Origin of the sequence: Brevibacillus sp. GCM10020057, from assembly GCF_042683565.1 — a bacterium.
Classification (GTDB): Bacteria; Bacillota; Bacilli; order Brevibacillales; family Brevibacillaceae; genus Brevibacillus.
The window spans coordinates 1-57,671 of the sequence record NZ_JBHUJW010000021.1 but is presented as its reverse complement, the minus strand read 5'-3'; the positions used below and the strand labels follow the sequence as shown (position 1 = coordinate 57,671).

Annotated in this window: 55 protein-coding genes (1 of these 55 running past the window's edge); 12 read left to right on the top strand and 43 right to left on the bottom strand. The window is 55.8% G+C overall.

Annotated features, from left to right (window positions below):
- Positions 1–931: the 3' portion of a glycerate kinase family protein gene (locus ACFSO0_RS06180; RefSeq protein ID WP_376878096.1), read on the top strand. Its footprint begins 206 nt before the window's first position; only the last 931 of its 1,137 coding nucleotides appear in the window; its start codon lies off the left edge, out of view; it ends in the stop codon at positions 929–931.
- A 64-nt stretch (positions 932–995) separates the two neighbouring features.
- Here the strand turns inward: ACFSO0_RS06180 and ACFSO0_RS06175 are convergent, their stop codons facing one another.
- Entirely contained in the window at positions 996–1,946 is a 951-nt protein-coding gene (locus tag ACFSO0_RS06175; RefSeq protein ID WP_376877834.1) for a hypothetical protein, read from the bottom strand.
- A 206-nt stretch (positions 1,947–2,152) separates the two neighbouring features.
- Between ACFSO0_RS06175 and ACFSO0_RS06170 the strand changes: the two genes are divergently transcribed.
- Genes ACFSO0_RS06170 through ACFSO0_RS06160 form a run of 3 tightly spaced genes read left to right on the top strand, consistent with a single transcriptional unit; the run spans position 2,153 to position 5,673 of the window.
- Positions 2,153–3,517: a VCBS repeat-containing protein gene (locus tag ACFSO0_RS06170; RefSeq protein ID WP_376877831.1), complete on the top strand. Its 1,365-nt coding sequence runs from the start codon at positions 2,153–2,155 to the stop codon at positions 3,515–3,517.
- A gap of 46 nt (positions 3,518–3,563) precedes the next feature.
- On the top strand, positions 3,564–4,274 hold the full coding sequence (locus ACFSO0_RS06165) for a response regulator transcription factor (RefSeq protein WP_376877828.1): 711 nt from the start codon (positions 3,564–3,566) through the stop codon (positions 4,272–4,274).
- On the top strand, positions 4,261–5,673 hold the full coding sequence (locus ACFSO0_RS06160; protein ID WP_376877825.1) for an ATP-binding protein: 1,413 nt from the start codon (positions 4,261–4,263) through the stop codon (positions 5,671–5,673). The genes ACFSO0_RS06165 and ACFSO0_RS06160 overlap by 14 nt, the downstream gene beginning before the upstream one ends.
- Before the next feature lie 112 nt (positions 5,674–5,785).
- Here ACFSO0_RS06160 and ACFSO0_RS06155 read toward each other — a convergent pair whose 3' ends face one another.
- Complete coding sequence (locus ACFSO0_RS06155; protein WP_376878093.1) at positions 5,786–6,382, bottom strand: nitroreductase family protein; 597 nt, start codon at positions 6,380–6,382, stop codon at positions 5,786–5,788.
- Between the two features lie 162 nt (positions 6,383–6,544).
- Between ACFSO0_RS06155 and ACFSO0_RS06150 the strand changes: the two genes are divergently transcribed.
- Positions 6,545–7,300, top strand: coding sequence for an SDR family NAD(P)-dependent oxidoreductase (locus ACFSO0_RS06150; RefSeq protein WP_376877823.1), 756 nt, complete (start codon positions 6,545–6,547; stop codon positions 7,298–7,300).
- Positions 7,301–7,624: 324 nt separating this feature from the next.
- Here the strand turns inward: ACFSO0_RS06150 and ACFSO0_RS06145 are convergent, their stop codons facing one another.
- The 4 genes from ACFSO0_RS06145 to ACFSO0_RS06130 form a co-directional block, all read right to left on the bottom strand.
- Positions 7,625–9,298 (bottom strand): b(o/a)3-type cytochrome-c oxidase subunit 1, encoded by a 1,674-nt coding sequence (locus tag ACFSO0_RS06145; RefSeq protein ID WP_376877821.1) that lies wholly within the window; start codon positions 9,296–9,298, stop codon positions 7,625–7,627.
- A gap of 16 nt (positions 9,299–9,314) precedes the next feature.
- Positions 9,315–9,782: a cytochrome c oxidase subunit II gene (locus ACFSO0_RS06140; protein WP_376877819.1), complete on the bottom strand. Its 468-nt coding sequence runs from the start codon at positions 9,780–9,782 to the stop codon at positions 9,315–9,317.
- Between the two features lie 24 nt (positions 9,783–9,806).
- Positions 9,807–9,974, bottom strand: coding sequence for a cytochrome c oxidase subunit 2A (locus ACFSO0_RS06135; protein ID WP_376877817.1), 168 nt, complete (start codon positions 9,972–9,974; stop codon positions 9,807–9,809).
- 330 nt (positions 9,975–10,304) lie between these two features.
- Positions 10,305–11,660, bottom strand: coding sequence for an MFS transporter (locus ACFSO0_RS06130; protein WP_376877815.1), 1,356 nt, complete (start codon positions 11,658–11,660; stop codon positions 10,305–10,307).
- 308 nt (positions 11,661–11,968) lie between these two features.
- On the opposite strand from ACFSO0_RS06130, the gene ACFSO0_RS06125 reads away from it, so the two are divergent.
- The gene (locus ACFSO0_RS06125; protein WP_376877813.1) at positions 11,969–13,639 is read left to right on the top strand and encodes a LytS/YhcK type 5TM receptor domain-containing protein; all 1,671 of its coding nucleotides are present in this window, start codon (positions 11,969–11,971) and stop codon (positions 13,637–13,639) included.
- Positions 13,640–13,655: 16 nt separating this feature from the next.
- Positions 13,656–14,396: a LytR/AlgR family response regulator transcription factor gene (locus ACFSO0_RS06120; RefSeq protein ID WP_376877811.1), complete on the top strand. Its 741-nt coding sequence runs from the start codon at positions 13,656–13,658 to the stop codon at positions 14,394–14,396.
- A 10-nt stretch (positions 14,397–14,406) separates the two neighbouring features.
- On the opposite strand, the gene ACFSO0_RS06115 is transcribed toward ACFSO0_RS06120, so the two are convergent.
- The 8 genes from ACFSO0_RS06115 to ACFSO0_RS06080 all read right to left on the bottom strand — a co-directional run bounded on the left by ACFSO0_RS06115 (position 14,407) and on the right by ACFSO0_RS06080 (position 21,183).
- Positions 14,407–14,946 (bottom strand): hypothetical protein, encoded by a 540-nt coding sequence (locus ACFSO0_RS06115; RefSeq protein ID WP_376877809.1) that lies wholly within the window; start codon positions 14,944–14,946, stop codon positions 14,407–14,409.
- On the bottom strand, positions 14,943–16,286 hold the full coding sequence (locus tag ACFSO0_RS06110) for a sensor histidine kinase (RefSeq protein ID WP_376877807.1): 1,344 nt from the start codon (positions 16,284–16,286) through the stop codon (positions 14,943–14,945). Before ACFSO0_RS06110 ends, ACFSO0_RS06115 begins: the two co-directional genes overlap by 4 nt.
- Positions 16,279–16,974, bottom strand: coding sequence for a response regulator transcription factor (locus ACFSO0_RS06105; RefSeq protein WP_376877805.1), 696 nt, complete (start codon positions 16,972–16,974; stop codon positions 16,279–16,281). Before ACFSO0_RS06105 ends, ACFSO0_RS06110 begins: the two co-directional genes overlap by 8 nt.
- Entirely contained in the window at positions 16,949–17,515 is a 567-nt protein-coding gene (locus ACFSO0_RS06100; protein ID WP_376877803.1) for a ferric reductase, read from the bottom strand. Before ACFSO0_RS06100 ends, ACFSO0_RS06105 begins: the two co-directional genes overlap by 26 nt.
- Positions 17,512–18,525 carry an FAD:protein FMN transferase gene (locus ACFSO0_RS06095; RefSeq protein WP_376877800.1) on the bottom strand — a complete coding sequence of 338 codons (1,014 nt, stop codon included), beginning with the start codon at positions 18,523–18,525 and terminating at the stop codon, positions 17,512–17,514. The genes ACFSO0_RS06100 and ACFSO0_RS06095 overlap by 4 nt, the downstream gene beginning before the upstream one ends.
- 45 nt (positions 18,526–18,570) lie before the next feature.
- Positions 18,571–19,341 (bottom strand): hypothetical protein, encoded by a 771-nt coding sequence (locus ACFSO0_RS06090; RefSeq protein ID WP_376877797.1) that lies wholly within the window; start codon positions 19,339–19,341, stop codon positions 18,571–18,573.
- 119 nt (positions 19,342–19,460) lie between these two features.
- Positions 19,461–20,117, bottom strand: coding sequence for a response regulator (locus tag ACFSO0_RS06085; protein ID WP_376877794.1), 657 nt, complete (start codon positions 20,115–20,117; stop codon positions 19,461–19,463).
- Positions 20,092–21,183, bottom strand: coding sequence for a sensor histidine kinase (locus ACFSO0_RS06080; protein WP_376877791.1), 1,092 nt, complete (start codon positions 21,181–21,183; stop codon positions 20,092–20,094). The genes ACFSO0_RS06085 and ACFSO0_RS06080 overlap by 26 nt, the downstream gene beginning before the upstream one ends.
- 175 nt (positions 21,184–21,358) lie before the next feature.
- Here ACFSO0_RS06080 and ACFSO0_RS06075 point away from each other — a divergent pair, with 175 nt between their 5' ends.
- Positions 21,359–21,880, top strand: a complete 522-nt coding sequence (locus ACFSO0_RS06075; RefSeq protein WP_376877788.1) for a GNAT family N-acetyltransferase — start codon at positions 21,359–21,361, stop codon at positions 21,878–21,880.
- Between the two features lie 154 nt (positions 21,881–22,034).
- On the opposite strand, the gene ACFSO0_RS06070 is transcribed toward ACFSO0_RS06075, so the two are convergent.
- From ACFSO0_RS06070 to ACFSO0_RS06050, 5 genes are all read right to left on the bottom strand, one after another.
- Complete coding sequence (locus ACFSO0_RS06070; RefSeq protein ID WP_376877785.1) at positions 22,035–23,018, bottom strand: copper amine oxidase N-terminal domain-containing protein; 984 nt, start codon at positions 23,016–23,018, stop codon at positions 22,035–22,037.
- 86 nt (positions 23,019–23,104) lie between these two features.
- Entirely contained in the window at positions 23,105–23,806 is a 702-nt protein-coding gene (gene yunB, locus ACFSO0_RS06065) for a sporulation protein YunB (RefSeq protein ID WP_376877782.1), read from the bottom strand.
- A gap of 43 nt (positions 23,807–23,849) precedes the next feature.
- Positions 23,850–26,651, bottom strand: a complete 2,802-nt coding sequence (locus ACFSO0_RS06060) for a calcium-translocating P-type ATPase, SERCA-type (protein WP_376877779.1) — start codon at positions 26,649–26,651, stop codon at positions 23,850–23,852.
- 103 nt (positions 26,652–26,754) lie between these two features.
- On the bottom strand, positions 26,755–27,429 hold the full coding sequence (gene ytaF, locus ACFSO0_RS06055) for a sporulation membrane protein YtaF (protein ID WP_376877776.1): 675 nt from the start codon (positions 27,427–27,429) through the stop codon (positions 26,755–26,757).
- 397 nt (positions 27,430–27,826) lie between these two features.
- Complete coding sequence (locus ACFSO0_RS06050) at positions 27,827–28,783, bottom strand: PLP-dependent cysteine synthase family protein (RefSeq protein ID WP_376877773.1); 957 nt, start codon at positions 28,781–28,783, stop codon at positions 27,827–27,829.
- A gap of 127 nt (positions 28,784–28,910) precedes the next feature.
- On the opposite strand from ACFSO0_RS06050, the gene ACFSO0_RS06045 reads away from it, so the two are divergent.
- Positions 28,911–29,465 carry a helix-turn-helix domain-containing protein gene (locus tag ACFSO0_RS06045; RefSeq protein WP_376877770.1) on the top strand — a complete coding sequence of 185 codons (555 nt, stop codon included), beginning with the start codon at positions 28,911–28,913 and terminating at the stop codon, positions 29,463–29,465.
- A gap of 415 nt (positions 29,466–29,880) precedes the next feature.
- On the opposite strand, the gene ACFSO0_RS06040 is transcribed toward ACFSO0_RS06045, so the two are convergent.
- From ACFSO0_RS06040 to ACFSO0_RS06010, 7 genes are all read right to left on the bottom strand, one after another.
- Positions 29,881–30,849: a sporulation protein gene (locus ACFSO0_RS06040; RefSeq protein ID WP_376877767.1), complete on the bottom strand. Its 969-nt coding sequence runs from the start codon at positions 30,847–30,849 to the stop codon at positions 29,881–29,883.
- Positions 30,850–30,879: 30 nt separating this feature from the next.
- Positions 30,880–31,812, bottom strand: a complete 933-nt coding sequence (locus ACFSO0_RS06035) for an arginase family protein (RefSeq protein ID WP_376877764.1) — start codon at positions 31,810–31,812, stop codon at positions 30,880–30,882.
- A 285-nt stretch (positions 31,813–32,097) separates the two neighbouring features.
- The gene (locus ACFSO0_RS06030) at positions 32,098–32,298 is read right to left on the bottom strand and encodes a copper ion binding protein (protein WP_376877761.1); all 201 of its coding nucleotides are present in this window, start codon (positions 32,296–32,298) and stop codon (positions 32,098–32,100) included.
- 78 nt (positions 32,299–32,376) lie between these two features.
- A complete protein-coding gene (locus ACFSO0_RS06025; protein WP_376877758.1) occupies positions 32,377–34,794 on the bottom strand; it encodes a heavy metal translocating P-type ATPase in 2,418 nt (805 codons plus the stop codon).
- 226 nt (positions 34,795–35,020) lie between these two features.
- A complete protein-coding gene (locus ACFSO0_RS06020) occupies positions 35,021–35,947 on the bottom strand; it encodes a pseudouridine-5'-phosphate glycosidase (RefSeq protein WP_376877755.1) in 927 nt (308 codons plus the stop codon).
- A 3-nt stretch (positions 35,948–35,950) separates the two neighbouring features.
- Entirely contained in the window at positions 35,951–37,051 is a 1,101-nt protein-coding gene (locus tag ACFSO0_RS06015; RefSeq protein WP_376877752.1) for a carbohydrate kinase, read from the bottom strand.
- 193 nt (positions 37,052–37,244) lie between these two features.
- On the bottom strand, positions 37,245–38,204 hold the full coding sequence (locus ACFSO0_RS06010; RefSeq protein ID WP_376877749.1) for a DMT family transporter: 960 nt from the start codon (positions 38,202–38,204) through the stop codon (positions 37,245–37,247).
- 199 nt (positions 38,205–38,403) lie between these two features.
- Here ACFSO0_RS06010 and ACFSO0_RS06005 point away from each other — a divergent pair, with 199 nt between their 5' ends.
- The 3 genes from ACFSO0_RS06005 (at position 38,404) to ACFSO0_RS05995 (ending at position 40,094) form a co-directional block, all read left to right on the top strand.
- Positions 38,404–38,850, top strand: coding sequence for a MarR family winged helix-turn-helix transcriptional regulator (locus ACFSO0_RS06005; protein ID WP_376877746.1), 447 nt, complete (start codon positions 38,404–38,406; stop codon positions 38,848–38,850).
- 125 nt (positions 38,851–38,975) lie between these two features.
- Positions 38,976–39,602, top strand: coding sequence for an FMN-dependent NADH-azoreductase (locus ACFSO0_RS06000; RefSeq protein ID WP_376877743.1), 627 nt, complete (start codon positions 38,976–38,978; stop codon positions 39,600–39,602).
- 105 nt (positions 39,603–39,707) lie between these two features.
- Positions 39,708–40,094 carry a DoxX family protein gene (locus tag ACFSO0_RS05995; protein ID WP_376877740.1) on the top strand — a complete coding sequence of 129 codons (387 nt, stop codon included), beginning with the start codon at positions 39,708–39,710 and terminating at the stop codon, positions 40,092–40,094.
- Positions 40,095–40,179: 85 nt separating this feature from the next.
- On the opposite strand, the gene ACFSO0_RS05990 is transcribed toward ACFSO0_RS05995, so the two are convergent.
- The 17 genes from ACFSO0_RS05990 to ACFSO0_RS05910 all read right to left on the bottom strand — a co-directional run.
- Positions 40,180–41,112, bottom strand: a complete 933-nt coding sequence (locus ACFSO0_RS05990) for a response regulator (RefSeq protein ID WP_376877737.1) — start codon at positions 41,110–41,112, stop codon at positions 40,180–40,182.
- Positions 41,112–42,380: an ATP-binding protein gene (locus ACFSO0_RS05985; protein ID WP_376877734.1), complete on the bottom strand. Its 1,269-nt coding sequence runs from the start codon at positions 42,378–42,380 to the stop codon at positions 41,112–41,114. Before ACFSO0_RS05985 ends, ACFSO0_RS05990 begins: the two co-directional genes overlap by 1 nt.
- A 120-nt stretch (positions 42,381–42,500) precedes the next feature.
- Positions 42,501–43,151, bottom strand: a complete 651-nt coding sequence (locus tag ACFSO0_RS05980; protein WP_376877731.1) for an amino acid ABC transporter permease — start codon at positions 43,149–43,151, stop codon at positions 42,501–42,503.
- A 12-nt stretch (positions 43,152–43,163) separates the two neighbouring features.
- Entirely contained in the window at positions 43,164–43,817 is a 654-nt protein-coding gene (locus tag ACFSO0_RS05975) for an amino acid ABC transporter permease (RefSeq protein ID WP_376877728.1), read from the bottom strand.
- A gap of 86 nt (positions 43,818–43,903) precedes the next feature.
- Positions 43,904–44,755, bottom strand: a complete 852-nt coding sequence (locus tag ACFSO0_RS05970; protein ID WP_376877725.1) for a transporter substrate-binding domain-containing protein — start codon at positions 44,753–44,755, stop codon at positions 43,904–43,906.
- Positions 44,756–44,803: 48 nt separating this feature from the next.
- A complete protein-coding gene (locus ACFSO0_RS05965) occupies positions 44,804–45,532 on the bottom strand; it encodes an amino acid ABC transporter ATP-binding protein (protein ID WP_376877722.1) in 729 nt (242 codons plus the stop codon).
- Positions 45,533–45,758: 226 nt separating this feature from the next.
- Complete coding sequence (gene scpC / locus ACFSO0_RS05960; protein ID WP_376877719.1) at positions 45,759–47,273, bottom strand: succinyl-CoA:acetate CoA-transferase ScpC; 1,515 nt, start codon at positions 47,271–47,273, stop codon at positions 45,759–45,761.
- Between the two features lie 144 nt (positions 47,274–47,417).
- Positions 47,418–48,089 carry a LytTR family DNA-binding domain-containing protein gene (locus ACFSO0_RS05955; protein WP_376877716.1) on the bottom strand — a complete coding sequence of 224 codons (672 nt, stop codon included), beginning with the start codon at positions 48,087–48,089 and terminating at the stop codon, positions 47,418–47,420.
- A 94-nt stretch (positions 48,090–48,183) separates the two neighbouring features.
- Positions 48,184–48,513, bottom strand: coding sequence for an AzlD domain-containing protein (locus ACFSO0_RS05950; protein ID WP_376877713.1), 330 nt, complete (start codon positions 48,511–48,513; stop codon positions 48,184–48,186).
- Positions 48,504–49,238: an AzlC family ABC transporter permease gene (locus ACFSO0_RS05945; RefSeq protein ID WP_376877710.1), complete on the bottom strand. Its 735-nt coding sequence runs from the start codon at positions 49,236–49,238 to the stop codon at positions 48,504–48,506. Before ACFSO0_RS05945 ends, ACFSO0_RS05950 begins: the two co-directional genes overlap by 10 nt.
- Before the next feature lie 45 nt (positions 49,239–49,283).
- Positions 49,284–50,093, bottom strand: coding sequence for a TrmB family transcriptional regulator (locus tag ACFSO0_RS05940; RefSeq protein ID WP_376877707.1), 810 nt, complete (start codon positions 50,091–50,093; stop codon positions 49,284–49,286).
- Between the two features lie 201 nt (positions 50,094–50,294).
- Positions 50,295–50,582, bottom strand: coding sequence for a HesB/YadR/YfhF family protein (locus ACFSO0_RS05935; RefSeq protein ID WP_376877704.1), 288 nt, complete (start codon positions 50,580–50,582; stop codon positions 50,295–50,297).
- 192 nt (positions 50,583–50,774) lie between these two features.
- Positions 50,775–52,070: a sensor histidine kinase gene (locus ACFSO0_RS05930; RefSeq protein WP_376877701.1), complete on the bottom strand. Its 1,296-nt coding sequence runs from the start codon at positions 52,068–52,070 to the stop codon at positions 50,775–50,777.
- A complete protein-coding gene (locus ACFSO0_RS05925; protein ID WP_376877698.1) occupies positions 52,067–52,741 on the bottom strand; it encodes a response regulator transcription factor in 675 nt (224 codons plus the stop codon). Before ACFSO0_RS05925 ends, ACFSO0_RS05930 begins: the two co-directional genes overlap by 4 nt.
- 45 nt (positions 52,742–52,786) lie before the next feature.
- Entirely contained in the window at positions 52,787–55,936 is a 3,150-nt protein-coding gene (locus ACFSO0_RS05920) for an efflux RND transporter permease subunit (protein ID WP_376877695.1), read from the bottom strand.
- Positions 55,937–55,945: 9 nt separating this feature from the next.
- On the bottom strand, positions 55,946–57,400 hold the full coding sequence (locus ACFSO0_RS05915) for an efflux RND transporter periplasmic adaptor subunit (RefSeq protein ID WP_376877692.1): 1,455 nt from the start codon (positions 57,398–57,400) through the stop codon (positions 55,946–55,948).
- 91 nt (positions 57,401–57,491) lie between these two features.
- The coding region (locus tag ACFSO0_RS05910) for a hypothetical protein (RefSeq protein WP_376877688.1) at positions 57,492–57,671 on the bottom strand (180 nt) is incomplete at its 5' end.

Below are 57,671 nucleotides of genomic sequence, written 5' to 3'. Positions count from 1 at the left end.
TGGCCGGGACATCCCCGCTGAATTTGGCATTCTCGGCGATGGCATCACCTGTGTGATCGAAATGGCTGCGGCATCCGGCTTGTACTTGCTTTCAGCCAAGGAGCGGAACCCCCTTCTCACGACGACCTACGGATTCGGCCAACTGATTCGTGCCGGCCTCGATCTCGGCTGTCGCCGCTTCATTCTCGGCCTTGGCGGGAGCGCGACCAATGACGGCGGAGGGGGCATGCTGCAGGCGCTCGGGTTTCGATTGCTCGATGCGAATGGGGCAGACCTGGATTTTGGCGGAGGGGCGCTTTGCAAATTGAGCCGGATCGACCGCAGCCAGGCAGATAAGCGCCTCGAGGAGTGCCAATTCATCGTCGCCTGTGACGTCACGAATCCGTTTATCGGACCGAACGGAGCATCCCGCGTGTTCGGTCCGCAAAAAGGAGCCACCCCTGAGATGGTTCAGCAGCTCGATGACAATTTGCGCCATTTCGCCGATTTGATCCAGGCTGTGGAGGGGATCTCCATCCACTATATGGAAGGGGCAGGAGCTGCTGGCGGTGTAGCCGGCGCTCTACTCGCTTTTTTGCGCGGGCATCTGCAATCCGGTATCCAGATCGTCCAGGAGACGACGAGGTTGGCCGAAGCCATGGCCGGAGCCGAGTTCGTCTTTACCGGGGAAGGACAAGTCGATTTTCAAACGGCGCACGGGAAGACTCCCTGCGGCGTGGCACAGCTCGCCAGGCAATTCGGTATTCCTGTCATCGTCCTGGCCGGGGCCATCGGGAGCGGCATCGAGGCCCTGTACAAGGAAGGGGTCACCGCCGTGCTGGGCATCGCAAACAAGCCTATGACCTTGGAGCAGTCCATGGCAGAGGCTGCCGCGCTGCTGGAACAGACCGCAGAACAGGCCACGCGCATTTATCTTGGCAAGAAAATCTAAAGAAAGCCTGCATGCGTCCCGATGGTGTTAATCCAGGCCCGATCAACGGCGCAAACGGCTTTTGCTACCTCACTTTTTTCATCGCCACGGCTTCCCCGTAGGGGCCGATGACGGGCTGGTAGACGCTGCGGTTGTTCAGGGAGGCTTGGTCAACGACCGGAGCGGGGTGATTGTCCTTCCAGGTCAGGAGGCTGTAGGTGTCTCCCGCCGGATTGGGAATCGTCACGAGGATGTCCTTGATGCCGTCCGGGTTGCCTTGGGTAATGGCGAGCTTCGGCATGTGGCCGCTGTCGGCGTTGCCTACGCTGATAAAGGTTTGCTGGTTGTTCTTGCCTTCGCGGACGACGACGACAAGATGGTCGGCACGCAGGTTCATGGCGTTGCCCATCTTGTCGCCGACCAGCAGGATGTGGTCGGCTACGCCGTCCCCCGTCACGTCCGCGTATTTGGTGTCCAGCACGCGGGTGATGTCTTTGCCCATGGAAAATCCGCTGTTGATCTCCACATCAACAGACGGCAGGTTGTCCCAGTCTCCCTTTTGGACAGAGACGCTGATTAGCTGCGGCTTCTGGTTTACAATGTTCCACACGCTGGTCGCAATGGCGATGCGGTCTTCCCCGTTGACGCCCCAGATTTTTTGCTGGCCCCTCCACCGGAGATTGCCGGCTGCGTCGTAATACGGCACCAGCTCGACCAGCTTTTCGGAGAAGCCGTTCATCTGCTTCGCCAGCTTGCCATTTGGCAAATAGACGCCTTGACGCACATATGTTGCTTTGTTCGCGGAGACGTCAAAGGTGCTGACTGCTTTCGTCACCTCGTTGGTCACGTTCACTTTGAAGCCATCTGCAAACTGCACGCGAAAAGGAATATGATACTGCGGTTGAAGCAGGACTACAGAAGCAACCGTTTGAGGATTGAGTGCTTTCGCCTGGACCGGATCGGTTCCCAGACCCAGGCCAGACAGAATCGCGCCGCTGCATGCGACAGCCAGCAAAGATTTGCGCCAAGCTTTCATGTGTAATTTGTCCTCCCTTTGGATCATGCTCTTCTTTCCATGCCAAACAACTTCTCTGTCGTATTCTTAACGCTCCCAATAAACCAAATGTTCCAAGCAATAATTTCCTTTCCTCCGCTCGTTTTTTTACCGCTTTGCAACAACTTTCCGCAAAGGACAGGCTACAATAGACTCAATCGACCCAGAAGCAGAAAGGAATCTTCTCCATGAAAAAGGCTTGGCTCTACTCAGCCGCAATCTGTGCGATGCTCATCAGCGGATGCGGACTGACAGACACCCCCAACGAATTGATGCGCGCGCCTGCCGCTGACGGCGACCAGCAATCGATCAATCAGGCGGTCATGCAGTTTTTGCCGCCGGGGTCCCAGCTCACGGTTCCCCTCCGCCCCGATGAATCGAGCGCGGTCTCCCTGCAGGATCTGACCGGAGACGGCTCGCCGGAAGTGACGGCCTTTTACAAAACAGAAAAAACCGATTACGAAATCGGCGTGCTGATTCTGTCGCAGCAGCAGGGCAACTGGGCAAAGCTGGCCTCCTTTACCGGCATCGGCAGCGAGCTGGACTACGTCCGGTTCGTGGACATGACGGGCGACCACATCCCCGAGATTTTGATCGGCTTCGGCGGCGGCGACGACCTGAACAAGGAGTTGTCTGTCTACCACATCGAGCAGGGAAATTTGCGGGAGCTGCTAAAGCAGACGTACTCGGTCATGGCTGTCGGCGACCTGACTGGCGACAACCTGGCTGATCTGGCCATCGTCCTGCACGACCACAACGAGCTGACCTCGCAAGTCCAGCTGTACGGCGCCGACCATGGCAAGCTGGGCAAGCTGACCGAACTGGCGATCGACGGAGGCGTGAACGGCTACGAACAAGCCATCATCGGCAAAGCTTCCGCCACGCAGCCCGGCCTGTTCATCGAAGCTGGCCTTGGCGCACACTCCGCTTCTACGGAACTTTTGGTGTGGGATAACGGGCAGTTGCGCGATCCGCTGGCGAAGATCGACGGGCAGATCGATCTGACATTCAAACCGTATCCGTTATACAGTGAAGACATCAACGACGACGGCATCATCGAGATCGGCATCAGCACGCAGCCGCCGGGAAGCGAAGATTTGCCCATGGCGGCCGTTCCGTGGATTTCGTCCTACTACCGCTGGGATGGGGCAAAAGGCTTGATCCATGTCGAGGACCATTACCAAAACTACGGAAACGGCATGGATTTTCGCATTCCTGCAAAATGGGAAGGAAAATACACGGTAGAGGTCGGACAGCAGACCGATTCACCGCCGATCCGCCTGCTCTATTACGACGAAGCGGCAGGAAAAAAGGCGGAGCTGCTCACGCTGCAGGCCGTCCCGCAAAAGTCGCGGGAATCGTTCGAGGCCGGTCTGAAGCAAAAGCACGTCCCCTACGTCTTGCTGAAGGAAGAAGGGACACAGGTGCACGTAGCCATCCTGCCCCAGGAGTCGCCCGAGTGGAACGCTTCCGCCCTGCAGGAATACAAAGCGATGCTGCTGTCGCCGGACGAAATCCGCAAGCTCTATCGGCCGCTGCGGGCACGGCTATGAGCGGACAACTGGCCCGCCTAGACCAACCGGAAAGGAGACCGCATTGATGAAAGTGCTGCTGTTGGAGGATGAAAAATCGATCCGCGATTTTGTCCGTATCAATCTGAAGCGGGAAGGCTGGGCAGTCGTGGAAGCCGAGACCGGGGAAGAAGCGCTGGAGCTGGCAGACAGGGAGCCGGACATCGAGATCGCCATCCTCGACGTCATGCTGCCCGGTATGGACGGCTTTGAAGTGTGCGGGCGGCTGCGGCAAAAGTACCCCCGCCTTGGCATTATCATGCTTACGGCCAAAAGCCAGGAGCGGGACAAAGTAATGGGGCTGGAGTTCGGAGCGGACGACTACGTGGGCAAGCCGTTTAGTCCCGCAGAGCTGCTGGCACGGGTAAAGGCGCTGTATCGCCGGCTCTCCTCTGCTGCCGTGCCGCCTGTCGAGAAAAATGAGCTCGACCTCTCCCCCTTCACCCTGCTCCTCGATGAGCGAAAGCTGGTCAAACAGGATCAGGAAATCGTATTGACCCCCAAAGAGTTCGCCATAATCAAGCTGCTCGGAGAAAATGCAAACAAGGCGATCAGCCGCGACGAAATCCTGACCGCCGTCTGGGGACAGTTTTTCATCGGCGACCTGAAAATCGTCGACGTCAACATCCGGCGCATCCGCCAAAAAATCGAGCGCGATCCCGCCCACCCCGCCTTCCTGGAGACGGTATGGGGCTACGGCTACTTATGGCGAAAGGACGTTTCTCATGAAGGGAATTAGGACCCGGCTGATCGTCTACTTCGGCCTGATCCTGCTCTTGATCGTCCTCGTGCTGGAAGGGTTGTTTTACTGGGCGGTACACACGTATTACTTCGGGACAGCCACAGAGGCGCTGGTGACTCGCTCCACGACATTCACCACCTTCATCAACAAATACGCCACTGGCTACCGCCTCAAGGACAAGGCGCGTTATATTCTGGAGAACGCCTCGGACGAGGAATACGCCAAAATCGAAGTCCTCGACATCAACGGCAAAGTCATCCTGAATTCATACGGATTCCAGACAGGGGAAATCATCCAGACGACCGATGTCACCGATGCCCTGAAAGGACAGACAGGGATTTATGTCGGGAAAACGCCGCAGACCCGCGAGCGCGTCATCGCCGTGTCCGCTCCGCTGACCTTTGACGGTGAATACGTCGGAGTGCTGCGCTACACCATCTCGGCGGAGCCGTTCTATCAGGCTGTAGGCCGAATCGCCATGTACGGGGCAGGCGTCGGCGCGGGTGTCGTCATTTTTGCCTTTGCGCTGAGCCTCATCATCGCCAAGCGCATTGTCGATCCCATCGAGGACCTGACCAAGGCCGCGACGCAGATGGCTACAGGCAATTTTTCCGCGCGTGCGGTCAAACGCTACGATGATGAAGTAGGGACGCTGGCCGAGGCATTCAACTACATGGCAGCGGAGATCGGCAGGAACGAAAAGCTGAAGAACGACTTCATCTCCTCCGTCTCCCATGAACTGCGCACCCCGCTGACTTCGATCAAAGGCTGGGGGGAGACACTCATCTCGGGAGGGCTGTCCGAGCCGGAGGAGACCATGCTCGGCCTGGAAGTCATCTCCAAGGAGACAGACCGGCTGATCGGCCTCGTGGAAGAGCTGCTCGATTTCTCCAAGTTCCAGTCCGGCGAAATGAAGCTGTCACTGGAGCGCATGGACCTGCGGGAGGTGCTGGACGATTTGCAGCTGCAATACGCGATCCGCTCCCAGGAAAAGAAGGTGGCCCTCCAGATGGAAATTCCCGCCTCTCCGCTCGCGGTCATGGGCGACTTCAACCGCCTCAAGCAAGTATTCGTCAACCTGCTGGACAACGCATTCAAATTTACACCGCGCGGGGGGAGCATCATATTGACGGCTGCAGCAGCGGCAGGCCGGCTGATGATCGCGGTCGCCGATACGGGAGAAGGCATCGACGCCGAAGACCTGCCCCATATCACCGGAAAGTTTTACAAGGGACGGTCCAAACTGTCCGGCAGCGGCCTGGGTCTGGCCATCTGCAAGGAAATCGTGGAGCTGCACGGAGGACGACTGTCGGTACACAGCCACCTTGGGCAAGGCACGACCATCACCGTCGAATTGCCGGAAGCACCTTCCCTGCCTGAGACGGAACAAGGGTAGGAAGATCGCCCGCTACTTCCTACCCCCCTGCTGCTTGCCGCCAGCCTATGTGCGCAGCCTTCGCTTCCCTTAAAAAAAGGAACGCTCGCGAGCGTCCCTTTCGTTGCCAATATTAGAAGCTGTTTTCAATCACAAGCTGATCCAGTCCCAGGCGATCTGTCGGATGCGCGGCTACGCTCGCTTTTCCCAGCGTGAGCATGAGCGTCGGCAAGTAGCGGGATGGAATGTTCAGCGTCTCGATCAGCTTGTCTCTGTCGTAGCCACCCATCGGGCAGGTGTCGTAGCCCTTTGCCTTTGCGGCCAGCATCAGCTGCATCGCAGCATAGGAAGAGTTGCGGATCGCCTCGTCATGCGCCAGCTGCGGATTGTTTTTGTAGGCGGCTTCGACCTGACCGACCAGCGTGTCGCGTACTTGCTGCGTAACTTTGCCACTGGCAACGGCTGCGTCGTAAACGAGAGCCGCCGTCTTGTTTGCCTCCAGGTCTCCCAGTATGATGATGGTAGCGTAGGCGTCCACGACTTGCTGCTGGTTGTACGCGATCGGCAACAGCTTTTGCTTGACCTCCGGATCAGTCACCACCAGAAAACGCCAGTGCTGCAGGTTCCACGAGGATGGCGCAGTCGCTGCCAGCCGCAAGATTTCGTTCAACTCGCCTTTGGGGATGACTGCCTTTGGATCGTATTTGCGAACGCTATGTCTCGCTTCCATCGCCTGTTCGACGGTAAATTTCACATCGGTTTGCACTTGAAAAACCTCCTTGCACTTATGCCTTTTTTCAGTTATATACTTACTTTAATATAGTTAGTTCGTTTTGCCAACACATTTGTACAGTTTTGCGCACCTTCATCTTATTGTTTGGAGAGGATCTGTATGAAATTCAAGGATAACATTGTCATCGTCACCGGGGCGGGAAACGGCATCGGACGGTCAGTCGCCGCGATGTATGCCGCTCATGGCGCACATGTCGTGATCGCCGAGAAAAACCGGGACGCCGGAGAAGCAGCCGCGCTCGCCATCAACGAATCCTCCCAAACGACGGGAAGCGCCGTCTTCCATCCCACCGATGTCAGTCAGCCGCAGGAAATTGAGCAGCTGATGCGCTCGACAGGCGAGCGTTGGGGCAAAATCGACGTGCTCATCAACAACGCCGGCCTGTCCGTCTGGAAGTCTCCTTACGACCTGTCCGTCGAGGAATGGGACTACATCCTGAATACCAATCTGCGCAGCGTGTTCCTCGCCTCCCGCGAAGCTGCCAAGATCATGCGCACGCACGGCGGCGGCGCCATCGTCAACCTGTCCTCGACCCGCGCCCACACGTCGGAGCCGAATAGCGAAGCATACGCGGCTTCCAAAAGCGGCATCCTGGCCTTGACCCACGCTCTCGCTGTGTCGCTCGGTCCGGATGGCATCCGCGTCAACGCCATCTCTCCCGGCTGGATCGAGACCGGCGACTATGCTGCGCTGCGCCCCGAGGACCACGCGCAGCATCCCGCCGGGCGGGTCGGCGTGCCTGACGACATCGCCCGCGCCTGCCTGTTTTTGACGCAAAAGGACAACGATTTTATTACCGGCACCGAGCTTGTCGTCGACGGCGGCATGACGCGCAAGATGATTTACGTGCCGTAAGCCAAACCAATGCCCCTCCTGTTGAATACCTTGGTAGTACCAAGAGACAAAGGAGGAGTTCCATGCCATTTGAAGAGGAAGACCTCAGACTGCTCGCTCTATGGCTGCTGGCCATCGGGTATCTGATTCTTGCCTTCACAGAATTGGCTGCCCTTTCCTACTGATACACGACCATTTGTACCTGTACGGCAGGGCAGAAAGTTCAGCTTTGCCGATCCGCTGCCGCACCCCTGGCCCCCACGCCTCGCCCTGAGCCGCACTGTACAGAAAAAACCACTCGCCGTCTCACGAGTGGTTTTTCCCATTTTTATCATTTCAGAACGCCTACCACGTCTTAAATGGCGGCGAGCCCGGCATCTGATGCTGGAGCTGCTCCATGATCGGATAGCCGTATGCCATCACGATGAGAAACGCAAGCAAGCCAATCCATACCGGCCATCTTTCCAGCAAGCGCGGAACCTGCTGCGCGGTTTCCGTCTCCCCGATCGGGTACTCTGTGTAGCCTTTCGGTGCCTTGAATGTCAGGTACAACAGAATCAAAATCAGCAGAATCCCTGAGACGAACAGCAGCCCGCCGCCGAACGCCATCACCCGCTCATAGTCCATCCAGCCGAGTGCCGTCGGGTGATCCATATAGGTCGTGTAATCGGTCCGGCGCGGCGCTCCCTGCAAGCCCATCGAGTGCATCGCTGCCGACATGAGGAACATCCCGACTGCCCAAAATACCGTCTGCACCATCCCCATCCGGTTGGCCGTGCGCGTCAATGTGCGTCCGGTCAGTACCGGGATGAGCCAGAAGCTGACCCCGAAGAAGGTCAAGGCGACAGCCGCCCCTACGGTGATGTGGAAGTGTCCGGTGACCCAGATCGTATTGTGGACAACAGCGTTCATCTGGTTACTTGCATTGATGATACCGCCTGCTCCCCCCGGGATGAAGAACAGCATCCCGACGAATGGAGCGAAGAAGCGCACATCCGTCCACGGCAGCTTTTTCAGCCAGCCAAACAGCCCGATTCCGCCTTTTTTGCGGCCCGTCGTCTCAAAGACCGCAAACATGGAGAAAGCTGTCATGAGCGACGGGATGACGACGATGAGCGTCAGCGTCACGTGAATCATTTTCCAGCCGGCGGAAATTCCCGGCTCCATCAGCTGATGGTGGAACCCGACCGGAATCGAGAACAGCAGCAGCAGAACAAACGCGAGGCGGCTAAGCGAGTCGCTGAACACATGCCCGCCGATGATCCGCGGCACGCAGACATACCAGGCGATGTACGCCGGCATCAGCCAGAAGTAGACGAGCGGGTGCCCGAAGAACCAGAACAAGGTTCGGCTCAGAATGATGTTGATGGTCGGCGAAATTCCCAGCGACCACGGGATCAGCTGGAAGATCACCTCGACCGCCACCGGGAGCGTTGCGACGATCCAAAGCACGAACGTCGCGACCGACATGAAAACAAACAGCGGCGATGTCTGTCCCTTGTGCTCCCGCTTCCATTTGGCGTAGCTGGCAAAAACCCCGAAGCCTGCAAACCAGCTGCCCACGACCAGCAGCGCAGCCCCGATGTAGAAATACGGGGACGCCTTCAGCGGCGCGTAAAACGTGTACAGCACCGAGGCTTCGTTCATCAAAATGGTGACGACGGCCATCAAAGTACCGGTGACCATCAAAATCCACCCGGCCCAGCCCCAGGCCAGAGAGGTGCGGTGCAAGGAGCCGCCTGTCGTGCGCGCAACCCCCGTCAGAAGAAAGCCTACGATGAAAAACGTGGTAAAAATGAGTGCCATGAGCACACCGTGGGCAGTCAGGATCTGATAGTAATTCGTCCAGCTCGGCAGCTTCATGATCCCGCCGCGCACCATGCCCTGCAGCATGCCTGCCAAAGCAGCCAGGCCAAAGGCGGTGTACGCTACCCAGATGTAAGCCAATCCGAGACGGGCAGCCGACCGCGCGACGGGACCCGGCAGTTTATCCGTCTCTACCTTTCGTGCGATAACCATTTTGAATCACCTCACTCTATTTCACGATAATCGTGGTCGCCATCACTTGATGGCCTGCACCGCAGTATTCGTTGCAGATGATCAAATACTCGCCCGGTTTGTCAAAGGTATGAGATGCGGAGTTGATATGTCCGGGCAGGACCATGAAGTTGACGTTCGTCCCGGGAATCTGGAAGCCGTGGACGACATCCGGACTCGTAACGTGGAAGTTGACAGTCGAGCCGACGGGCACTTCCATCTTGGTCGGCGAGAAGCCAAAAGCGAAAGCCGTCATGTAGGCGTCGTATTCGTGATCCCCCACCTTTTTCAGGCCGGGATTGTCAAAAGGCGGCGTCTTTGTTACTTCTGCCGGGTCGATCATTTCCATATCGCTTGGCGGCGCCATCCCCATGGCAAATGCGTTCACGCAAAGCAACGCGATAAACAGCGCCAAGGCGCCGCCGCCCAGCATCAACCAAATTTTTTCATACTTATGCAGATGCATACGTACCCTCCTTCGCTCTCCCTCTTATGCACGCTCCAGGAAAAGGCCAAATACACCAAACCAGCTGAGGAGAATGATTCCTCCGACGATCAGAACGGCGGCAAACGTCCCATTCAGCACTTCCGGTTCCTTTTGCGGGACGGGCTGCTTTTGCTTCTGCTTCTTTTGCTGGCTGCTCGTCTGCGTCTCCATCGCTCTCTCCCCCTTTCCTTGTGGCCGTTACGCCTTCATTCTATCCTGCGGCAGTTGGCGAAGTAATTCGGGGAAATCCCCTAAAGTGGGGGGAAAACACCCTGATATTAACCAGTTTCTGTCACAGGTTTGACACAGCAAAAAGACCAGCCTGCGCATTGGTCTGATCGTGCAACTCCCGTGGTGCCGAAAATGAGAAACGAAGGCGGTGCCAAGCTTTTGGGGACAAAAAAAATCCGCCAGCCCGGCACCCTGTATAGGCACCAAACTGACGGACTACTCTTTTGCTCTAAGCCATATTTTGCTGAAAAGTGGACAGGAAGCAGCGGCTTATCGGGAACGGCCGCCGGCTGCCTTGGGCTGGACAGATGGACCGCCGTTTGCCGCTTGCAGTTCCTCTTCGATCTTGGAGCTTTTCGACGACTCGCCCATCGTCCAGTAGACGATCAGGCTCACTAAGATACAACCTGCTACGTAGTAATAGAAAGCCGACTCGACCCCCATGCTCTTAAACCACAGGGCGATGAACTCCGCCGTCCCCCCGAAGATCGCAACCGTCACGCCGTACGGGAAGCCGACGCCCAGCGCGCGGATTTCGGTCGGGAACAGCTCGGCTTTCACAATCGCGTTGATGGACGTGTAGCCCGTGACGATGACGAGGCCGCCCAGCATCAGGAAGAAAGCTGCGATTGGGCTTTGCGCACTCTCCAGGAGCATGAACATCGGTACGGTAAACAAGGTGCCCAGCACGCCGAAGCCAATCAAGAGCGGGCGGCGTCCAATGCGGTCAGAGAGCATCCCGGCCAAAGGCTGCAGGACGACGAATACGAGCAGGGCGATAAAGTTGATCCAGCTGACTACCTCATTCGGCAGTCCGACCGTATTGACCATGAATTTTTGCAGATAGGTCGTGTACGTGTTGAAAGCGATGGTTCCCCCGAGCGTAAGTCCGATGACTGCCAGGACCGCCTTCGGATGCTTCATCAGTTCACGCAAGGTACCAGCCTTGTCCCGGCTTTTTTCTCCCATTTTCTCATACTGCTCCGACTCGTCCATGCTCCGGCGAAGCCACAGGACAGCGAGTGCGCCCATGGCCCCGATCACGAACGGAATGCGCCAGCCCCACGCCTTCATGTCTGCTTCGGTAAGCATTTGCTGCAATACGATTTGCACACCGAGTGCGACCAGCTGTCCGCTGATCAGCGTGACGTACTGGAAGCTGGAGTAGAAGCCGCGGCGACCGCTGTCAGCCATCTCGGACAAGTACGTGGCCGATGTACCGTACTCCCCGCCGAGCGACAGCCCCTGGAGCAGGCGGGCCAGAACGAGGATGATCGGGGCCAGCACGCCGATCGTCTCATAGCCTGGCGTACAAGCGATCACCAGGGAGCCCCCTGCCATGATGCTGACAGACAAAGTCAGCGCGGCGCGGCGCCCGTGACGGTCAGCGTACCGGCCCAGGAGCAGGCTCCCGATCGGCCGCATCAAAAACCCGATGGCAAATACAGCCGCTGTATTCAATAGCTGACTGGTCGAATCGCCTTTCGGAAAAAACTGGGACGAAAAATAGACCGCAAACGCTGCATATGCATACCAGTCGTACCATTCGATCAAGTTGCCCAATGAACCTTTGAAGATGTTGCTTGTAATGCGCCGCATCCTGGCGCGTTCACTCGATTGCGACATTGCTGCCCCTCCTCATGTCTGACCCGAACCCGTTTGCACAGGTGATTTTGAAATCGCTTGCAAATGAAACAATACCTTTAACCCGAGCAAGGCGGCATCATTTGTTTGTTTTGAAAGGGATTTCATTTTTCTCCCGCATGGATTCAGGATTATTCTGAACTCTTATTTATTTTAGAGTGCCCGTCTTCGCTGAATCTATTCCATCCTTCCGAGCGTGCAAAAACGGCAACTCACCTGTCGATATTCCCAGCCGAGTTGCATTGATTTACATGCCGGATCGGGATACCCTTTACCATAAGGAGGCTGTCATGACGTTTGCCATGCTGTTAAAACTGTTGGAAAACATATCCGGAATCGCGGTGATCTCCCTCATCATCGGCCAGCTCGATTACTTCCGGAACATCGTCTACGGGAAAAACGACTGGAAGCGGGTCGTGATTCTCTCCGCGCTGTTCGGTTTCCTGTCGGTGATCGGGACGGAGCACGGCATCCGCATCAATGATGCGCTCGCCAACACGCGCATCGTCGGCGCGGTGGTCGGGGGATTGGTCGGGGGTCCTGTCGTCGGCTTTTTTGCCGGGGTCATCGGAGGGATTCACCGCTACTCCATCGGCGGTTTTACCGCTGCCGCCTGTGCCTTGTCAACCGTGCTGGCTGGCCTGTTCGGCGGAATGGTTAGCGAGAGGGTGAATTTGCTGCGCCTGAAATGGCAGCAGGTGGTGCTGGTGGGGGTGGCGGCCGAGCTGATCCAGAAAGTCATGGTGCTGCTGATCGCGCGGCCCTTTGCGGCGGCGCTCGAGCTGGAGCTGAAAATCGCGATCCCGACCACAATCGTGACGGTCATCGGCCTGTTGATCTTCACGCGCGTTTTTCTCAGCCTGAAAATGATGCAGGATGAGTCCGGCGCTCTCGGAGCCAATCTCGCCCTGACAATCGCCAGCCAGACTTTGCCGCATTTGCGCACAGGGCTGAATCGGCAGTCCGCCGAGAAAACGGCCGAGATTATCCGGGAAATCGGCATGGTGGATGCCGTCGCCATTACCGACCGCGAGCAACTGCTAAGCGCGAAAGGCAGCGGTCTGGAAAATCACCTGCAAAAAGAGGCCTTGTGCTCGCAAGTAGCAAAAGCCGTTTTGAAGCAGCACACCGTGGCGTACCGGGATAAGGAGCTTGACTTTCCCAGCACCTTGCGGCTGAAGTCGGTCATCGGTGCGCCCTTGTACCACCAAAACAAGCCGATCGGGACGCTGCAGTTTTACTATAAAAGCGCCTCCCACAAATCGTCCCGGACCAATCTGAAGCTGCTGGACGGGCTGGCGAACCTGCTCTCGGTCCAGATCGAGCTGGCCGAGATTGAGCATCAGAGCAAAATGCGGCAGCAGGCAGAGGTGAACGCCCTGCAAGCGCAGATCAACCCGCATTTTTTGTTCAACACCTTGGGCACCATCATGTCCTACTGCCGGACAAACCCTGAACTGGCGCGCGGCCTGCTCGGCCATTTGAGCGACATTTTCCGGCGCAATCTGAAGAGCAAAGGGAATTTCCACAGCTTGCAGGAAGAACTGGAGGGCATCACGTCTTACCTGGAGATCGAGAAGGTCAGGTTCGCCAACCGCCTGCAGGTGAACATGGACGTGGATGCGTCGTTGCTGGAGCGCCCGTTGCCGATCCTCACGCTGCAGCCGATCGTGGAAAACGCCATCCACCACGGCCTGTTTCCGAAAATCAGCGATTGCCTGCTCACCATACGCGTGAAGGCGGCGGGCGGCGCGATGCAGATCGAAATTAAAGACAACGGCGTCGGCATCAGCGAGGAGCGCCTGGCACAGATCGAAAGCAGGCAATCGGAAGGAATCGGGCTGGTGAATGTCCACAAGCGGCTGCAATCGATCTACGGCGATGCGTACGGTCTTGAGATCGACAGCAAGCCGGGCATTGGTACGACCGTCAGCTTTATCATCCCGGCGCCAGAGTCTTGAAAAGAGGTGAGTCCACGTGTTCCTGAAAACCGTCATTATCGATGATGAGCCGGCGATCTGCTCCGAACTGGAATATTTGCTGAAAAAATATATCGACATTCAGGTGACTGCGATCTATTACAATCCGCTGGAGGCACTCCCGCAAATCATCGAGTCCGAGCCCGATTTGCTGTTTCTCGACATTCACATGCCCGGAATGAGCGGGCTGGAATTTGCCAAAAAATTGAACCAGATGTCCTGGCCGCCGCTGATCGTGTTTTCGACCGCTTTTCACGAACACGCGCTGGAGGCGTTTGCGACTCCGGCCGTCTGCTACTTGACCAAGCCGATCATGGAAGCGCAGCTGGACGAGGCGATCAGGAAGGTGAAGACCCTGCGGAGCATGCAGGACACCCGTATCCAGCCTGCTCCCGTGCTGCTCGACGGACACGTGTGCATCCGCAAAAACAACAAAATCATCCCGATCCATGTGAGCCAGATTTGCTTTGCCTTCGTGCGGGAGCGGGATTTGTACATTGCCACGCATGACGAGACGGAAAAATGCGACCTGTCCTTCCATGAGCTGGAGGCGATCCTGAACCGGACCGGCACCTTTTTCCGCAGCCACCGCAACTACATTTTGAACGTGAGGTATATCAAGGAAATTATCCCCTGGTTCAACAACACCTACGTCATCAAGATGAACGACGCCAGCCAGACGGAAATTCCCGTGAGCCGCGGGAGAGTCAAGGCGTTTCGCAGCATGATGAATCTGTAAGGCTGGCTGCCTAGAGAAAAGAATGGATCAGGAACAGGACAGCAAACGCTATTCCCAGCCGAAGATGCCATGCTTTATCCAGCATCCGGTATCTAAGCAATCCGAGCACAGGCACCGGCAGCAGCACAAGCAGGGCGAGCAGCCCGCTCACGTACTCAAACTTTAGCTCAAATTCGTACAAAATGGCCCCGGCAGCATGCACCAGGATGAAAGCGATCGCCAAAACAGCTGCCGGTGTGTGCAATTTACGCGCCAGACGCGACAGCGCGGCCATCCATTTTTTCAGTGCATCCGACCGGTTGAACACGCCTTTTTGGAAAAGAACCCGCAAAACGTAATGGGCGAGCACGATGAACAATAAAATGCGAGCAACCGAGCCCTGATCTTTGAAAAAACCTTTGAATTCTCGCGTATGGAAGGCAGGCGAGGGATGCTGCCATAGCGTCCAGCCTCCCCATGCCGCGACAGCTGCGGCCAGCACCAGCGCGATGTACACCCAGACTCGCTCCTGCCTGTTTGCGATCCAATGCCGCTTCTCACTTCCTGTCATGATGACTTGTCACCTCTTCGTTGATTACTTGGAAATACAACCGTGAACAAGGTCCCCTCTTCCCTGGAGCTGGACACGCTGATTTGCCCTTTGTGCATCCTGACAATCTGGGCCGCAATAGCGAGCCCCAGCCCTGTCCCTTCCACGTCGCGGGAGCGCGCTTTGTCTGCGCGGTAAAACCGTTCAAACACATAGGGCAAGTCTGCTTCCGGGATTCCGTTTCCATTGTTGTGGACGGAGCAGACGATTCGGCCTGTCCCTTCCTTGACCACGTTCATTTCCACCTTTTCTCCTGGCTCGCTGTACTTCACCGCATTGTCGAGCAAGATGTAAAAGAGCTGCCGAATCGAATCGGCGTGCCCCCAAAAAGCCGCCGTCCCGCGATCAGCCCGGTTTACGATCGTCACTTTTTTGCGGTCTGCCTTGATTTGCATGCGATTGACTACTTCCCCGACCAGTTCGAGCAAGTCAAACGGCTGAAACGACCATTTCGGATTTGTTTCCACATCGCTTCGAGCCAATGTCAGCAGGTCATTGACCAGCCTGTTCATCCGGTGGATTTCATCCAGCATGCCCTGCAGCACGGACTGGTGAAAAGCGGGCAGGCTCTCCTTTTGATCCTGCAAAATTTCCGCCGACGACAGAATGACGCTCAAAGGCGTGCGCAATTCGTGGGAAGCATCGGTAGCAAAGTCTTTCTGCCGCTTATAGGACAGGTTAATGGGCACCATGGCGCGTCCGGAAAACCAGTAGCCGATCAGGGCGGCCACTCCGAGCAAAACAATGCCGATCACCAGCAGCGCCCACTTCATCTGATCCAGCAGCTGTTCCATCCGCGACACATCTTCGCCCAGATACAACCGGATATCGCTCTCCCCGTCAGCATCGCCGCTGCCGACAAGCGGACGGTAGACGGCAAAGGTTTTTTCCTCCCCTTCAACAGACAGCTGGACGTGGCTGATCCGGCCCGGTTCCGGAGACTGGCGCAAAACTTCCTGTGCGATGGCGGCTGAGACGGCATCCCCATGCTTGCCGCTGGTCTTTATTAGCCATTCATCCCCTGACGCGAGCAGCATCATCTGGTTTTCTTGCAAAAAGTCAACGTCTATCCTGTCTCTGGCGGGAGATTCCCCAACAAGCGGCCGTCCGGACAGCCTCCGCTCCTGAAATTCTCTCCACTCGTGAACGGCCTTTTCCCCGATGGATTCCAGCTGCGCTTGCTCGTTGCGGCTGATGACCGCAGCGAGGGTCCAGTAAAAGCCGACAAATACCGCGATCAGGATGAACGCCAGCATGCCGCTGTACATGAGGGTCAATTTTTTCCGCGTCTGCTCAAACACGCTCATTCTCCTTTGGCAAATACAGGCGATAGCCGATGCCCCTGACATTGTGAATCAGCTTGCAGGAGAACCCGTCGTCCACCTTTTTGCGCAGCAGCTTGATCGCTGCCTCCACGGCATTTGGCGTAATCGTCGCGTCCAGCCCCCAGACGTAGTTGATAATCTGCTCGCGGGTGAGGACCTTCTCCGCATTGCGCAGGAAAAACTCCAGCAGTTGAAACTCTTTTTTGGTCAGCGCGAGCAATTGTCCATCCCGGCGCACCTCGTGCGATTGCCGATGAAGCACAATCCCTGCGTACTCATAGGTCTGTTCCTGGTACAGCCCGGCCGTGATTCGCCTGGCCAGTGCGTGGATTCGAGCAAGCAGCTCCTCAAATGCAAACGGCTTGATCAAGTAGTCATCCGCCCCTTTGGTCAGCCCGGTTACCCGATCATCAATCGCATCCCGGGCGGTGAGCATCAGAATGGGAGTCTGATCGTTGCTTGCCCGGATTTCCTCGCAAAGCGCAAGTCCGCTCTTTTTAGGCATCATCCAATCCAGAATGTACAAATCGTAATGGGTTTGCTGCAAATAATCCAGCGCAAGCTCCGAATCGGATACCCATTCCACCGTATGGTATTCCTGGTTCAATTTGTACTGAATCAACGGACCCAGTTTGGGGTCATCCTCTACCAGCAGAATGTGCAAGATGTCGCTTCCCTCCCTGAAAAGCTCTGACGATCAAGAGAATCGTCACTATAGTAAACGTACAGACGTACATGAGAAAAATCCACCCTTCTTTCGTGTCTGTCCCGATGACCGCTCCGTGAATCAGGGCCAGCACAAAAGCGGGATACGCACCGATATGAATGGCTCGCCATGCTCTCCGGCTTACTTTGTTCCGCAGGTCGGTCGTCAGGATGATCACGATCATGCCGTAGACAACGACTGTCCCCAATCCGTTCAGAAGCGGATCATGGGACGCCGTGAACGGCAGCAGCAGCTCCGACCAGGAAAACGGCATGTACGTGTCGATCACGAGGAGCATGGCGTGAAAAATGCCGATGAACATGCCGGCAGTCGTGGCAGCAGCATGCAGCTTGTACAGCCTTCCCTTTGTTCTCGGACTCCATCCGGGCATGCTGTACAAAATGCCAAGGCTCACGCCGGCAAAAAGCATGAAATAGGACAGCAGCCCGAAACCCCGGATCATCTCCCAGGCAGGCAAGCGCAGCAGCCATTCTGTCATAGCAATCGCTCTCCTTTCCCTACGCAGGTAACAGTGTGAACAAAATCGAGTTTTTCGATCTCCCATCTTGAATGGATTTGCTCTGTATTTCCATAAAAATGAATATCCCCAGCATGGGTGACGATCAATGCTTCCATCCGTGCCGTGTACTTTTGCAACAGGGCCAGCCCGTAATCCAACCCTGCGATGCAGACGACCTTCGCCCAGATTTCGCACGGGATCAAGTTATCCCCCACGATGCTGCACTGCGCGACGTCGCTGACAGCAGGTTTCATCGTACGCGGGTCGATCAGATGATGGCCTTGTCCATCCGGGCCGTACCTCCATCTCCTGCCGCAGACGCTGGACGTCGCCACCGCCCCGTCGCGCAAGGAAACGAGCGCGAGCTCCTCATCCGTGTCCCATGGACTCGCGATGCCGATATTCCATGGCTCCTCCGTGCTGCTGCCGCCCCAAGCCTGCACGTCGCCGCCAGCGTTGACCAGCCCGCGCCTGATTCCGTACCTTCGCCGCAGCCGTCCGGCCAGTTTTTCCGCTGACCAGCCCTTGACGATCCCTCCCAGATCGATGTGCGCGCCTGCTGTCAGTTGCACAGCCATCATCTGTGGATAGATCGCCATGGACGCTTCGCTGTCAGCAAAAACATCGGTCACGGACGCGTTTTCCTTGTCCAACTGTTCAAAGGAACGGTCGTATCCGGCAGCCCGCAGCGCGTCGTAAACAAATGGCGTAAAAAGCCCCTCTGTCTGCGAGCGGTACATGTCGGCCAAAAGCAGCACTTCTGCCATCGCTGCGGACACCAGCGTCAGCTTGCCGCTATAGCTGTTGAGCCGGCTTAGCTCGCTTTCCGGCAAAAACCGGCTGAAACGCCGCTCGATCGCGCGAAACCATCTGTCCACGGTTTGCTCAAGCTCGCATTTCACCTGGCCGGGCTGGTTCTCCAGCATCGTTTCGATCTCGGTATTCATGGCACGGCATCGGTAAAGATGCAATTGTCTGCCCTTCTGCATAACGGGTTCCTCCTGCTGCAAGTCTGTCTTCGCCTCGCTTCGCGGCTACGAACGCCGGCTTTTGGTATGCGACTTCTTCTTGACTGGTTTTTCTTCTGTTTGCGCCGGAGCCGGGTCTTCCACCTGCGGCGTTGCTGCACTGCTGTTGTCGACGGAAGGCGACGGCGCCGTTTCAGCAGGCGGTGCGGCCGGAATGTCCGGTGGTGGCTGCACCGTTTGCTGCTGCGGCGGCGATACTGCTGAAGTGTGTTGGACAGGAGCAGCCGCTGCTTGTGCCTGGGGAGCAGCCGTTTGCTTCGCAGGCTTGGCTGCAGCCACCGCTTTCGCAGCGGGCTGCGTTTGCCGGACCGCTGCTTTTTTCGGCGAGGCTGCTATGGCTTGCGTCGCCGGAGCATGAGCGGCAGCTGCCTTTGGGGCAGGCAGCACGGTTGTCCTTCCCGTGCGCCCGTGCTCTTCGCCTTTTCCGCGTTCGTCGTCTTCTCTATGCTCATCGTGCTTTGCATGCCCCTCGGTTCCTTCGCGTTCGGTGTCTTTTGCTTTCTCGTCTTCTGTAGCCCCCCGATCGTTTTCCGGCTGATCCTTTCCGCTTGCGCTTGCGCCTTCCGCGATTTCACTGCCTGCATCAGATTGTCCCTGGGCGAAGTCTGCCGCCGCATTCTCGTCAGCAGCATACGAGCCGTCGCTGTCGTCTTCCTGCGCGGCTTGCACCGCTTTGACAAACGCCGGATCGGCCTTGGCCATGTCAAATACGACTGCCAGCAACGCGATCACGCCGCCTCCTATTTGCCATTTTCGCCATTTTGACTGTTTTGCCATCGGTTGTCTCCATCCTTTCTCCCTTGCTTTTCCTCATCTTAACGACCGAATCCTGAAAAAATCCTGAAATTCGGACATGAAAAACCCGGGATGCTGCTCCCGGGTTTCCTCGCTGTTTCCTATTCAAAATCAAGCCAGCCTTTTTTGATCGCATAGCGCACCAGGTCCGGCCGCGTCCGCAGATGCAGCTTTTCCATGATATGCGCCTTGTGCGACTCGACCGTCTTCACGGAGACGGTCAGCTGCTCGGCAATTTCCTTGTTGCTGAAGCCTTTGGCGATCAGCACGAGCACTTCCTTTTCCCGTTCGGTGAGAATCTCGTATTTCGCCTGCTCCTCGCCGTTCCTCGCCATTTGCAAAAATTCCTCGATCAGCGATTTGGTCGCCGACGGGTGCAAATACGCCATCCCATTGTGCACCGAGCGAATGGCCGCGATGAGATCGAGATCCGGCGCGCTCTTGAGGATGTATCCGGCGGCCCCTGCCTGCAGGACGCGAAACAAATATTCCTCGTCGTCGTGCATGGTCAGTACGAGCACCTGGATGTCAGGAGCCATCTCCTTCAGCCGGGCCGTGGCCGTCAAGCCGTTTTCCCCAGGGGGCATGCTCAGGTCCATCAGGACGACATCCGGACGGAGCTCCATCGCCTTTTCGCACGCTTCCTTTCCGTCAGCCGCGTAGCCGACGACATTCATATCCTCCTGGGCGTTGATGAGCATCCCCAGCCCCGAGCGCACAATGGCGTGATCGTCAGCGATCAGCACGCGAATTGCCATGCTCTGTCTCCTCCTTTGAAACCGGGATGCGGACGATCACGGTCGTGCCCTCGTCAGGCGCCGAACGTATATCGACCGTCCCTCCCAATAGCTGCGCCCGCTCCTTCATGCCAAACACGCCCAGCCCCTTGCCTTCGTGCAATGTTTTTTCCACTTCAAAACCGACGCCGTCATCCACGATTGTCACGAGGATCTCCTTGTCCCGGTCATCAAACACGATCCCCAGCTGACTGGCCCGGGCGTACTTGGCCGTATTCGTCATCGCCTCCTGGATGATGCGGTACAGCGCCGTCTCGATCGCCGCCGTATACCTGCGCCGCTCGCCCTGGACGTGCAGCTCGACCTGGATGTCAAAGCTTTTTTCCACGCGCTTCATCAAGGAACGCAAGGCGGGCAAAAGACCCAGGTCGTCCAATGCCGACGGCCGCAGCTCCAGCGCCATCCGCTTGACCTCCTCCATCGCCTTGGAGGTCATCTGCAGCAGGTCGTTCACATGCTGGCGGATCGGGTCGCTCAGCTGCCCCTGCCCCACCACATTGAGCCCGACCAGGATGCTGTAGAGCGCTTGACCCACGCCGTCGTGCAGCTCGCGGGCGATCCGCTTGCGCTCTTCCTCCTGTGCCTGGATGACGTAGTTGGTCAGCTTGTTCTGGTAGCGCTCCTTTTCCGCCTGCTGCTGGGCTGACATGTCGCGCAGGACGAGGACGAGCTTGCCCCTGGACTCATCCGGCAGACGGGCCGAGCTCGCAGCCACCAGAGTCTCCCTCCCGTCCTTCGTTTTCAGGCGCATTTCAAAGGAGGGCATCTGTACTTGCTTGAAAAAGCAGTCGGCACAGCTCGTCTCCTCCAGACAGGTCGCCATCCCCAGGCACAGCTCGCAAATATGTTTGCAACCGACGAGTTCGGACTCGGTCCAGCCAGTCATTTGCTCCAACGCGGCGTTTACCTTCATGATCACTCCGCCGTTGTCCACTACCAGAATGGCATCACTGACGTTGGCAAAGATAGACTGCATCAGCGACATCATTTCACTGGATGTCCCCAGCTCTTCCCTCCACGTGTTCATGCGCTCCTCCTATGAAGTCAATCTGCTTACCGCTATTGTAGAGTTTTGCGGCACGAAAGTGTATCGGGGAATTCCCTGAACATCTGGCAGGCAGGGAAGGCGATTGACATCCGCTTAATTTCGATTATTATCTAATTAGATGTATGATTAATTAATGTGCAAAGGAGACATTTCTGTGCCGACTCCCTTTCCCGCATCCAGCAGACGCCTGTTCTATTCTCCCGTGACTGCGAGCGACTTCCCCGCGCTGCTCGACGTCTACAACTCCAATCCCGACTACATGGAATACGCGTATGGTCAGCGCTCCGTCAGCATCGACACCATTTGCCAGGACCACGCCGAAAACGCAGGCTTTGCCGACTCGTACAGCTATTGCCTGCGCACGGCATCCAGCCATCCCCCGATCGGGATCGCCCAGTTTATTTTGCGAAATCCTCGCGACGGCCATCCGTGGCTCGGGCTGCTCATGATCGCCAGGCACGCGCAGGGGAACGGTTACGCCAAAGAATTCCTCGATTGCCTGATTCACTGGTATCGGGAAAACGGCTACACCTCTCTCCACCTTGGTGTCCTGGAGAAGAACAAGGCGGTCGTGCCGTTCTACGAGTCATGCGGATTTGCGGTCTACGAGGAACGCTTCTCCGAACAGCTGGGGCGCGTCATCTGCATGGCCTGTTCGATTCAACCTGTTCTGTAGGTACCTCCTGCGGGGGCGGCGCCATGCTCGGCAGGCTTTCCGGTGCTCGCCTGTCTGTGCGCTGATGGACGCTCCCCGCAGGCTAGTGCAGTCTGCAGCCCGCTCCGAAGACGAAGGGAGCGGAACAGCCTCTGCCGTTCCGCTCCCAGGTCGGTTATTCCACTACAATTTTCTCTGCGACACCGATCGGCGGCAAGCTGCGCGTCAGTTTTGGACCGTAGTAGGCAAAGACTTTCATGTCTGCCGCCAGATCCTCCGGTGCAAGCGCCTTGTTGTCCTTTACGCTCACGATTTTGGTGTCTTCATTGATGATCAGCGCCACTTTTTCCGGGGAAGTCTCGGTCAGCTTCTGTCCCTCGACCACCATTTTCCAGGTGCCCTCCTGGTCTTTGGCGATGCTGGCGATTTTTCCTGCTGTCCCCAGCACCTCCGGCGTCTCCAGGCTGCTCTTCACGACGATACGGATCGCACCGGATTGCGGCGGCATGCTCATCGCCATGAATTTTTGGTGAGTAGCTTCCACTTCCATCCCCAGCTTCAGGTCTTCCGGCTTCAGGACTTTGCCGTCTGCCGTCGTGATCTTGGTGTCTTCATTCACGTAAAGGACGATGCCGCTCTCGTAGCCGTTCAAGAGGAACGATACTCTGCCGCCCTCCAGCTTGTTGATCGTCGTGATGGTCCCGGTGCGTACAGGAGCTGCATTGGATTCTTCATCGACGATGGTCACGGCATCTCCTTCCACCTTTACGTCCGCTTGCAAAATCTCGTCCACGAACGCCACTGGTACATAGGTGCTGCCATTGAGCAAACACGGTTCTGCCCCCAGCGATTTGTACATGTTGGCAAACGGATAGCGGTCCTCGCCGACTTTTGCGTAGGAGATAATCGCTCCTTTGACAACTTCCGCCGCTTTTTGTTCTTCATTCCATTTCACTTGAAAACCGAGAGATTCCGCGATGTCGCGGAGCGGTACCAGGACGGTTTGCTGTTCTTTATCCAATACCGCTGTTTGCTCGATCGGTTGCCCGTTCACATTGACGGAAAGTTCCTTGACGGGTTCGGAGGTCGCAGATGCCACGTTGGCTCCCAGAACAACCAGTGCCGCCAAAGTCATCATGCCTGTGCGTAATGTTTTCATGCTGTGTCTGCCTCCATTCTTCTGTCTACTGTGTAGTGTCTCTATTACATGGACGGCAGCATGCAACAAACGTTTCAAAAACATTTTTACGGCTCGTTGATGACCTGCCCGCTGCGCGGCATCGGGACGTCCGGTTTGCCTGACGGGTTGTTGTAGAGATAGGAGGGAACCTTGCCGACGATCAGCGCCTCGGAGATGGGGATTTGCGTCGTGACGGTCTGCTGATCGGTAGCAAACGGAATGATGACGCGCAGGTCGACATCGACATTGATGTAGATCGTCACGAGCACCATGTTGATTCCCGCCTGCTTCATCTTCGTCTCCAGCCTCGTCTTGACCGCTCCGATCGGGACAAACGAGATCGGGATTTCGGGACCGAGATGCTCGAGAAACGCGTTCTTGGTCGCCACTCCGAGCGGAATCGACATCTGGACGTTATCGCTCTCAAATTCCTTCAGCTGGTTTTGGATGCGCGCCGTCGTCTCCCCGACGATCCGGGAATACTCGCGAAAATTGAAGTTTACGGCTTTGATGTTGCCCTCCTGGTCCTTTTCCATCTGCACGACTTCGTTGAAATCGACCCCCTGCTGGCTGATCCGCTTGGTGACGGCATCCATAATCGCCAGCTTCGCCACTTGATCGGCTTTTGCCTGGGCGATCAGCAGCAGCGTAGGCTCGATCTGCTTTTCCGCTACCAGGAACAGCACGAGCAAGCCGATAATGGAAAATACTGTTATCGCAAAGACTCGCCTTCCCCGTCTCCGCCACCCACCGCTTCTCTTCAGCACGGTCCATCCCTCTCTCCTGCTTTACGGTGAGACATTGATAGGGTCAGTCGAGGCGCACGGTACGCATCGACGAACGTTTCGGCCTGCTGGTCTTCGGACGGCCGCTGACGACGACTCCCCCGATCCCCGCCACGAATGTCGGCACGCCGGAAGTGACCAGAATCAACGCCCAGTCGCGGAAGGACAGAGCGGTCGTCTTGAAGATCGGCTGCAAGGCATCGACGTAGACGACGCCGAGTACGAGCGCCAGCGACGAGAGGACCGCCCAGACCAGGTATTTGTTTTCAAAGACATTGCGGTGAAAGACGCTGTACTGGCTGCGGCAGTCAAAGACGTGAATCAGCTGGGCCATGACCAGGGTGACGAAGGCGACCGTCTGGGCGTGCGCAAGATCGTTTGGATTTTCCCGCAGCGTCAGCCAGAAGGCGAGCAGCGTCATCGCGCCAATCAGGAAGCCGCGGCTGATGATCTTCCACCCAAGCCCCCGGCTGAATATATTCTCCGCCTTGTTGCGCGGGTGCTGGTACATCGTGTCTGCCTCTGCCGGGTCGACCCCCAATGCCATGGCGGGCAGCCCATCCGTCACGAGGTTCACCCACAAAATTTGAATCGGGACCATGGGCAGCGGCAAGCCGAGCAGCATGGCGAAGAACATGACGAGAATTTCTCCCACGTTGGATGCGAGCAGATAGCGGATGAACTTGCGGATGTTGTCGTAGATGTTGCGCCCTTCCTCGACGGCGGCGACGATGGTGGCGAAGTTGTCGTCGCGCAGCACCAGGTCGGCCGCTTCCTTGGTCACATCCGTCCCGGTAATGCCCATGGCGATCCCGATGTCCGCCGTCTTGATCGCGGGCGCGTCATTCACACCGTCACCGGTCATCGCTACCACATGCCCGCGGCTTTGCAGTGCGCGGACGATGCGCAGCTTGTGCTCGGGCGAGACGCGGGCGTAGACGGATACGCGTTCGGCGTACTCGGCGAGCTGGTTGTCGGACATGGCATCGAGGTCGCGTCCCTCCAGCACTTCCCCGTACCCGCGTACCAGCCCGATCTGCCGGGCGATCGCCTCGGCGGTCACTTTGTGGTCGCCCGTAATCATCACGGTTTTGATGCCTGCCTGGTGGCACAAGCTGATCGCCGTGCGCACCTCTTCCCGCGGCGGATCGATCATGCCGGCCACACCGACGAAAATGAGATTGTTTTCGACGACGCCGACGGGCTGGCCGGGACGGTAGCCTTGCAGCGTCTTGTAGGCGAAGGCGAGGACCCGCAGCGCTTTTCCTGCCATGAGTTCGGTCTGCTCCAGCACCTGATGGCGGATCGTAGCAGAGAGCGGCTGCACCTCCCCCCTCCAGAGGATGTGCGTGGAGCGCGCGAGCACTGCTTCCACTGCCCCTTTGGTCAGCAGAGTGTGCATGCCGTCCGCGCCTTTTTCCACCACCGACATCATCTTCCGTTCGGAATCAAACGGGAGCTCCTCGACGCGCACCGACTGATAGCCGAGCTTGCCGCGGTCGGCCGAGCCCTGCCCTTTGGCTGCTAGCACCTTGAGCGCCCCCTCTGTCGGGTCGCCTACGACCTGCCAGTAGCGGGTCGTTTTGCCCATCCCGAGCAGGTTGCGCGTGCTTTGTTCCTCGCAGACGAGCCGGGCGTTGTTGCAGCGATCCGCGATCCGCAGTATTTGGTTGAGGGCGCCGTCCCGCGCCGGCGATACCGACTTGCCCTGCAGCAAAAAGGCTCCCTCGGGGACGTAGCCGCTGCCGCCCACTTCGTAGAGCATGTTACTGTGCCAGACTTGTGTGACGGTCATCTTGTTTTGCGTGAGCGTCCCGGTTTTGTCGGAGCAGATGACCGACGCGCAGCCCAGCGTCTCAACGGACGGGAGCTTGCGGACGATGGCGTTGCGGCGGATCATCCGCTGCACGCCGAGCGCCAATGCAACGGTCACGATGGCAGGCAGCCCCTCGGGGATCGCGGCGACTGCCAGACTCACCCCGGCGAGGAACATCGTAAACAGCTCGTGTCCATGCCATACTCCTGCGGCGATCACCACGATGGTGAGCAAGACGGCGACCGCGACGAGAATCTTGCCCATTTGCTCCAACCGCATCTGCAACGGAGTCTCGGCTTCTTCGGCCGTATTCATCAGATGGGCGATTTTCCCGATCTCCGTGCCCATCCCGGTCGCAACGACGATGCCGCTGCCAGTGCCGCCAGTCACCATCGTGCCCATGAAAGCGAGGTTTCTCTGGTCGCCCAGCGGCACTTGTGCTTCCTTGGGCACATCCAGCCGTTTAGTCGACTTGCTGACCGGCACGGATTCCCCTGTGAGAGCGGATTCTTCGATTTCCAGCCGGTTGGCGGAGAGCAGCCGCATGTCAGCAGGCACGCGGTCTCCCGCCTCCAGCATGACCAAATCTCCCGGTACCAGCCGCGAAGCCGGAATCACGGAAAGGTGCCCGTCCCGCATGACCCTTGCCATCGGGGAGGCCAGCTCTTTGAGCGCCTGCAGCGACCGTTCCGCACGGGCCTCCTGGATAAACCCGAGAATCCCGTTGATGATGATGATCGCAATAATCGTGATGGCGTCCAGGTACTCTCCGAGAAAGTAGGAGATCAGCGTCGCGATGAACAGGATGAGTACCATGAAGTCTTTGAACTGGTCGAGAAAGACTGTATAGAGAGGCTTTTGCTTGTTTTCAGCCAACTGGTTGGGACCTTGCTCTGCCAGTCGCCGCTCCGCCTCCTTCTGGGTCAATCCCTGCGCCGCATCGCTGTGAAGGGCTTCGGTCACGTCTGTCGCCGCCAGCGTGTACCATTTTGGAATTGGCTGTGTATCCACCTATATCTCCTCCATCCACTTCTCACTCCTTCTGATATGTATGCAGACGCGCCGCAAAATAAAACAACCCGTCCCTGCGTGAGGGACGGGCGGTTCGATGCGGTTATTTCAAGCTTTTCGCCACTCCGATGCAGATCAACAGGAGGGGCGGCAGCCAGGTCAGTTTCGATACCCATTTGCTCTGGCCCGCACGTCTTCCCAGCGTCAGCCCGATTTGCAGCAGCAGGGCGCTCATCACGGCGATGCAGAGCGCGACGACCAGCGGGGAGTATCCAAGGAACGTCAGGCTGATCCCGGCGCCAAAGGCATCCAGCGACAAGGCCAGACCGAGCATGACGGCCTCCCAGCCCATGATATGCCCCGAACGGTCGGTATCGGCCCGCGCAGGATCACGAAGTATTTGAATCATCACGCCAAACACGCGAAATTGCGACAGCACCGTCCACTCGGACTCCGTCTGCCTCTCCGCGGGCACCGCGGCGCAAGAGCTGTCTTCTTCTGCAGCCGCGCGCGGGGAAACAAGCCTCCACAGCGTAAACAGCCCCATGCCGATCAGGACGGCGGCTCCGACCTTCTTGCCGACTTCGGGAGTCAGCCAGTACGTCAGCGAAGAGCCCATCATCATGACACTGTACACGACAATAAAGGAACAACCAGACACGACGACAAGCGACAAGAACGGCATTCTCATGTTGCGCAGCCCATACGTCAATCCTACGCTGACACTGTCCATACTGATGGCCAGGGAAACGAGCAGGAGCGAGAGCCATCCGCTCATATGTGGTCACCTCTTTCTCGTTGCCTACTAGGTATACGCGGAATGCTCATCCAATGTGCGGAAAACGGAGAAAAAGCTGCGGTTCATAGGGCCACTTGCCGGGAGGTCATTCCTGTCCGGCTTCGCTGAGGTGTTAAAATACAGATGTTTATTAGAATCGACCTGAATGTAAATAAGCCCGTTTTGAAGATGTGGCGTGAATAGGCAACTCGGCACCCTTAAATTTTAGTCTGAACATCAATAGAAAATCAGTAATTTAAATCCTAACATTAAAGTCTTAGACTGCCGTATCTCAACCTGAAATCAACTAGCGAAGTCCATTAGATTAACGCTATCAGCTCCTTATAAAAAACAAACAGCCCCGAAATATGATTGCATTATCGGGGCTGTTTACAGTTTATTCATATAGATCTGTGCTTAGATATTTAAGGCCTGAATCATTAATTGTTAACACAATATTTGCCCCTTTTTCTTCCCCTTTCAAAAGTTTTAAAGCGGCCGCAACATTCGCTCCTGAAGAGAAACCAGCAAAGATTCCTTCTTTTATTGCTAGTTCCCTAGCAACTTGTGTTGCTTCTTCGTCCGTTACACGAATGTAGTTTGTAACTAAATTTTTATCCAAAAGAGGTAAATCCATTGAATATCCCCCACCTTGGATCTTGTGATTGAGGTTCGAAGATGGTTGAGCAGAGTAGAAGGAAGCCGTAAAAGGTTCAACAAAATAGCAACGAATGCTGGGATTATACTTTTTTAAAGTTTTTGCACATCCTGTAAAGGTACCACCAGAACCAGCAAAATCAAGAAACACATCTACTTTTCCATTAGTCTGTTTCCAAATTTCTTCCCCAGTGTGAAATTCATGAGCATGTATAATGCCAAGGTGATTAAATTGGTCTGCACGAAACGCATTTCTTTCTTTTGTAATTTGTTGCGCTACTTCTTCGACTTTAGCAAGGTCTTCTCCGGATACTTGTCCTACAGGTGAACCAGGGGCTTGATCTACTAAAACAACTTCTGCCCCAAGCGCTCTCATCATTCTCGCTCGTTCCATTGAGTTTCCTTTTGACATGACAGCAACAAATTTATAACCTTTGACAGCGCAAACAATTGCAAGCCCTGTGCCTGTATTGCCACTAGTTAATTCCACAACGGTATCATTTGGTTTTAGTATTCCATCCTTCTCAGCTTCTTCAATGATTTGCAAAGCAATTCTATCCTTTTTGCTGAAACCTGGATTTAAGTATTCAAGTTTGGCGAAAATATTGCCATCCAGATTTTCTGTAATTCGAGAAAGATGAACCATCGGAGTATTACCAATAGCTTGATGAACGCCTGATAAGATCGTGTTCTCCATAGACAAAACCCCTCACTTCATATAAATTGGACTATATAGCGATGTTTAGAACTATATATAGACCTATTGTAAAATATAACGACCTTTTTTACAATATAGCGCCCAAAATGACAGGAGGGTTCATTTGATGGAAGAATTAAATACAAATATTGGAGAAAACATAAAACGCATTCGAAAAGAAAGAGATTTGAGCTTAGAAAAAATTTCAGAATTAACTGGTGTTAGCAAAACGATGTTAGGACAAATTGAAAGAGGGAAGTCTGCACCAACAATAACAACTCTCTGGAAAATAGCTACTGGGCTACGTCTATCGTTTTCTTCACTGGTTAGTCAATACAAACCACCAGTTAGTTTGGTGAAGAGGAAGGAGATAATTCCAATTATTGAAAAAAATGGCGGTTACAAAGTATATCCGCTTGTCCCCTATAATCCAGAACAACATTTTGAGATCTTTTCAATAACCTTAGACCCTGGATGCGAACATATTGCAGATCCGCATAATACAGGAGTGGAGGAATTTATTATAGTAAATGAAGGTGCGTTGGAGGTTGTCGTCAATGAACAGGTTTATTCAGTGGACCCTGAGGATACGATCATTTTTAAAGCAGATCGACCTCACATTTATAGAAACAATGGAAACAGCGCAGTAAAGTGTACAGTAGTAATTCACTATTCAAGTTAATGAATAGGACGGTTCTCCACAATCCAATTATTATTTGAAAGTATAATCAAAAGGCTAAGAACTTATGTATAAGGAACCCATTATTATCTTAGCTAAATTAATAAAAAGTGAATTTAGCATCCTGCAATATTTAGTGATATAGAAGACCGGAACTCCTTGTACCATTAGGGGTTCCGGTCTAATACTTTATTATCACTGAACACCACAGGGTTTGTAGGGGAATTCAGGGAAGAAATGATTGGATACTCGTTTTGGGGATGCCTCACATGGGCCTGTCATTCACATCATCTCGGGATTCATGCCCCGCATGTTTTGGCTGTAGCCGCCGCGTTCGTCCTATCGACGAAAAACGCAAAAACCACCGCCCGCTGTCGGATACAGCAGGCGATGGCTTTTCCCTGTACGTTCTTCCTTTTTACAATTCGTCGTCAAACCCGCCGAAGTCAAAGTCGAAGCCGCCGTCGTCTTCTCCATCGTCTTCGCCCATGTCGTCGGAAGCGACCTCTTCATCTCCGAACAACATTTCATCAAGCAGCATGCCGCCGAGGAAGCCGGCTGCCATACCACCGATCATGCCGCCCATGCCGCTGCCGCGATGGCTGTGGTGGCCGTAATGTCCCTGTCGATAAGCGGCCATCGATACGTAGGGGATGGCGCTCGGGTTGTTGGCATACTCGCGGATCGTCTCCAGCAGAAAACGGGAGAGCCCCTCCTCTTGTCCTTCCTCGAGCAGCTCCTGCGGGACGATGATCTCCGCTTTATATTCTGCCTCTCTTCCCAGGAAGCCCGTGGCCAGATCCAGTTCGACCAGCAGCTTCAGCTCGCCGGGAGCAGAGAAAAAGACGACCTCCAGCTCCTTGAGCGGAATGCCCAGCTGGGTCCCGGGGAAAAAGGAAAATTCCTGTCCGTACGGGGTCAGCTTGCCGGAGTCGGCTTTTTGCCGCAAATCCAGACGCTCCAGTGCATGCAGGACGCGTTCCACCGCTACAGGAGGAAGCACCTGGACAGCATCCATATCTGTCGGGTCCAGCGCCATCTCCACATCCAGCTTGGTATGCAGGTAGTAGCGGATCGACGGCGTAGACATCGCCAGGCCCTCCGGCAATTCAAACGCAAACGGAATCTCCATGACGGCCGGCTTTGGCTGCACCGTGAAGTTGCTTTGGACCGGGAACAGCTGCACCGGCTTGGTGATTTCCTGCCCCTTCACATACGCCTTCATCATGAGGACGACGCTCAAATCTGAAATGCGCTGCTCCACGTTGCCGCCCTCAATCCGCACCACGCCTGTCATCGTTTCTCCAAGGCGGTATCCGGAACGGTCGAGCTGCAGGTCAACCTTGGCAGCGCCGGCCCCTAGTTTGGCCATCAGCTTTTTCAGCATAACGCTTCTCCTCCACTCATAAGTAAATACTTATCTGTGTAGTGTATCAGAAGAAGCCCTGGTTGCGCGAGCAGCGAGCGCATTTGCGAGCAAACGCACTAGTCGTTTCGCATATTCCCCCGTCGTGTCCCGCAAGGCGGAAAACTCTGTGACTTCCAGGCCGATGACCCGGCTATCCTGCACCACTGCCGCAAGCAAATTCTCGGCTTCTTTCAGCGACAAGCCCGTTTTGCTCGGCGAGTACGCTGCAGCCATCGCTTCTTCGTCCATTACATCTACGTCGAAATGAACGAGCAGTTTCGCGTTTGCCGGAATGTTCTTCAAGAGGCGGCTGACCACGTGCTCCCCTTCGCTAGCCCGCAAATCTGCGAGCGAGACGATCTCGATGCCGCAGCTTTCCTCGGGCGGCTGCTGGCAACCGATTACGCTTATCCGGTCACTAGTCCACGCCTGCTCCGCCGCCCACATCGGGTTATCGCGAAGCAGGAACCATAGCCCCATTCCCGCCGCTCCCAGACAGCGATGAGGCGACGGGGCGACGGCATCCAGATGTCCGTCTATTACCAGCAAATAGGCCAGATCTCCGTGCAGTTCCTGATGGGCCGTCGCCGTTCCAACAATGGTGCTGCAATCTCCCCCCAGCATGAGGGCAAAATCGTCGCCGTGAAGCCAATCGCGGGCTTCTTTCCGCAGCAAGTCCCACAGCATACGGGGCGCTGGCCAATGGCGGACGGGCGGGATGTTGTGCCTGGGCAAATAATCGGGAAGCTTCACATTTCCGGCATCGCTGACCTTCAGCCCCGCCTGCTGCAATTGTTCGATCAAACCAGCCTCTCGCAATGCGTCTGGCGCGAGCTCCGTCCCGGAGACGTACGCTCCCACCGCATGCGGTATGCCAATCACGTTTACGTTTATCGCCGATCCCTCCTGATTCTTACCGTAGACATGCTCCCAGTATATCACAATCAGGATTCCAAATATTAGATGAACGTCGTGGAGCCGGCCTGTTCAGGTTCTTTACAAACTTGCAAGCCCTCAATCAAGCCACGCAAAAAAGCCGATGCCCCCCTCTGGAATATGATCGTTCTCCAGAGAAAGGGGCATCGGCTTGTGTGCGGACTGGCAAATACCTGAGCTTGCGCAGTCGAAGCGGCTCTGCGCCTGTGCCGGACTTGGCAGCCGGCGCCGGGCTGGACAGCTTGCTTTTGATTTTGCCGCTTTTTGTACCTGCCCGTACCGTTTGCTTCCTTATTTCACATCGTAGCCTTGGTCTTCAATCGCTTCCTTGATAGCATCCACTGTCAGACCGCCTTCGTTGTAGGTGACCTCGACGGTTTTGGCCGCCAGATTGACTTTTCCGGTCGCCCCCAGCTCCTTCAATGCTTTTTCGATCGTGTTGACGCAGTGATTGCAGCTCATTCCTTCTACATTCAGGGTAATAGTTTGCATAAATGATCTCTCCTTTGGTTGATTGATAATGGAATGCGGACAATGCCGCTGCTTGCCGATTTTGATGCGGCGCTCCGGCTACAGCTTCACCCGCTGCAGCCGCAGAGCGTTGAGTACGACGGAAACGGAGCTAAAGGCCATCGCCGCTCCCGCCAGCCACGGCTCGAGGAAGCCGAGCGCTGCGAACGGGATGCCAAGGGTGTTGTAGGCGAACGCCCAGAACAAATTTTGCTTGATGTTGCGGATCGTCCGTTTGCTCATCTCAATCGCATCGGCTACACTGGTGAGCTCGCCGCGCATCAAGGTGATGTCGGCCGCTTCCATCGCCACATCCGTGCCCGTCCCGATCGCCATCCCGATGTCGGCAGTCGCGAGCGCCGGGGCGTCGTTGATACCGTCGCCGACCATGGCGACCTTTTTGCCTGCAGCCTGCAGCTTTTTCACTTCCGCTGCCTTGCCCTCCGGCAACACTTCTGCGATGACCTGATCGATTCCTGTTTCGCGGGCGATTGCCTCCGCAGTCTGGCGGTTGTCCCCGGTCATCATGATCACGGTCAGCCCCATTGCCTTCAGTCGTTCTACCGCTTTTTTCGAGGTCGGCTTGATCGTATCCGCCACGGCAATCAATCCGGCCAGCTTGCCATCTACAGCTGCCAGCATCGCGGTTTTCCCCGCTTTCTCGAGCGCCAGCATCTGCTCTGCGACGCGCTCGCAGGAAACATGTTCACGCTCCAGCAGTCTGCGCGTGCCCACGAGCACTTCCTGGCCATCTGCCACGGCTCGAATGCCATAGCCGGGGATCGCTTCAAAGGCCGAGGTGTTTGCCAGCGCAATCCCTCGCTCGCCGATGCCCTTCACGATCGCCTGGGCCAGCGGGTGCTCCGAGTTTTTCTCTGCAGCCCCGACCAGCGCCAGCAGCCGCTGCCCCTCGATCTCCACGGCGATAACGTCGGTCAGCTCCGGCTCGCCTTTGGTCACAGTGCCGGTCTTGTCGAGGACGATCGTGTCCAGCCGATGCGCGGTCTCCAGATGCTCGCCGCCTTTGAACAGAATGCCCAGCTCTGCGGCGCGGCCCGAACCGGCCATGATGGACGTCGGCGTAGCCAGGCCGAGAGCGCACGGGCAGGCGATGACGAGCACGGCGATGGCTTTTTCCAGCGCCTCGGCGAAATTGCCGGGGGTGACCCCGAAATACCAGACGGCAAAGGTCAGGGCTGCGATGCCGACGACAATCGGGACGAAGATGCCGGAGATGCTGTCGGCAAGACGCTGGATCGGCGCTTTGGTCCCCTGCGCTTCCTCCACCACCTTGATGATCTGGGCCAGCGCCGTTTCTTTGCCGACTTTGGTCGCCTCGATCTTCAGGAAGCCGTTTTTGTTCAGTGTCGCGCCGATGACGGTGTCGCCTGCCCTCTTGTCGACAGGGATGCTCTCCCCTGTCAGCATCGATTCGTCTACGGCCGACTCGCCTGCCAGCACCACCCCGTCAACCGGCACTTTCTCGCCGGGCTTCACATGAACGATATCGCCCGGCCGCACGTCCTCCACAGGAACCGTCATCTCCACGCCGTCCCGCACGACGACAGCCGACTTGGCCTGCAGCCCCATCAGCTTGCGGATCGCTTCTGAGGAACGTCCTTTGGCTTTGGCCTCGAACAGTTTGCCCAGCAGGATCAGCGTGATCAGCACCGCGCTGGTCTCGAAGTACAACTCCAGCATGTGCGCGCCGGTGCCGATGGAGGCAATTGCCACATACAGGCTGTAGAAGTAGGCCGCCGAAGTGCCAAGGGCGACGAGCACATCCATGTTGGCGCTGCCGTTGCGCAGTGCCTTGTAGGCTCCCAGGTAAAACTGTCCCCCGATGACGAACTGCACAGGCGTAGCCAACGCGAGCTGTACCCACGGATTACTCAAGGCTTCCGGCAGCCAGATAAACGAGGTGAAGGAAAAGTGGCTCACCATCGCCCAGAGCAGCGGCAGCGAGAGCAGCATGGAGACCCAGAACTTCTCGGTCTGCCGCTTGATCTCCATTTGCCGCCGGTCTACCTGCTGCCCAGACCGTTCCCCTTCCTTGGGCTCCGCTCGATAGCCCAGCTTTTCGACCTGGCGTACGAGATCGGCCACGCCGACCTGGCCGGCGTCGTATTCCACAACCGCCGTCTCCAGCGCCAGATTGACGTTTGCCTTCAACACGCCAGGCAGTTTGTTCAGCCCTTTTTCGATCCGGGTCGCACAGGCGGCGCACGTCATGCCGCCAATCGCCAACTCCGCCTTTTCCGCACCCACCCCGTAGCCGAGCGACTCGATCTTGCTGCGGATGAGATCCAAATTCGTCACCGCCGGATCGTATACGACCGTCGATTTTTCCAGGGTCAGGTTGACGTTGGCAGACTCCACGCCCTCCAGCTTTTTCAACCCTTTTTCGATTCGCAGTGCACACGCCGCACACGTCATCCCCGTTATGGGAACTGTCGCTTCCGCTGTCTTGGCACTCATCGTTATTCCTCCGTTACCAAATACCCTCATGGGGTATATTTTATGGTAGTGTTCCCCTGATGCAATATCCTTATCACATCTTCACTATAATATACCCCCACAGGGTATATCAAGGGGTATTTTCAAAAAAAATAGCCAGCCTGTCCTGCCTGGGCTGACCCGCAAAAACGCAAAGAAAGCCCCCGAATGTAAAGGGACTTTCTTGTGCGAGTTGCGCAATGGCACTTTAGTTTGCCCGGTTGACTGCCTGCTGGTACGCCGCCGCGATTTTGGCTGCCACTTCGGCATTGTGCTTCACCAGCGCGATGTTGGTTTGCAGGCTCTTGCCGCCCGTCAGCTGTTTCACCTTGTCGAGCAAAAACGGCGTCACCTTTTTGCCCGTGATGTTGTTGTCTTTGGCTTCCTGTAATGCCTGCAGGATGACAGCCTCGATCTGCTGATGGTCCAGCGCATCTGCTTCCGGCACCGGGTTGGCGATGATCATACCGCCGTCGAGCCCCAGCTTCCATTTCGTATCCATCAAGGTGCCCACTTCTTCCGGCGTATCGAGGCGGAAGTCTACGCCATAGCCGCTCTCGCGGGCAAAGAAGGACGGAAACTCGGAGGTGCGATAGCCGACGACCGGCACGCCGTGCGTCTCCAGGTATTCCAGCGTGCGGCCAATGTCGAGGATCGATTTGGCTCCGGCGCACACGACCGCTACGTTCGTCTTGGCCAGCTCGGTCAAGTCTGCCGATACGTCCCACGTGATTTCTCCTTCGCGATGCACGCCGCCGATCCCGCCTGTCGCAAACATGCGGATGCCGGCAAGCTGCGCCGCGATCATCGTAGCTGCTACTGTCGTCGCCCCGATTTTTCCGCTCGCGAGGATGTACGGGAAGTCGCGGCGGCTTACTTTTTCTACGCTCTTGTTGGTCGCAAATTCCTCCAGCTCGCTCTCGGACAGGCCGATCTTGATTTTGCCGTTCATGATCCCGATGGTCGCAGGCACAGCGCCGTTGTCACGGATGATCTGCTCGACTTCCTTGGCCATCTCGATGTTTTGCGGGTAAGGCATGCCGTGCGAAATAATGGTCGTCTCCAGTGCCACCACGGGCAGGTTGTTTTCCAGCGCGTGACGGACTTCCTCTGTAAAGGTCAAATATTGTTTCATCGCTTATCGCTCCTTTTTGTAGTGATTCACAATCTCCATGAGCTGCTCCGGCTTCAGCAGCGGCGATACGGACTGCTCGGTCTGCAGCGTCAGCGCGGACGCAGCCAGCCCCAGACGGCACGCATCCGCGAATGACTCGCCGCTCACGACCCCGTACAGCAATCCCGAAGCAAACGCATCTCCTGCTCCCGTCACATCCACCACATCGGTCGGATAGGGAGCGAAATGCTCGGAGACGCCCTCGGTCTGATAGTAAATGCCCTGCTCGCCCATGGTCACAACGACGTGCTTCACGCCCCGCTCCCTGATTTTGCGGCACGCCTTTACGCAGTCTTCCGGCGACTGGATGCTCATGCCTGCGAGCAGCTCGGCTTCCTCCCGGTTGGGCAAAATGGCTTCGACTCCGTCCAATCGCTGCGGCAGCTTTTTCGCCTTGGCAGAGGATACCGGGTCCACGAACAGCGGAATGTTTTCTTCCCGGCAGCGTCCGATGATGTAGGCGAGGCAGTCGGCCGGTACGTTCGTATCCAGGAAAACCGCCTGGGCCGAGGCGATATGCGACCACTTTTCCGCGTACATTTCCGGCGTCAGCGCATCGTAAATGTCCATGTTCGCCAGCGAGACGATCATTTCCCCGTCGATGTCCAGAAGCGCGGTATAGGTGCCAGTCCGCTGGGTAGGCAGCCGCCAGACCTGGCTGATATCGACGCCGTGCTTGCGGGTCTCCTGGAGAATCCACTCCCCTTCCTTGTCTTCCCCGATGCAGGTAAACAATGACGTCTTGCAGCCGAGCCGGCCCAGATTCTCGGCGATGTTGCGCGCGACCCCGCCGCATGACTCCACGATCGTGACGGGATTGGAAGAATGCAGCCGCACCTTCTGCTTCCCTCTTGCTTTGCGGTCGAGATTGGCGCCGCCGATACAGGCGATCGTGCCCTCGTCGCGCAGGATGTACGCCCGTCCCTTGATCTCGCCGCGCTTGGTCAACTGGGCGATATATCCGGCAACCGCAGAGCGGGAGATGCCCATCAGGTCCGCCAGTTCTTGCTGGCTGATAAAAGGATTGCGGCGGATGTACTGCAAAATCTGCATTTCTTTGTCCACGGTTATCCTCCTCCCTCGCGAAATCGCAATCACAGCTTCGCTCTCAAACAAAAGTTTATCAAACAAACAAAAGTTTAGCAACCTCGTGTTCAGCGGTATTCAAGCCAAAAGCAGGCACCAAAGCAGCCGCTTTCCAGCGGTCGGCGCACGGAGATTGCGCTGCCCCAACAAAAAAAGCCCGGATTTCTCCAGGCTACATTTGTTGCTCGATGACGGCTTCTTTCGCAGTTTCCTTCGCGGCCGCCTGCCCTTTTGCCTCTTCCTTTTTCGCCAGTGCAAACACAGTCCCGATAATGCAAAGCGCACCGAGCCATTCGCATAAGCCGAAGGGGACGTGCAGCCAGACGACCGTGGCGACGACGGCGGAGAGCGGTTCGGCGCTGGCGAGCAGGCTCGTTTCCGCCGGCCGGATAAAACGCAGACTGTCTACGTACAAATAAAAGGCGATGAGCGTTCCGAACAGGACGAGGAACGCCACGCCCAGCAGCGATGTCGGCTGCCAGTCGATAGCAACGGTCTGCCAGGGACGAGTCAGGATGCACAGGCCGATGCCGCCGATCAGCATCGCCCAGCCCAGCACGACCGTCGATCCCCAGCGCTGCAGCAGCGATTGAGGGTACAAGGTGTAAAAGGCGAGCGCCAGCGCAGAGGCCAATCCCCACAGAACCGCCCCCGGCGCAATCGAGAGCTGGTCCGGCCTGCCGTTTGTAATCAGCAGAAAAGTTCCGACCAGCGCCAGCACGATTGCCAAAGTCTGCGCCTTGCTGGGCAACTGGCGGTGGCGGACGACGAGATACGCCGTCAAGAAGACCGGCCCCAAATATTGCAGCAAGGTCGCCGTTGCTGCGTTCCCTGCTTCAATAGAAGCAAAGTATGTATACTGCACGCCCAATAGTCCCAAAATTCCAAACAGCAACAGCCTGCCCAGGCCTTTTCCCGGGCGGACGATCAGCCACACATGGCTGCGGTTTTTCCCGCAGAGCGACAATGCCAGCAGCAGCCCTCCGGACAGGAGCAGCCGCACCGTCACCAGCCATTCTGTCGTAAACGAATGATGCTGCAGCAAAGACTGTGCGACCGTCCCGGACACTCCCCACAAGACAGACGCGACGAGCACCATAGCAAATCCGCGTGCGCGCGATGACACTTCCATGCCTTCTCTCCCCTGCTCTCCAGTTCATTTTTCTGTAGTATACACCGGGAGACGGCATCGGACGAGCCAAAAATCGCGGGCGCACCATGTTCTGCCATCAAGGTTTCACAATTTGACAAGCCTGCCGTGCTTCCTGTATCATTTCCTCAAATTAAAGATATTAAAAATTCCCGATACATGCCGGGAAAGGAGGAACATGATGTCGAAGCAGACGGCTCGTGACGATTCCCTCGATTTATTGGTGGTGCTTTCCCGTTCGTACAACTGGGTCACGGCCCACATCAACCGCGACATTCGCCAGCATGGCCTCAACCCTACCGAGTTTGGCGTACTCGAACTTCTTTATCATAAAGGACCGCAGCCCTTGCAGCAGATTGGCGAAAAAATCCTGATCTCCAGCGGAAACATTACCTACGTGGTGGACAAACTAGAGAAGAAGCAGTTGCTGATTCGCAAGCCCTGTCTGGAGGACCGCCGCGTCATTTACGCGGAGCTGACGGAAAAGGGCGAGAAGTTTTTGGCGGCCATCTTTCCTTCGCACAAACAAGTGATCGAAAAGGCGGTCTGCGGACTTACGCCAGAGGAACAGCGCCAGGCTACCCAATTGCTGAAAAAACTGGGCCGAGCCGCGCAGGAAAGCTTCTAGCCGGGTCCATGCGCATTGCACCCAAAAAACCGCTTGACAAAGAGCGGTTCAAGTAATAATCTTAAAATCAAGATTTACACTTTTTAAGTTAGCGACTTACATTATGAAAGGGGAATAATCCTTCCATGAGCAAAGTATTATTAATCAAGGCAAATGATCGACCAGTAGAACAAGCCGTGAGTGTGAAGCTGTACGAAGCATTCGCGAAATCTTATAAAGAGACCCATGCAAACGATGAAGTCATCGAGCTGGACCTGTTCGCCGAGAACCTGCCTTACTACGGAAATGACCTGCTGACTGCCATGTACAAAGCAGGCAACGGCATCGAGCTGAGTGCCGAAGAGCAAAAAGGCGCCGCTCTGGTCAACAAATATCTGGATCAGTTTGCTGCAGCAGATAAAGTCGTGTTCGCCTTCCCGATGTGGAACTTCACCGTACCGGCTGTCCTGCACACATACATGGACTACCTGTCCCAGGCAGGCAAAACTTTCAAATACACCGCTGAAGGTCCTGTAGGTCTGATGGGCGGCAAAAAAGTGGCTCTGCTCAGCGCACGCGGCGGCGTATACTCCGAAGGCCCGATGGCAGCCATCGAAATGGCGAACAAATACGTTCGCACACTGCTGGGCTTCTGGGGCATCTCCGACATCACGGAAGTTATTGTAGAAGGCCACAACCAATTCCCTGACAAAGCGCAAGCGCTCATCCAGGAAGGCATTGCGAAAGCGGCGAAACTGGCAGAAACATTCTAAGCCTTTTCTCATGTGAAAAGAAAGCCTCGGCCGAGGCTTTCTTGCGTCACATTATCTCAAATTAAAAATACTATAATTAAAAATAAATCAAGGAGTGATGAAAACATGATGGATCTCGGTTTGCTCTTGATTCGGTTGGTGATCGGTTTGACGTTTGCTGCTCACGGCACGCAGAAGCTGTTCGGCTGGTTTGGCGGCTACGGCCTGAAAGGAACAGGCGGTTGGCTGGAGTCCATCGGCGTCAAGCCGGGTGTCCTGATGGCGCTATTGGCCGGTCTGGGTGAGCTTGTCGGCGGATTGCTGTTTGCCGCAGGTGTAGGCACATGGATCGGTGCCATTCTGATCGCACTCACCATGCTCGTCGCCATCGTGAAGGTGCACGGTCCAAACGGCTACTGGGCTACACAAAACGGCTACGAATACAACCTCGCCCTGATTGCCGTTGCCATTGGCGTCGCCCTGATCGGCCCTGGTGCTTACGTACTGTTTTAATCGCGGAACGCTCCGGAAATCATCTTCTATATCTTCCATAGAAAGGGCTGCCCGAAGCACATGCCAGCTTCACGGCAGCCATTTCTTACGCCTTTGCCTCCATCAAAAAAACGGATAAAAACTTTCTGACGCTGATGCGACACTTGGTCGTCTTTTCCCCGGCCTCCAGCTCCTGCATGCGCTGCCGCACCTCATGAAAGTCAAACAGCCGCGGCGCGAAATGCTCGAAGGTGGGATTGGAGAAGTCTGTCAAGCCGAGCGAGGACAAATGCGTGAACGCCTGCAAAACCATGCGGCGTATGCGCTGCTCCATCGCTCGCACCTCTTTGCCGAGTGAGTGCTCGTCCAGATTGCCGTGCAGCTTGTGCAGCACTTGCGTATACAGTTCCTTTAGCTGCATGTCGCGCAGTCGATCGCCCCGGCGTGGGTCCTGCACGAGCCAGTTTATAATCATGAGCAGGTCGGACGCCCCCGCCTCGCTGGCAATTCCGAGCTGCAAGAGCAGCTGCCGCGCCTTTTGCTCCAGGCCGCTCTGTGCGTAGCGGCCGCTTCCCGCCGAAGCTGCGTTTTTTGTTTCCGGATCGGCGGTGTCCTTTCCTTTCACGTCCAGTATTTGCAGCGATTGGCGGATCGATTGCAGCGAGGCTTCCAGCTTGAGGTAGTCAGCCACCCGCCGCAGCACCGAAATAACCTCCAGGCGGTTGATCGGCTTGTGGATGAACGTATCGATTCCTTGCAAATACGCCTCCCCGATCATCTCCTTGTTTTCCACCTGGGATACCATAATGAACCGTCCCGTGAACCCTTCCGCTCGCAGCTTCCTGATCGTCTGAATGCCGTCCAGTCCTGGCATCAACAGGTCAATCAATACAACGTCCACGCCGTACAGCTGATCGATGGACACACTAATGCCATCACTGGCTTGATCGACGACCTCTCCAAGTCCGCTGTCCATAATGATGCGCTCCAGCATCCTGCGGACGACAGCATCATCTTCAATGAGAAAAAACCGTATCATCATACTCCCTCCTTTCGCAAAAGCTGATCCGTCGGCAAGCTGACCACAAAACGTGTCGTCGGGTCCCCATCGTCCATGATCCGCAAACTGCCCTGCAAGCTGTGCACAATCGCCCGGGCATGCGTCAATCCGATCCCTGTGGACGAATTGCCCTGCTGGTCAAATTTGGTCGTATACCCAGGCTCGAATACCCACTCCCGCTCTTCCGCAGGGATGCCCGGTCCGCTGTCGATCACATGAAAGGCAATATTTCGCTGCTCCAGCTCTACCGCAAGCCCGATCCAGCCGCTCTTTCCGATCGCCTCCACCGCATTTGCCACCAAATTGTTCAACACCGAGAGCAATGCGTAAATTTGGCTGGTCGACAGATCAACCTCGCATGTGAGCGTAATGTCAATCTCTTTTCCCAACATCTCTGCATACTTCTGATTGGCCCGCACGACGAGCCCGCACAGGTCCCGAATCGACAGCTGCGAAGCCAGCCCTTCCTGGTTGATGAGCTTGGACAAGCCCGCAAGCATGCGCTGCGAATCTTTTTTAACCTCGTGTACATTTTCCGCGATGTGCAGGGCGATGGACGATTCCGTATGCTCCGTGGAGAGCAGCCGCGTGTAAAGCTGGTAGCTCTCGCGGGTGATCTCCTCCAGATGGGTCATGGACTTGCGCAAGTAGAACGCCTCTACGTATAGCTCGGTGTTGATCATCCGCAGCCGGTCCAGCTCCTGCTGCCGCACTTCCCCGACAGCGCGCACCTGGCGAATGGAGAAGCTGTTGTACAGGCCGACCGCAAAAAAGCTGCGCAGCACGCCAAAAACCAGCAGCATGAAGATGCTCTCCCAGTTCGTGGCAGGGGAGTCGTTGAGCAAATGGCGCAGCTTCAGCTCCACCATATTGGAGGCGAAGTCCACGGACGCCCCGATCAGTCCGACCAGTACCGGTGACTCCAGAAACCTCCGTGCCCGGATAAAGTGGAAAAGCAAAGAAAAACTGAAGTAGTAAAAGGCCGACGGGAGATGGGTTTGCAGGCTGTCCAACCAGCTGACATCGCTCATGAGCTGATCGAGCAAGATCCGAAACCCGAGAATGAACGTCCCTGTCAACATCCCTGTCGTCAACACAGGAACAGACTGGAACCAGAGCAATCCGAAAAAGAAAGCGGCAATCCCCAGGGAAAAACGAAAGCTCCCACCGAACGGGTTGACCTTCATTTCACCGAAGAAGGCGGTTGCCAGCATGATGATGCTCAGTACCCAAATACGGTAGCGCATAATTGCTCCTCTCTGTATAAAAAAAAGATCCCCCATTCCTATTGTACTAAGAATTGGAGATCTGCAAAGAAAATTAGCAAAATTGGCTGTGCGCCAAGCCATCGGCGGCGCCGTTGCCGATTATGCGTGCCTGTTTTCCAGACGCTTCGAGACGACAGACAAAGCGTAGTTGACGACAAAGTACATGACAGCCACCAACAGGAACGTCGGAATGACAAAATTGACGTTGCGCCCGTTGATGATCTGCGCATGGTTCATCAGCTCCGGCAAGGCGATCACCACAGCCAGAGAAGTGTCTTTCAAAAGCGAGATGAACTGGCTCACAATCGGCGGCACCATGCGACGAAGCGCCTGAGGCAGCACGATGTGCCAGAGCGTCTGCACGTAGTTCAGGCCCGATGAGCGCGCCGCCTCGATCTGTCCTTTTTCCACGGACTTCAGACCGCTGCGGACGATCTCGGACAGCATCGCCGACTCGAAAATGACCAGAGCCAGAATCGCGGCATAAAATTTCTCCAGCTTGATCCCGACTTCCGGCAGAGCGAAGTAGGTGAAGAAAATGATCAACAAGAGCGGCAGGTTGCGGATCAGTTCCACGACCGTGGCAAGCAGCTGGGAGATGACCGGGATTTGTCCGTAGCGCAGAGTGCCGACGACGATCCCGATCGCAAAGCTGAGTGCGATGGAGATGAAAGCCACTTGCAGGGTGACCCAAAAACCTTCGAGCAAGAAGGTAAGATGACTGGGAGCATATGCGCCGATAAAGTCCATGGTTACCTCCTTTTATCGGCCCTTCGCCAAAAGTCGCTCCAGGTAACCTACGAGCAAACTCAGCGGGAGGGTCAGAGTCAGATAGAAAATGCCCACAAAAATATACACGTCAAACGTCACAAACGTTTCCGCAGAAATCAGGTCGCCGAAATACATCAGGTCGAGGCCCGCGATCACGCCGAGCACGGAGGAGTTTTTGACCAGGTTGATGAACTGGTTGCCCATCGGCGGAATGACCAGTTTGATCGCCTGCGGCAAGATGATGTAGCGCATCGTTTGGATGTAGGTCAGACCGGAAGAGCGCGCCGCCTCGGACTGCCCTTTGGGAACAGCCTGTATGCCCGCGCGGATCGTCTCCGCGATAAAGGCAGCGGTGTAGACGGTAAGACCGAGCGTTCCTGCCACGAACGGCTCCAGGCGCACTCCCACAGAAGGAAGGCCTACAAAAAACAGAAAGACGATAAGAATTAACGGGATATTGCGGATGAATTCCACGTACGCGGTCCCCAGCCAGTTCAGGGGACGCAACGGTGCGATCCGAAAGACAGCGATGATAGTTCCCAGCACAAAACTGCCGACGAGAGCAAGCAGGCTGGCTTTCAATGTATTGCCGAATCCTTGCAAAAACATATCCCAGTTATCAACCAGGATGGACATATCGATCATCTCTGTTGCCGATCCCCCTTTGATGTCAGGAAATAAGTGGCTGAGCGGTAGGGAGACCGCTCAGCCTTGTTCCATGCCCAACCGTTTTATTTTTTTGGTTTTTCCCCGATCCATTTTTCATAGATCTTGTCGTATTCGCCGGTTTCCTTCAATTCTTTCAGCACATCGTTGACCGTCTTCACGAATTCTGCGTCGCCTTTTTTGATCGCGATGCCGTACGGTTCTTCCGTGAAGGTCTCCTCGGTCACGCGGTAGTTCGGGTCTTGCTTCGACATGCCGTACAGCAGCGCGTTGTCCGTCGTGAGCGCGTCGCCTTGGCCTGCTTTCAGAGCGGTAAAGGCTTCTGCGTAGTTTTCAAATTCGAGCACTTCAACATTCGGTGCTTTTTCACGGATGTTTTTGGCGGAAGTGGAACCTTTCGCCGTCAGCACCTTCATGCCTGGTTTCAAGTCAGCCAGACCGTTGATCGGGCTGTCCTTTTTCACCAGCAGAGCCTGACCGGCCATGAAGTAGATGTCGGAGAAGTCTACTTCTTTTTTCCGTTCCTCGGTGACGGTCATCGTCGCGATGATGGCGTCAATTTCGCCGTTTTTCAGCATCGGAATCCGCGTCTTGGAGGTAACTTCCTTCAGTTCGATCTTGTTTTCGTCGCCCAGCACTTTTTTCGCGATCGCTTTGGCGATGTCGATGTCAAAGCCTTCTACGTTGCCAGTCGACGGGTCCTTCAGCCCAAACAGGTTCAGGTCGTATTTGACGCCAACCACGAATTTGTCTCTTTCCTTGATTTTCGCCAGCGTGCCGCCTTCAGCTGCTCCGGAAGCCGCTTGTCCTCCTTGTCCTTCTGGCGCCTTGCTCGATCCACAGCCTGCCAATGCGGTAGCACTTAGCATCAGAACCAATCCCAGACTTGCTACTTTGCCAATCAAACCTTTTTTCATCTGAATTCCCCTTTTTTCTATAGTTATTTTTGTGTGATACCCAATCGATCAGTGATTCAAAATGCGGCTCAGGAACAGGCGGGCACGCTCTTCCCTTGGGCTTGCAAAAAATTGCTCAGGAGCGGCCTCCTCCAGAATCTGCCCTCGGTCCATAAACACGATGCGGTCTGCCACTTCGCGGGCAAAGCCCATCTCGTGCGTGACCACGACCATCGTCATCCCTTCCTGGGCCAGCTTCTTCATGACGTCAAGCACTTCTCCGATCGTCTCCGGGTCGAGTGCCGACGTCGGTTCGTCGAACAGCATGATCTTCGGACGCATCGCCAGTCCGCGGGCGATCGCCACACGTTGCTGCTGTCCCCCCGACAATTGCGTCGGATACTTATCCGCTTTTTCAGGAATACCCACCTTCTCCAAATAGTAGAGCGCGGTTTCGGTGGCCTCTTTTTCCGAGACGCCCAGCACCTTGATCGGAGCCAGTGTAATATTTTGCAGCACGGTCTTGTGCGGATACAGGTTAAAATGCTGGAAGACCATGCCGATGTTGCGGCGCAGCTTGTTGATATCGGTATTTTTGTCGTTCACCTTGACGTTGTCCACCACCAGCTCGCCGCTTGAAATCGTTTCCAAACGATTGATGCAGCGAACCAATGTACTTTTGCCAGAACCGGATGGACCGATGACGACGACGACTTCTCCCTGGTTGATGTGCAGGTCGATGTTCTTCAAGACATGGAAGTTTCCGTAATGCTTGTTTACTTGATGAAAACTGATCAACCAGAATCCCCCTTTTCTCTGTATGTTTATTCATCGTAACGGTGACCCTACTCAAAACTACCGGAAAAGACAAAGTCGTTACTTTTTAATTTACAATTTTCTAAATAAAACAGTTTCTATCGGGAGTAGCCAAAACAGTGACGCTACCGTTTCTTTGCCCCACGCCAAAAAAGCGATGCCCTGGTGAGTCGGGACATCGCTTTTCTCTCATGGAGATTCTCCTATTTTAACGGTTCATCGCCGGTTCTTTTTCCAGCATGGTTCCTTCTTGCGCATAGCGCACATGCCAGGACAACGCTTTTTCCAACACATGCGGTGTATGCCCTCCGCGTGTCAGCGCTTCCTCGAAGTACGCACGCAACTGGTCGCGGTACATCGGATGCGCACAGTTGTCGATGATATTCCGTGCGCGTTCGCGAGGTGCCAGTCCGCGCAGATCGGCCAGCCCCTGCTCCGTGACGATGATGTCGACGTCGTGCTCGGTATGGTCGATGTGGGAAGCAAACGGCACGATACTGGAGACGTTTCCGCCCTTGGCGATGGACTTGGTCACGAAAATGCCCAGTCGGGAATTGCGGGCGAAGTCACCCGAGCCGCCGATGCCGTTCATCATTTTCGTACCGGACACGTTGGTCGAGTTGACGTTTCCGTAGATATCCACCTCGATGGCGGTGTTGATGGCGATCAGACCCAGACGGCGGATGATCTCCGGATGGTTTGTGATCTCCTGGGGACGAAGCAGCAGTTTGTCGCGATAACGGGAAAAGTTCGCGATCACGTGCTTCATTTTTTCTTCCGTCAAGGTGATCGAGCAACCGGAGGCGAAGGAAACTTTCCCTGCATCCAGCAGGTCAAACACCGCATCCTGCAGCACCTCGGAGTAGACAGTCAGATCGGTGAATTCCGAGTGGAGAAAGCCGTTGAATACCGCGTTCGCCACCGAGCCAATACCCGATTGCAGTGGGGCGAGATTTTTCGGCAGCCGCCCTTGGGCAACCTCCTGCCGCAAGAAATGGATCAAATGCTCCGCGATTTGCGCCGTTTCTTCATCCGGTTGAACGATAGAGGACGGCGAGTCAGCCATATTGGTGATGACGATTCCCCGCACTTTCGCCGGATCGACCGGAATTCCCGGCGTGCCGATGCGCTGATCGACCGAGACGAGCGGAATCGGTTCGCGCTCTCCTTGTTTCGCGGGTGAATAAATATCGTGTATGCCCTCCAGCTCTGCTGTCTGGGACAAATTCAGCTCGATGATGACGTGCTCCGCCTGCTCGACGAAAATATTGGAGTTGCCGACAGACGTGGACGGAATAATCATGCCGTCCTCTGTGATTGCAATCGCTTCCACTATCGCATAATGAATACGGTTCAGGACGCCGTTCCGAATCATCTCTGCGGTATGGGACAAATGCTGGTCCACGAACAGAATGCTGCCGTCGTTAATTTTTTTGCGCATGGTCGGGTCAGCCTGGAACGGCAATCGCTTCAGGACGATCCCTGCTTCCGCCATGATGGAATCCACATCGGCTCCCATGGAAGCTCCTGTATATACGTTTACACCAAAAGGTTGACTCTCGTGTTTCGCCCGTTCCGCCAATGTTACTGGCACCACTTTGGAATCCCCAGCGCGAGTAAAGCCACTTAGCCCGATTGTCATGCCATTTTCGATCCAGCTGGCCGCTTCCTCAGCCGTCACGATTTTGTCAGCCATTCGTTTATCGCGTAAGCGCTCCCACATGATAGTGACCCCCTGTACATGTTGATTCTTGTTGTATTTACCCTATCACATGCATTCTGAGCGGACACTCGATTCGGCGTAAAGCAGAATTGTTGGAGGTAAAGCAGCAAAAAAGGCCGCAAACCATTCTCACCGCACGGCGGCTTAAAAACCCAGCAATTGGCGGAACGAACTGGAGTACGTCTGGCTGACCGGCACACGGGTTTTGTGCTTGTCCTTCATCTCCAGCAAAAAGGTGGAATGAAAATGCGGGTGAATGAATCCGATTGCTTCCAGGTTCACAAAATAAGACCGATGGCAGCGGACAAACTGGTTCGACGGCAAAATTGTTTCCAGCTCCCCCAAGGAATACTTGTTGGCGTACGTGCCGTTTGCCGTATGCAGGAACGTCTTGCCTTCATTCGAGCTGATGAAGACGATTTCGTGCAATTGGATCGGCCGCCAGCCGTCTTCGTCTTTGCCGATCAAAAAAGACAGGCGCGGCTCCTGCGCAGGCAGCGGCAATGCTTGCGGGGCGTAGATGGCCGTGATGCATCCCATCACCCGTCCATGGTTGACCAACGGCAGCGACAGACCGTAATAAGGCACGCCAAATACGCGGCTCTCTACATAATGGCCCACTTTTCCCATCTCTTGCAGCGCTTGATAAGTAGCAGAGCCCTCCGGCACCAAATCGCCCGGGCGGATTTTCAGATCGATGACGGAGCTGGGCCGGTAGTACAAATAACTCGATCCGTCCGAGATCGCGATGGATACGCCATCTGGTACGACTTGCCCGATCATTTGCAGCACTTCTGGCACCAATGTGTCATCCATTATGATTCCCCCTGCCCCTCCTGAAATAGTCCTTCCTTATTATTAAACCACATTTTTGCACTCGGAAAGCGAGCCTTGTCTTTCCATCTGCCCGCTACCCGAACCAATAGCGCAGCACCATGATCGCCACGATTCCAAATACGACCGTCCCCAGCAGGCTGCGCGTCTTCCACGCCACCAGAAAGGTCGGGATGGCCGCGAGCAGCTCCACGTTGGTCGACAAGGACGCCCATTTCCCTTCGTGCAGCAACACTTCCTGCCCCACCAAGGCAGCCATGACGGCAATCGGGACGTGGCTGAGCCAGCGAATCCCCCATTCCGGCAAGGCCACTCGACTAAGCAGCATCAAAGGAAGCACCCTTGGCAGAAACGTCACAAAGGCAGCCCCGAGAATAATGAGCAGAACCTCCCACCTTACTTCCATTTTTCCATCACCAGCCCTATCGTGGAAGCGATCACCGTTGCCGCGATCACCCCGACATTTCCTCCAAACATGATGGAGGCTCCCACCGTAATGACAACCGCGCTGACGGCCACCACGCTATCGAGCAGCCACTTTTTGCGGCTCACCATCGACAGCACCAGCAGCCCGATGAACATTGCCGGCAGCGCGAAATCGAGACCGAACTTCTCGGGTTCCGCGATCCATTGCCCGAAGTACGCTCCGGCGATATTGGCGATGAACCAGTTGCTGTAGGCCGTGATGTTGAGGCCGTGCATCCAGCGCTCACTGATGCGGTTTTGCTTTGCCGCTTCGTTTATCGCCACTCCGAAGGTCTCATCGGTCAAAAGCGCCCCGACCAGCATGTTCCGTATTCCGGACAGATGGCGAAAATAGGGCGATAGTGCCGCGCTAAGCAAAATGTGCCGCAGGTTCACGAAAAAAATGGTGATAATGATCGCCGATGCCGAACCGTTGGCAGCCAGCATCCCCGCAGCGATGAACTGCGCAGAGCCAGCGTACAGGCAAAGCGACATCAAGGCGATTTCCGCCACAGAGAGACCCGCCGTTTTTTCCACTACCCCTGCCGCAAAGCCAATGCTCAAATACCCGAGCAGCGTCGGGATGCAATCCTTTACCCCTTGCAGGAAGGAGTCCTCTCCCCGCAGCGCCGCATCGGCTCTCATGCCAATGTTTTGCTCCCTCATCCTGTCTCTCCCCTACTTTCGTCGACTTCCGGACAGCGCTTCTTCTCACTTGAACCGCTTGCCCGTCACCACATGAAAAAGGTCCGGCCTGCTTCTCCAGAGCGCCTCCACTCTCTTAGGGCCCAATACCTTCGTCACTTCCCCCAGCACGATGTCGTGCCGGATGTACTCCACCGCGATGAGAACCAGCGCCGGGTCTTCCGTCTTCACGGCCCACGTGTTCGCGCCTGCGCCAAAGCTCGCGATCAGCACTTCCTCCTGATCGCGGGCCACGATGCTAAGCCGTCCTCCCATCCGCTCCTGCACGACTTCCGGAGACATGTAATCGTGATGATAGGTCGAGCCAGCCTGCATGTCTTTCGGGCCAAACAACATGGTAAAGACCGCGATGCCGTCGTCGATTCGCGCGTCGATCTTCGTTTGCAGCAAAGGAAGTTGCGGTTCCCAGACCGACAGCCACAGCTCCTCCCTGGCCTTGCGGATCATGTCCGCCATTTCGGCGATCACCAAATCATCGCCGTCGATGCGTCGAATGACATCAACTTCACGCTCGCTCTCCAAAGCCGACAGCTCTCTCTCCAAATATTCAAACGATTGTTCAAATTGCTGGCGCTGTCGCATGACCAGTTCTTTGGCAGGCAGCGGCGAATACGTCACCGGCTCGGTCGGAATGAGATAGACCGCCCCTTTGTCGACGAGCTTGCCCAATACTTCGTAGATCATCGAGCGCGGTACGCCGGATCGTTTGCTGACTTCATAGCCATTGCTCGGATGATGCTTCAGAAGAGCGATGTACGCCTTGCATTCGTACTGGGAAAACCCGAGCTTTTGCAGCTCCTTGTATAGTTGCTCCATGGCCGCTCCTTTAGTAGTTAGTATTATACTTACTATAATGCGCCCGTTTTCCATCTGTCAATCCAACTGGAAAACTTTGTTGCGCCCATTCGAGCTGCTCTTTTCTGTAAGAAAAAAACAGAGGAGAGCATCCGCTCTATCCTCTGTCCGTGTCTTCCTGGCCCAAGTATCTTCAGGCCCTGCGCATTTCCTTTCCCCTGCTTACGTGAGCCGAAAATCAACCTCGTCCGTCGCTGGCAAATAGTCGACGGTCAACCCTTTCCCGTTCATGTACCACAGTTCATCCTTTTCCATATAAAACGTAATGCCGTCCACCACTGTCATGATGCCCGCTTCGTTCGGCTGCTCTTTGGCGATCCCCAGGGAAAACGAGTCCTGCACCGTGCTCACACCGCCATACCGGACAAAAAAGCGAATGCTGTCTCCCGCCTCACAGCCCCATTCCTGGCGAAACCAATCCACTGCCGCGGCAGTCACAGTCAGATTCATCTCTCTCACTCCTTTGATGAAAGAAGGCTAGTGTATCGTATACCTATCCTCTGTAGTTTACCTCACTTTCTAAATATGTACAGTAAAAAAGTATACTAATCTCTGTGTTGCAACTGCTAAACCGGCACTTTCGTCGCGCTCACACAAAAAAACCGATTCCCCTGGTGGAAATCGGTTCTGCACGCCGCAACGCTATTGCCTGAGCGGCAAAGTAACCAAAAAGCTCGTTCCGACGCCTTCCTCGCTGTTCACCTGGATTTTTCCGTTATGCGCATCCACGATCCATTTGGCGATGGACAGACCAAGGCCCGTCCCTTCCGTCTGCCGCGAGCGCATCTTGTCCACCCGGAAAAAGCGGTCAAACAGAAACGGGATGTCCTCTTTCGGAATGCCGATCCCGGTGTCCCTCACCATGACGGCGACCCGCTGCCCCTCGCGCCTGCAGGAGACGTAGATTCTGCCGCCTTCATTCGTGAATTTCAGCGCGTTGTCCAGTAAAATGACCAGCAGCTGATGCAGCCGTTCTTCGTCGCCGACGATTTCCAGCGGCTGCTCGATGTCTGTCTCCAGGCTGACTTCCTTGACGATTGCCATCTCGGAAAATACCTGTGTGCACTTGAGCACCAGCTCATCCAGCCGGAGCCTTTGCTTCATGATTTGCAGCTCGTTCGAGTCGCTTCGGGCCAGCGTCAACAGGTCGGACACCAGCTTGGTCAGCCGCCGCGCCTCCTGCATCCCGACCATGATTTTCTCGCTCTCCTGCTCAATCGTGTGATCCGGGTAGCGAAACAGCCGCTCCAGATTGACCAGGATGGCTGCCAGCGGCGTGCGCAGCTCATGCGAGGCATCTGCGATAAACTGCTGTTGCTTCTCCCAGGAGATCTGGATCGGGACGAGGGCCCGCCTGGCGAGAAAGAGCCCGGCCACGATGGCAATTCCCACACTGACTGCATCCCCGATCGCGACGACGTAGAGCAGGCTGCTCAACATGTTTTTCTCCGGAGCCAGATTGTAGACCACCTGATATTGCATGGCGAGCAGCAGGCGATCGCCGACCACTACTTTTTTCGGGATGGTGACAGTTTGTACCCGATACTGTTCGCCGTTAACGGATAACGTCTCGATGCCATCCTCTTTGCCGATGCGCCGAAAATTCGGCAACTCTTCCGGCTCCAGCCGCTCTCCGAACGCCGTGCCGATCACTTGTCCCATCCCGTCCCAGACGATCAGGGCGTAGCGACGGTCCAGCTCGTTGAACTTTTTCCGCTCGATGCGGTTGTACGGAAACAGATCGTCATTGATCCGCTGGAGGCGTGGCAGCGGATCGTTTATCAACCGCTGCGCTACCTTTGTCAATTCACGATCCACCTGCGAATACAGCCGATACTTCATCGTGTAATAGACGGCGCTCCCCAGGCCGTTGAGCAACAGGAACACGACGATGACGTTCAGGGCCACCAGGCGAATCCGGGTTTTTTGAAACATCATCGTTCTTCCTTTTTCAAAATGTAGCCCACGTTGCGGATCGTGCGGATCAGGCTCTCATGCGGACCGAGCTTCTTGCGCAAATAGTGAACGTACAGGTCAACGACTCCGTAGTTGGCGTCGGAGTCGATGCCCCATACCCGGTCAAAAATTTGCTGGCGGGTCAGAATCTGTTCCCGGTTTTGCAGAAAGTATTTGAGCAGCTCGTATTCCTTCGTGGTCAGCTTCATCGGTTCCTCATCAATGAATCCATCGTATTCGTTTACTTTCAGGGAGAGGGGGCCGTACGACATCTCGCCCTCTGCCCCTGTCTTGCCATGGCGGCGCAGCAGTGCGCGTAATCTGGCCGTCAGCTCTTCTGCAGCAAATGGCTTGACCAAGTAATCATCCGCACCCGCATCCAGGCCCTCGACCCGGGACTTTACACTGTCCTTTGCCGTCAAAAACAGCACGGGAGTCGTGATGCCTTTGGCGCGCAACGTTTTGACCAGCGTCAACCCATCCATGCCCGGCATCATGATATCGAGCACCAGCAAGTCGTAGATTCCCCGCTCCGCCAGCAGCAGCCCGTCGTCTCCACGTTCGGCGGTATCCACTTGATAGCCTTCATCCGTCAAGACGCCGGCGATCGCCTGAAGCAAGGCTTGTTCATCCTCTACTGCAAGAATCAGCATGCGTATCCCTCTTTCATCTGAAAAAAGCCGCTTGTCCAAGCTTCCTTATTTTTCGATGCTCACCGTCTCGGCTTTCGGCTTGCGAGACGGCAGTGTGATCCGTACGGCCTTCTTCAATCGGATCGTGATATCATCCAGCATAGCATAAACGACAGGAATGACAACGAGCGTCAGCATGGTAGAAAAGAGCAGCCCGCCGATCACCACAGTCGCCATCGGAGCCTGGCTCTCTGCGCCTTCGCCCAGTCCCAGCGCCAGCGGAAGCAGTGCCAATACCGTACAAAACGTCGTCATCAAAATCGGCCGCAGTCGCACCGGACCTGCCGTGAGCAATGCTTCCGTACGGTCCATGCCGTCTCTGCGCAAAATATTGGTAAAGTCGATCAGCACGATCGCATTGCGCACAACCAGCCCCGCCAAAAGGATCAGCCCGATAAAGGCGGGCACGCTGACCGGCCTTCCCGTGACCCAGAGGCTGAACGTCGCCCCGAAGATCGACAGCGGTACGGACAGCATGATCGAGAGCGGATATACCATCGACTCGAACTGCGCGGCCAGGATGATGTACACCAGGACAATCGCGAGTCCAAACGCGATCAGCAAGCTCTTGGTAGATTCGTCCATCTGCTGGTTTTGCCCCTGTTTCTCGATCGTATAGCCCGGCGGCAGCGGATAGGTAGCGAGCACCTGATCGATGGCGGCGGTGACGGTTCCCAGGTCTTGACCCGGCGCGGTCGACGCGGTCACATTGACGACGCGTGTCTGGTTGTAGCGCTGGATCGACTGCGGGCCGTTTGCCATCACGACGTCAGCCACGTCCTTGATCTGGATCAGCTCGCCTTTTGGCGTTGTCAGTAGCAAATTGCCGATTTCCTGCATGCTGCTCACCTGCCCGCCCGAAAGACTGAGCGTGACATCTACTTCTGTCCCGGCTGTTTCAAATTTGGTAGCCACTTGATCCCTCAAGGCCGTCTGAATGGTGCTGGAGATGAGGCTTTGCGTCACTCCGAGGTCTGCCGCACGCACCCGGTCCAGTTTGACCTGGATTTCCGGACGGGATTCCTCCAGGTTGTTGTCCGCCTCACGTACGCCAGGCACTTCGCTGATCGCAGCTGTCAGTCCCTCTGCCACTTCCTTCAGCGTGTCTTCATCATTTCCGCGAATCGCGTAGGAGATCGGTGCAGCGCCGCCAAACTGGCCGCCTCCACCGCCCAATCCAGGCAAAGTCGCGCCGCCCGCCTCGCTGACGCGCAGCCTCGCCCCCGGGAAGCGGTTCAGCTTTTGCCTGATTTCCTCTGTGACTTCTGCCGTAGTGCGCTGGCGCTCCGACTTGTCGGAGAGGATGAGCAGGAAGGACCCGGCCGACGTGGACGCCGAGTTGCCCCGCGTCGCATTGGTCGATCCGAGCGCCGTAAAGATCGTCTTCACTTCAGGGATGGTCTCCAGCATGTTCTCGGCCTGCTCGACGACTTTGCGTGTTTTTTCCAGCTCGGTTCCGTTCGGCATCGAAATGGAAACGTTGATTTGCCCCTGATCGGAAGTCGGAATGAACTCGGAGCCGATAAACGGAATCAGCCCCACACCTGCCACCAGCGACGCGGTGCCGATCACCAGCACCGATTTCCGATGGTACAAGGACCAGTTCAAAATGCGTCGATACCCCGCCAGGATGCGAGAATCGCGGCGCTTTTGGGCATGCGCTTCCTGCAGCCTGTCTTTTTTGTGCGCGATCGTCCACTTGGATGTCAGCATCGGCGTGACGGTCAAGGAGACGATCAAGGACGCGAGCAAGGAGAAGGATACGGTAACCCCCAGGTCGCGGAACAGCTGCGCCGTGACGCCTTCCACGAACACGATCGGGAAGAATACGGCGACAGTGGTCAAGGTAGCGGCAATGACCGGCATCGCCACTTCTTTTGTGCCTTTAACGGCGGCGTCCCGGATGGACAGGCCCGTCTCCCTGTGGCGGTGAATATTTTCCAGCACGACAATCGCGTCATCCACGATCATCCCGATTCCCAGCGTCAAACCGCCCAGACTCATGATGTTGATCGACATGTCCGCAAAGTACATGAGCGTAAAGGTGGAAATGACGGAGACCGGAATGGCCGTCGCGATGATGACGGTGTTGCTCGCGCTCTTCAAAAAGAGCAGGATGATCAATATCGCCAGCACCCCGCCGATCAAGGTGTCGTGAACCAGCGTGTTGATCGACGCGCGAATGAACGAAGACTGGTCGGACAATGCCATGACAGACATCGACTGCGGCATGCTCGTACGCTGCTTGTCCAGTTCGGCGTACAGATCATCGACGACCGCTACCGTGTTCGTACCAGACTGCTTCATGATGGACATCGTGACCGTCGTCTGTTTGTTCAATGTGTTCTCGATGGATACTTCTTTATAGCCATCCTCGATGACTGCCAGATCTTCGAGGAAAATGCGGCTTCCGTCTTTTAGCGGGATGGATACTTTGCGAATGTCATCCACCGACTTGAATTTCCCCAGAGAGCGCACGGTGTAGGAGACGCCACCCTCCGTAATGTTCCCGCCAGAGGAATCGAGGTTTTGGCTCTTCAGTTGCTGGCTGATGTCCGAGAGCGTGACACCGTACTGCTCCAGCTTGCTCTTGTCCACCACGACCTTGATTTCCCTGTCCAAACCCCCGGAAACGGTCACAGACGCGACACCATTGACTCGTTCAAGCGCCGGCGCGATCGTGTCCTGGACATAGCTTTTCAACTGGTCGGCACCCATGTCTGCCGAAATGGCGAGCGTCAGCACAGCCGTGCTGTTCGGGTCCATCCGGGCAACCGTCGGAGAATCGACATCATCCGGCAGGGAGCGCTTCGCCCGCTCTACCTTTTGCGTCACCTCTGTGACGGCCTTATCCAGGTCGGTGCCGTAGGAAAACTCGACGATGACCATCGATGAACCTTCCCTGGAAGTAGACGTCACGGATTTGATTCCTTCTACGGAGGAGACGGCTTGCTCTATCGGCTTCGTGACGAGGTTCTCCATTTCCTCGGGACCGACCCCGGAGTAACTGGTGATGACCGCGATGGTCGGAACTTCAATTTTCGGATACAGATCGATCGGAATCCGGCTAAGTGACATGATTCCCAAAATGATTACGATAAGGACTCCCATCATGACTGTGACGGGACGACGAATGGCGCGTTCCGATATATGCATGGGGTTCACCTATCCTTTTGGGGTCGCCGAAGGCTCGGAGTTCTCTGTACTGTTTGATTGTCCGGACGACTGACCTTGTGAGTTTCCTTGGCTTCCCTGGCTGCCTTGGCCACCTTGCCAGTCCTGACGGCTTTTCCTGCCCTGGCCTCCTTGGCCGCCCTGCCAGCCTGCTCCGTTGCCCTGGCCGCGCCCTTCTGCCTTTTTGCCCGCTGCGTTTTGCAACTGATTCGGGTCGATGACCGCCACAGCAGCATTGTCCGTCAGTGTATTTTGCCCTTGGACGACGACGGATTCTCCGCCCTGCAATCCGGTCAAAACCTCGATTTTCGTACCATCCGATTCGCCTGTCGTCACCGTCACCTGCTTTGCCTTTTCACCATCGACGACAAACACATACGAGCTTTGTGCCTTCGTGATAACTGCTTCACGCGGGACGATGATGGCCTGGTGCGGACTGCCCTTCACTTCGATGGAAGCTACCATCCCGGCCTTTGCGCGCAGATCAGGGTTGGGCACCTCGATTTCGATCGGATACGATTTGCTCGAATCCGCGATCGGGCTGACCGAGGTAATTTTTCCGTTCACCGTCAGGTTCGCAGAAGGAACCTTGACCGTCACGCTTTGCCCTGGCTGGAATTGACTGACTTGTCCCTCACTTGCCTTCGCGGTCACCTTTAGCGTAGAGTAATTGACCACCTGTGCGACGACAGCGTTGTTGGATACATTCTCCCCGATTGTGGCAGACAAGGACCCAATCACACCGCTAATCGGCGATTTGATCGTCAGGTTTGCCACATTCAGCTGGGCCAGGGCATAGTCCGCTTCCGACTGCTTCAGTGCCGCAGCTGCCGAATCCACGGACGCCTGCGTCGGTCCTTTTTTCTCCTGCTGTGCTTTCTGTATTTGGTTCTCCAGGTTCGTCTGGGCTGACACCAGCGCCAAGCGTGCCTTTTCTACCTCGGATGTAGAGATTGCGCCTTCCTGAAACAGCTTTTCCGCACGCTCCAAATCTACTTTTGCCGCGTTCGCCTTGTTTTGCAGATCAATCAAAGAGTTGGCGGTCTGTGCCAAAACTTCCGCCTCCGTTCCCTGGGTCGCCTCCGCATACCTCGCTTTGGCAGACATTAAGGAAGCCTGCGCTTTTTGCATTTGGATCTGCAGCTCTTGTCCGTCCAGAATGGCGATAGGCTGTCCACTCTTCACCTGTTCCCCGACCTTGACGAGAACCTGCTGGATACGTCCCGTCGCCTTCGACGGCACATCGACCTGCTGGATCGCTTCCAGTCTTCCTGACAAGGTCATCTGTACCGCAAATTCCTCTTTCATGGCTTTCTGCACTTCCACAGGAACTGCCCTGGCAGCCTGACTATTTCTCCTGTTCGCACCTCCAGGATTGCTGGAGCATCCGGCCACCACGGCCAATACCAACAGGCCCATAGTGATGTTACGAATCGTTCGATTCACCTTGCTTTCCTCCGTTTCGTCTTCCCTCTGGCTTGGGCCAAAAGACAGGCATATGTATAGCTAAACTCATTAGAGCACGTATTTTTTTGAATTAGATTTGAATATACAAAAAATACCGTTTCCCTTGGGATAAAACAAAAAAGCTGTATTCGCCATTACTTTCGCAAGTAATCGGGAATACAGCTTTATTCGTTCGTTCGCTGAAAACTGGATCTGCATGCTTGCCAAGGGTGTGTGGATAAGTCCTCGACCGATTAGTATTCGTCAGCTC

Coding starts and splice junctions, on each gene's coding strand:
- scpC (WP_376877719.1), bottom strand. CDS start 47,273: ATGTGGGAGCGCTTACGCGATAAACGAATGGCTGACAAAATCGTGACG.
- ACFSO0_RS06070 (WP_376877785.1), bottom strand. CDS start 23,018: ATGAAAACATTACGCACAGGCATGATGACTTTGGCGGCACTGGTTGTT.
- ACFSO0_RS06145 (WP_376877821.1), bottom strand. CDS start 9,298: ATGGTTATCGCACGAAAGGTAGAGACGGATAAACTGCCGGGTCCCGTC.
- ytaF (WP_376877776.1), bottom strand. CDS start 27,429: ATGAGCGGATGGCTCTCGCTCCTGCTCGTTTCCCTGGCCATCAGTATG.
- ACFSO0_RS05990 (WP_376877737.1), bottom strand. CDS start 41,112: ATGATACGGTTTTTTCTCATTGAAGATGATGCTGTCGTCCGCAGGATG.
- ACFSO0_RS05930 (WP_376877701.1), bottom strand. CDS start 52,070: ATGATGTTTCAAAAAACCCGGATTCGCCTGGTGGCCCTGAACGTCATC.
- ACFSO0_RS05970 (WP_376877725.1), bottom strand. CDS start 44,755: ATGAAAAAAGGTTTGATTGGCAAAGTAGCAAGTCTGGGATTGGTTCTG.
- ACFSO0_RS05920 (WP_376877695.1), bottom strand. CDS start 55,936: ATGCATATATCGGAACGCGCCATTCGTCGTCCCGTCACAGTCATGATG.
- ACFSO0_RS06005 (WP_376877746.1), top strand. CDS start 38,404: ATGTCGAAGCAGACGGCTCGTGACGATTCCCTCGATTTATTGGTGGTG.
- ACFSO0_RS06045 (WP_376877770.1), top strand. CDS start 28,911: ATGGAAGAATTAAATACAAATATTGGAGAAAACATAAAACGCATTCGA.
- ACFSO0_RS05975 (WP_376877728.1), bottom strand. CDS start 43,817: ATGATCGATATGTCCATCCTGGTTGATAACTGGGATATGTTTTTGCAA.
- ACFSO0_RS06020 (WP_376877755.1), bottom strand. CDS start 35,947: ATGAAACAATATTTGACCTTTACAGAGGAAGTCCGTCACGCGCTGGAA.
- ACFSO0_RS06135 (WP_376877817.1), bottom strand. CDS start 9,974: ATGGAGACGCAGACGAGCAGCCAGCAAAAGAAGCAGAAGCAAAAGCAG.
- ACFSO0_RS06155 (WP_376878093.1), bottom strand. CDS start 6,382: ATGGAAGCGAGACATAGCGTTCGCAAATACGATCCAAAGGCAGTCATC.
- ACFSO0_RS06080 (WP_376877791.1), bottom strand. CDS start 21,183: ATGAACACGTGGAGGGAAGAGCTGGGGACATCCAGTGAAATGATGTCG.
- ACFSO0_RS05925 (WP_376877698.1), bottom strand. CDS start 52,741: ATGCTGATTCTTGCAGTAGAGGATGAACAAGCCTTGCTTCAGGCGATC.
- ACFSO0_RS06025 (WP_376877758.1), bottom strand. CDS start 34,794: ATGAGTGCCAAGACAGCGGAAGCGACAGTTCCCATAACGGGGATGACG.
- ACFSO0_RS05985 (WP_376877734.1), bottom strand. CDS start 42,380: ATGCGCTACCGTATTTGGGTACTGAGCATCATCATGCTGGCAACCGCC.
- ACFSO0_RS05980 (WP_376877731.1), bottom strand. CDS start 43,151: ATGGACTTTATCGGCGCATATGCTCCCAGTCATCTTACCTTCTTGCTC.
- ACFSO0_RS06010 (WP_376877749.1), bottom strand. CDS start 38,204: ATGGAAGTGTCATCGCGCGCACGCGGATTTGCTATGGTGCTCGTCGCG.
- ACFSO0_RS06100 (WP_376877803.1), bottom strand. CDS start 17,515: ATGACAGAATGGCTGCTGCGCTTGCCTGCCTGGGAGATGATCCGGGGT.
- ACFSO0_RS06095 (WP_376877800.1), bottom strand. CDS start 18,525: ATGCAGAAGGGCAGACAATTGCATCTTTACCGATGCCGTGCCATGAAT.
- ACFSO0_RS06050 (WP_376877773.1), bottom strand. CDS start 28,783: ATGGAGAACACGATCTTATCAGGCGTTCATCAAGCTATTGGTAATACT.
- ACFSO0_RS06000 (WP_376877743.1), top strand. CDS start 38,976: ATGAGCAAAGTATTATTAATCAAGGCAAATGATCGACCAGTAGAACAA.
- ACFSO0_RS06125 (WP_376877813.1), top strand. CDS start 11,969: ATGACGTTTGCCATGCTGTTAAAACTGTTGGAAAACATATCCGGAATC.
- ACFSO0_RS05995 (WP_376877740.1), top strand. CDS start 39,708: ATGATGGATCTCGGTTTGCTCTTGATTCGGTTGGTGATCGGTTTGACG.
- ACFSO0_RS05935 (WP_376877704.1), bottom strand. CDS start 50,582: ATGAATCTGACTGTGACTGCCGCGGCAGTGGATTGGTTTCGCCAGGAA.
- ACFSO0_RS05955 (WP_376877716.1), bottom strand. CDS start 48,089: ATGGATGACACATTGGTGCCAGAAGTGCTGCAAATGATCGGGCAAGTC.
- ACFSO0_RS06030 (WP_376877761.1), bottom strand. CDS start 32,298: ATGCAAACTATTACCCTGAATGTAGAAGGAATGAGCTGCAATCACTGC.
- ACFSO0_RS06090 (WP_376877797.1), bottom strand. CDS start 19,341: ATGGCAAAACAGTCAAAATGGCGAAAATGGCAAATAGGAGGCGGCGTG.
- ACFSO0_RS06150 (WP_376877823.1), top strand. CDS start 6,545: ATGAAATTCAAGGATAACATTGTCATCGTCACCGGGGCGGGAAACGGC.
- ACFSO0_RS06160 (WP_376877825.1), top strand. CDS start 4,261: ATGAAGGGAATTAGGACCCGGCTGATCGTCTACTTCGGCCTGATCCTG.
- ACFSO0_RS05940 (WP_376877707.1), bottom strand. CDS start 50,093: ATGGAGCAACTATACAAGGAGCTGCAAAAGCTCGGGTTTTCCCAGTAC.
- ACFSO0_RS06115 (WP_376877809.1), bottom strand. CDS start 14,946: ATGACAGGAAGTGAGAAGCGGCATTGGATCGCAAACAGGCAGGAGCGA.
- ACFSO0_RS06140 (WP_376877819.1), bottom strand. CDS start 9,782: ATGCATCTGCATAAGTATGAAAAAATTTGGTTGATGCTGGGCGGCGGC.
- ACFSO0_RS06040 (WP_376877767.1), bottom strand. CDS start 30,849: ATGCTGAAAAAGCTGATGGCCAAACTAGGGGCCGGCGCTGCCAAGGTT.
- ACFSO0_RS06085 (WP_376877794.1), bottom strand. CDS start 20,117: ATGGCAATTCGCGTGCTGATCGCTGACGATCACGCCATTGTGCGCTCG.
- ACFSO0_RS06175 (WP_376877834.1), bottom strand. CDS start 1,946: ATGAAAGCTTGGCGCAAATCTTTGCTGGCTGTCGCATGCAGCGGCGCG.
- ACFSO0_RS05945 (WP_376877710.1), bottom strand. CDS start 49,238: ATGAGGGAGCAAAACATTGGCATGAGAGCCGATGCGGCGCTGCGGGGA.
- ACFSO0_RS06130 (WP_376877815.1), bottom strand. CDS start 11,660: ATGTCGCAATCGAGTGAACGCGCCAGGATGCGGCGCATTACAAGCAAC.
- ACFSO0_RS06170 (WP_376877831.1), top strand. CDS start 2,153: ATGAAAAAGGCTTGGCTCTACTCAGCCGCAATCTGTGCGATGCTCATC.
- ACFSO0_RS05950 (WP_376877713.1), bottom strand. CDS start 48,513: ATGGAAGTAAGGTGGGAGGTTCTGCTCATTATTCTCGGGGCTGCCTTT.
- ACFSO0_RS06165 (WP_376877828.1), top strand. CDS start 3,564: ATGAAAGTGCTGCTGTTGGAGGATGAAAAATCGATCCGCGATTTTGTC.